Consider the following 56,235-nt stretch of genomic DNA (forward strand, 5'->3'; position numbering starts at 1 on the left):
CAGTGCCAGTGCCAGTGCCAGTGCCAGTGCCAGTGCCAGTGCCAGTGCCAGTGCCAGTGCGGTGATGGGATTTGTGGCTAAACTACACCAACCATAACGGATCGAGACTATTAAGACGGTCAGGCAAGTTAAATTTGCAAGATCCGGCGTAGACGTATATGAGGAAAATCCTGAAATTTAGGGAGACACCCAATGGCGAAGAATTTGGCAGTGTTCTTCGATGGCACATGGAATGAGCCGAATGACAAAACCAATGCCTACGATTTGTACAAAGCTGCATTGGAGACTGACGATCAACGAACGCGATACATCCAAGGTGTCGGGACGCAAGGGCACGGTGTTTGGTCTTCAATTGACAAATATCTGGGGGGCGCGTTCGGTGCCGGTTTGTCGGAAAATATTCAGGCGGGATATCAGTGGCTTTGCGAGCAGTTCACTTCGAATGATCGAATCTACTTGTTTGGGTTTAGCAGAGGTGCCTACTCTGCTCGAAGCTTGGCTGGGATGATAAGAAATTGTGGACTAGTGAGCTATCCTGATTCCGATCATATAACGAAAGCATATTCTATTTACCGAAATGGATACAAACCTGATTCTGAGTATTCTATAGAATTCAGAAATCAATTTTCGATTGAGGCGGATATTCATTTTGTGGGGGTGTGGGATACGGTCGGGAGACTTGGGATTCCATTTCCAAATGTGATACTTCCTGGATTCTCTAACTATTATAGTTTTCACGATACAGAGTTAAGCAATCATGTCCGCAACGCTTATCATGCTCTAGCTGCAAATGAGTTTCGGGAGCCGTATGCGCCAACCTATTGGACACGGCTTCCCGAGTCAAATCCTCGGCCCCAAAAATTACCCGTGGAACAATGTTGGTTTATTGGCGCTCACGCCGACGTTGGAGGAGGATACTCGGATGGATCCTTGCAAACATTGCCCGCTTTTTGGTTACAACGCAAGGCGGCGTTGTGTGGGCTGCTATTCGATCCGGACATCGAAATTTCGCAGAGCTATGATTTGGCGATGCCGCACGATTCGTACTCCGACTTTACGAGAAAAATACCTTTCCGCATTACAAAGGCGCCGCGTAGCTGGACGAATGGTGAGCCATTAAATCTTACGTGCGATTCTCGTCTACGGGAGCGGTTGCTGCAATCGGATCTGCTCAAAGAATATGCAAGTCTGCGAGATAGTATCTTGGCTTTGCCAATCGCTCATGATTTTGATCTGGGAACGGGAGCCGAAATGGAGCGGTACTTGACCTGAAGGCGCTTACTTCCAAAGCGACACAGTTCTGCAAACGGCCCCGAGCCCCGGGACGCGTCAGATCCTTCAATTGCAATTGAACGATCGGCAGCTTCTACTGCTGACACAAGGTGTACGCTAAGCAGTCATTCGTGTTCTCTGCACTGAAGGCCGCTGCTGTTTAGGTTTGTTTGATGCCTGCCTTTGGCTGCAGAGTTCCAGGCGCGTGAGGGCAGGCGTTGAACAAACCTCAGGGGAGGAAACCGCGGGTCCCGCGATGCCGTGATGTGGGCTATGGCGATTGATGGGTTGGCGCCATCGGTGGCGTCATGGTTTGGTGGGAGAGGCAAGCTATCAATCGGCTGCCACCATGGCGAGTAGGTCTGCGCAATGTGGGATCGCGTGGATACCGAGTACATGCAACGTGGTCGAGCGAGACAGCGAGCGCAACACTCCGCTGGCGGCTCTGGATTCCGCAGAGCCGTCGGTGAAGCAGGAGGTGTGGGACGTATGGACTCATACGAGGCCTCGCTGCGGGGGTGGTCCGCGGATGCACGCGCTGCGCGGGATGACCTCGATGACGAGCATCGGGGCGCCACAGTGCCGGCAGACGAAGGACGGGGGTACGGCGACATCGGTATCGTCAGGCGTAGCAGTCACCGCCGGCACGACGCGCAATAGCGAGCGTATCTTGACCAGGTTCGCGCGGCGCACGGGATTGGCAAGCAGCCCGTAGTGGCGGATGCGATGGAAGCCACCCGGCAGCACGTGCAGCAGGAAGCGCCGCATGAATTCTCCGACGTCCAGCGTCATGATCTTACGGCGCGTGCGTCCCTTGGCGCGGTAGTCCTTCCAGCGGAAGGTCACGCCGCGTTCGTCGAGCGCGACCAGACGCTGATTGGAGATGGCCACGCGGTGCGTGTAGCGCGACCGGTAGGCCAGGACTGCCTCTGGGCCGGCGAACGGTCGCTTGGCGCAGACCACCCACTCGGTGGCGCGTAATGGCGCCAACCATTGCGCGAAGGCGTCCGGGTTGGCGAGGGCGCTGTACTCGCCAAAGAACTGCAGTTGCCCCAACGTGTGGGCGCGCTGGAGTGCCTCGAGGAAGCGCCGCCGGAAGAGGCGGGAGAGCACGCGCACTGACAGGAAGAAGCCGGGACGGCAAGCGATCCAGCGTTGCCCATCTGGGGAGAGACCGCCGCCCGGGACGATGCCGTGTACATGTGGATGATGGGTGAGTGCCGAACCCCACGTATGCAGCACCAGGGTGGCACCGATCTGCGCGCCGAGGTGTTTGGGATCGGCAGCGATGGTCCGCAGGGTGTCGGCAGCAACGTCGAACAACAGGCCATAGATGACCGCCTTGTTGTACCAGGCGATGGCGCCGATCGGCGCAGGCAGTGTGAACACGACGTGGTAGTACGCCACGGGGAGCAGATCCTCAGTGCGCGCTTCGAGCCAGCGATGCGCGGCGCTGGCCTGACACTTGGGGCAATGCCGGTTGCGGCAGGAGTTATAGGACACTTCGAGGTTGGCGCAGCCGGAACAGCGCAGCACATGCCCTCCCAGTGCCCCGGTACGGCACTGTTCGATGGCCGACATGACCTGCAACTGCCCAAGGCTCAGGGAGGCAGTCTGTCGCCAGGCCGGCGCGTGGGGGCGAAAGATATCCGCGACCTCGAGCACATTGAGCTCGGCGGCGGGACGTCCTAGTCGGAACGCAGATGCTCGAGAGGGCTGACCACCTCGCGCAGCAGATCGGTGGCGACCTGGGCATAGAGCGCTGTCGTCTCCAGCTTCCTATGCCCTAGCAGTACTTGAATCACGCGGATATCGACCTTCTGCTCGAGCAGGTGTGTCGCAAAGCTATGCCGTAGCGTATGCATGGATACGCGCTTGTCGATCTCTGCGGCCTGCGCGGCGGCGTGGACGGCACGGTTGAGTTGCCGGGTGCTGAGTGACTCGATGGGATTGAGGCCCGGAAACAGCCAGCCACCCTCGAGCATCTTGCCCTGAGCATGCGCGACGCGCCACCAGGCGCGCAGGCGTTCGAGCAGGACCGGCGAGAGCATGGCGTAGCGGTCCCTGCGGCCCTTGCCCTGTTCGATCCGCAGCGTCATGCGCTGGCTATCGATATCACTGACCCGCAACGCGACGACCTCGCAGGCGCGCAGGCCTGCGCCATAAGCCACCGCGAGCGCGGTCTGGTGCTTCAGGTTGCTGGCGGCAGCCACCAACCTGGCGACTTCATCGGGACTGAGCACGACAGGCAGGACTCGCGGCACGCTCACTGGGCGCATCCTGGCCATCCGGTTGGCATCGCAGAGGGTCACCTCGAAGAAGAACTTCAGTCCGGTGATCGCGGCGTTAAGCGAAGTCGGTGAGGTGCCGTGATCGACGAGGTGGAGTTGATAGCGCCGCAGATCCTCGGTACTGGCCGTGTCCGGCGAGCGGCCGAGAAAGGCCGCGAACTGGTGCACGGTGCGGAGGTACTGGGCCTGGGTCTTGTCCGCAAGCTTGCGCATCCGCATGTCCTCGATCATGCGCTGGCGTAGCGGGCTGATGGTAGGTGTCGCGACTGACATGGCTGGGCTCCTGTCGGGAAACGAGGCAAGTTGCCTCGGTCCTCAACTTAGGAGACAGCGCAGGCGCTTCAGTCACTTTGCGCATTGAACGAAGGGTTACCGCGCGAGCGGTTTAGTCCTCTGGCCGTCCTGAGACATCGAACTGCGATCCCCAGCGCCTCAACTTGCGCTTGAAAGGGCGAACCGCCCGCAGCCTATCCCGCAGGCGGTCTCGCAGGACCTTCAGTTGCTGGATCGTCATTCCGTGCTGAGTGAAGAGGGTGGTGCTGCATCGCCTGTTCCAAGTCGAGCCGGTTCACCAACCGCTGCCGCTTGACGTTCAACGGCACCTTGGCGGGCCGTGGCGGTTCGCCATGCAGCGTCCGAGAAGGGGCGGCGAACCGGCGGTTGTCGCGTAGAGCCTGCACCTCCGCCGCAATGGTCAGTGTCCGTCCGAGCCGCTTGTTGTCGACGATCGCACCCTGGTCTACCTCCGGGAAGCGATCATAGGTGGTGTAGGGTAGGGAGGCGCCATTCGCCCACAACTCGACATGCCCATCGGGATACTCGGCGATCTCGATATAGTGGTGGATCAGTCCTCTGTGTTCAGGCAGATCCTCCAGCAAGTACAGCACCTTGGCGTACTGCAGGGTCAGGCTCAGTGAGACCTTGCGCCATTCCCGCCAACTGAAGATCCGTGCCAGGTCCTCGTCGCCGCGCACCAGCCGGTGCGCGTCGAAATCGCTCCGTGGAGCTTTGGCGAAGTGGGTATTGAAGTCGGCCATGAAAACCGGCGCGAACGCGTTGGCCGCCTCCATCGTACTGATACCACATAGCCGCAGTTCCTTGATCAGGCGGTCCTGCAGCGTGCCATTCATCCGCTCCACGCGGCCCTTGGCCTGGCTCGTGTTGGCGCAGATGATGTCGATATTGAGCTCATACAACGCCCGCCCGAACTGCGTGTAGCCGCGGCCTTCGGCGTTGTCTCGGGCGTTGACCCGGAAGACGCCAGCCTTGTCCGAATAGAACGCTTGTGGCTTGCCGTGGGATTCGAGATAGGCCCGTGTCGCGGCGAAATAGGCCTGTGTCGACTCGGTCGGCACGAACAGCAGTTGCATCAGCCGGCCCGTGGCATCGTCCACGTAGACCAGCAGCGTGCAGGCCGGCGCCCGGTCCTCGAACCAGGCGTGGTCGCTGCCGTCGATCTGCACCAGTTCGCCCAGGCAGGCGCGGCGATTGCGCGGCTGGTGGACCTTGGGCGGGCGCAGCTTCCTGGGCACCCAGAAGCCGGCATCGATCATGATCCGGCGTACCGTCTCCTTGGCCAGGTCGATGCCGTGCCGATCGCGAAGCTTCTCGGCGGCCAGGGTCGGGCCGAAATCGGCATAGCTGTCGCGAATCAGGCCGCGCACGCGTGCCTCGACGCCTGGCGGGCGCTGGTTGTGACCCGGCTGGCCCCAGCGCCGCGAGACCAGGCCCTGCGGGCCGCCCTGCCGGTAGCGCTGCGCCAGCCGCTCGACCTGGCGCCGGCTGATGCCAAGCTTCTCGGCGGCGCGCCAGACCATCAGGCCGTCCCGCACGACGGCCTCGATGACCTCGCAGCGATCCAGTTCCCGCAGGCTCATGGTGATGGTATCCGGTCGTGTCATGTCGCGCTCCAATCAATCTCTGGGGTACGACATCTCAATCTAGCTCAGGGGAGGTGCGGATGATTTCTTGGACTACTTGGAGGTAGTTCATGTATACGTACGAGGATCGCGTCAGGGCGGTCAAGTTATATTTCAAATACGGCGGAAAGACGGCAACGGTCGTTCGTGAGCTGGGCTATCCGTCGGGTAAGAACTTGACGCGGTGGGTCCACATCTACCAGGCACTGGGAGACTTGCCCAAGCGCCGCCGTCCAAGGCAGCGATACACGCTGGAGCAAAAGCGCGTAGCAGTGGATCACTATTTCAGTCATGGCCGCTCTCTGGCTGGAACCCGCAGAGCCCTCGGGTATCCCAGTACCGAAATGTTGGGCCGCTGGATTGAGGAACTGCGCCCTGGTTCGCGCCGCATGGTCACGAGCACAAACACCAGTGCACCGTTTGCCCCCGACCAGAGACGTCAGGCAGTCACTGACCTTTGCGCCCGCCGGGGCTCTGCGGAGGATATAGCGAAAAAGGTTGGAGTAAGCCGACCGATGCTGTACAAGTGGAAAGATCAACTGCTCGGAGACGAGGCATATCGATCTATGCGAAAACGTAAATTGGCCTCGCCTGAAGACGAGCATGCGGCGTTGCTGGAGAGAATCGCGCAGCTCGAACAACAGGTACGCCAGCTGCAACTTGAGCGCGACGTCTTGGCGCAGGCGGGCGATCTAATAAAAAAAGACCAAGGCATCAACTCTCTGACCCTGACAAACAGGGAGAAGACACAGGTGGTTGATGCCTTGAAAGCTACGTACCCGTTGTCTGAACTTCTTCGCATCGTTGGGCTTGCGCGCAGTAGCTACTTCTATCACAAGACAAGATTGCGTCTGCGCGATAAATACGGCGATGTACGTAACGCGATGATCGAGATCTTTGACAGCAACCATCGCTGCTATGGGTATCGCCGTATCCACGCGATGCTGCGTCAGCAAAACATCCGGATCTCTGAGAAAGTTGTGCGCAGATTGATGGCGGAGGAACAGCTTGCTGTCCATCGACCTCGTCGCCGGTACAGTTCCTACAGCGGGGAGATTGGCGCGGCCCCCGAGAACCTGATTGCCAGGGATTTCCATTCGCAGGCGCCAAATCAAAAATGGCTGACGGACATCACCGAATTCCAGCTTCCAGCGGGCAAGGTGTACCTATCGCCCATGATCGATTGCTTTGACGGCAAGGTTGTGAGTTGGTCTATCGGCACGAGGCCTGACGCGCAATTGGTCAACAGCATGCTCGATGGTGCCATCACCACGCTCGCCGATGGCGACAACCCCGTAGTACACAGTGATAGGGGCTCGCACTATCGTTGGCCGGGATGGCTGCAACGCATCAAGGCGGCTGGTCTCATCCGTTCCATGTCGCGAAAGGGCTGCTCGCCTGACAACGCTGCCTGCGAAGGCTTCTTCGGTCGCCTGAAGAATGAGATGTACTACTGTCGCAACTGGGCTGGCACGACGGTAGAAGGATTCATGCACGAGCTAAACTCTTACATCCAGTGGTACAACGAGCGGCGCATCAAGTTATCACTGCGTGCAATGAGCCCGGTCGAATACCGGCGCCACCTTGGCATCGCAACTTAACTCAGTCCAAGAAATCGTCCGCACCCCCGAAGCGGACATTCTGATTTAGCCTCTACAATGCGTTAAATCTAGAATAAAGCTTATGTTAAATACTGTGTAGGCCCGGGCCGCAGGTTCACAAGACGCCAGGATTCCTCTAACGTAAAGAAGTTGCATAGAAATGCGCGAGCTAGCACAAGTCATCCTGTCAGTGCAACTTACATTCTGAGCGCCGTGAAGTCAAAGGACGTAAAGCCATCGTCAATCCGGACATAACCGGCGCAGGAATTCCTCTGGCCAACTCCGTGAATGCGACTTTTGTGGAATCTGGCATCCGGCTACCGATACGGGTGCCCAATAATCAAAGTAAAACAGACTTACGCGGCCTTGCGGACACGTCGATCGGGGGATTATTCAGCGTGACCCGCCAATGTCCCTGAGTTGTCTTGTCGACAGCGATCTTCTTTTGGACGTCGCTCATGGTATCTCCTTGCATAAGCAGATCATCTTGATGACTTATCCCATCGGCCCGCGATTGCTTTCCGTTCGATATCTTTTCCGTATAGCGGAGCTTCTTCCGAGTTGTGCAGACTAATCGCCTTACCAGCGAACGCTCGTGCCTGTTCAAGCGTAATTCCACGCTTCTTGAGTGCGTCGAGATAACCTGGCGCGACATGAAGCTCGATGCGGTTCATGAACTTGGTGGTCATTGCGTCGACAGCTTCTGCGATGAATTCCCAGATGACAATCACCTTAGTCCGATCCTCAATCGTGGGACCGATCGAATCGGATACAGATACCAGCCGGCAATGCGATCTTTCGGAAATGTCCTCAACGTAATGCTGAATCATGAGATTTCCTACGTGCTCGACATTGATGGACATACGTTTGCCGTCTACGTGCAGGGTTGATCCGCCTGCTATGTGTGCCGTTGAGCATGCCTGATATTCCGCATCGGTCAACGTAAACACCCATTCGGTAAGGTCAATCCTTCCGATTGGCGCATTGATGGTGGCTTCAACCACGGACGTCGCAATCAAGTCATCACTTTTCTGTGCTTCGCTCATCTCGACTACTCCTTGGACGCGTTAGTCATTTTCTCGATCAGTTCCGCAGTCGAAAGAATGGCGCTCGCGTACTGTGGCAAGTTGAATTTGAGCGACGCGTCCATTTCCGGGAAACCGAAACTCCCGATCGCGTCCTTGACCAACGTCACCTCGTAACCCAGTTCTGCGGCAAAACGGACCGTCGACTCGATGCATGTATTGGCACGCAAGCCAACCACGATCACCTTACGCACGCCGTATTTCTTCAGTAGGAGGTCGAGATCGGTATTCGCGAAGCCACTCGACATCCAGTGCTCCTGGGCCACCACGTCGCCGGGTTTCGGTTCGAAATCCGGATGGAAGCATCCGCCCCAGGTGCCCTCCGCAAATACACGATGATTGGCCGCGCCGGCTTGTACGGGTGGCATCGTTTTCCAATGCCCGTACGTATCCGTTTCGCGCCATCGGTGGTGGGGAGCGATGAATACTTGTATGCCGTGGGACCGGGCTGCTGCCAGAATCTGGCGCATGTGCTCGACAACATCGAGCTTTGTTAGCGTCTCTTTGCTGAGCTGATACAGTTTGCCGCCTTCCGACAGAAAATCGTTGTAAGGATCGACAATCAGCAAGCCCGTCAGTTCAGGTTCGTACGTCAGGTCAGTCACTTAACACTCCTGTTTAAGAGTCAGACGCCGGCAAGATGGCGGCGCAGAAATGCTTCCGTTCCGCCATTGGCCAGGGACGCGGCAGCGGCATCGTAACGCGTCCCGCTATGGCGGGCGAACGCGTCGTAACAGCCGGAGTAGGTGAAAAATTCGACGTTGGGACGGCTGCCGAGCGCTTCCTTGATGCTCTGCTGCGCTGCCGGGGTGACAAACTCGTCCTCTTCGCCCACGTGCATGATCATCGGCACGGTGAGGCCAGCACTCTCACCCCGGAAGCGCTCGGTCTGCCCGCCGTAGTACCAGGCTGCCGCATCGACGTGGCTGCGTGCGGCTGTCAGGTAGGTCATGAGTCCACCCAGGCAGAAGCCCATGACGCCGATCTTGCCGTTACACCCCCGGAGGGCGGGAGTCGCCGCGACGACAGCGGCGATATCTCGCACACCACGGTCGAAGTCGTAGTGTTCGTACAGCGCCAGCCCCTGTTTCCACTCTTCCGGGCTCCAGGAATGCAGGTCCAGGCCTGGCGCTTCGCGCCAGAACAGCTCCGGAGAGACGGCAATGAAGCCCTTGCCGGCCAGCTCCTCGCAGGTGGCACGCAGATCGGCGTTGACGCCGAAGATCTCCTGAAGCACGACGACCGCGGGTGCGAGCGCATGATCGGGGTACACCACGTAGGCATTGAGGGCGCCAGCGGCGACCTTGACCTGCATCGATTTGTTCATTGCACCGTCCTCTTTGGTGTGCCGTCGCGCCCTCTGTTAATGAAGCGATCGATCATTGAAAGCAGCTTCAACGCGAGAACTACTCGTTGACGTGGACGCTGTTGGCAGCCTCGATGATGAGTTGGGCGGTCTCCTTGGCGTGAGACATATAGGCCACATGACTCGACTTCACTTCGATCGTCTGCGCGTTCATGCGTTTCGCCATCATGCGCTCCTGGTCCGGGTTAATGGACCGGCCTTCGGTGGCCACCATGTACCAGGCAGGCTTCGACTTCCAGGCAGAGTTGGTCACCTTGTGGGTAAAAGAGTCGACCGAGATCAGCACCTGTGACGCGGCCATGAAGGCGGTTTGCGCGCCAGGAGGTCCGCGGCAAAGTCCGCGTGGAACGCCGCTGGATCAATGTAGAAGTAGCCATCATCGGTCTCCTTGATCCCCGTAGTTGCTGGCGGCACGTCCTGTTCGATGGAGGCGCAGCTTTCTCCGGTGTCCAGACCGAACGCGGCGATATAGACAAGGGCTGTCACCTTGGGATGGTTCCCGGCTTCGGGGATGACCGCCCCACCGTAGCTGTGGCCCACCAGGACCACAGGGCCAGGCTGCCGATCAATCACAGCCTTCGTAAACCTCACATCCTCGGCATAAGACGTCTCAGGATGTTGGACAATGGCGACCGTGTAGCCTTCTTTCGTGAGGATATTGAAGACGGGCTCCCAGCCCGAGCCATCGGCAAAAGCACCGTGAACCAACACCACGCTCGTGACCGCCTGCTCCATGACACCTCCTTATCTCATCGGTTTCTGCCTTGACCTGAGCTTGTCGTTAATTCGTTTGTCGGAGCCTAAGAATCTTGGCAAACTTGGCTTTGCGAATTGACGTTTCAGATCCGTCACACTGTGGCGTCACCAGCATAGTCAGGGAGAGTCAGCAATGCCGAGAGTCGAAAGTGACAAAGTGGAGGGCAAAACTGCCATTCGGCCGCTGCCCCAAAAGACCCACATCGGAATACTTCTCTACGGGGGCGCCAGACTCGCCGCGGTCCATGGCCTCACTGACCTGTTTGAGGCGGGCAACCACTACAGCGCAAAATTCGGCGGGGAACATCCAGCAACGCTGGAAGTGAGTCACTGGAGAGCGAATTCGGATACATTGCAACCGGAGTGCGTCTTTACCTCGCACGGGGACCACCCAAGCCGACTTGATTGCCTGATTATTGCGCCCACCATCGATATCGAACTGCGGACGGTGGAAACCGAGAATCTCATTGGCTGGGTAAAGAAGCAGCACGCCTCGGGTACTCTCCTCTGTGCAGTATGCGGGGGCGCCTTCATGCTCGCCCGCACAGGCATGTTAAACGGCAGATCGGCCACTACGCATTGGAGCTATGCGCAGGCACTCGCGAGCGGGTTCCCCGAACTCTCCGTCAATTCCGACGAACTCATCATCGATCTGGGAGATGTCATCACTGCCGGCGGAGTCTTGGCATGGGTCGATCTAGGGCTACGGTTGGTGGATCGCTATCTTGGACCGATGGTCATGGTGAAGACAGCCCAGTATTTTCTCGCCGACCCTGCCGGCCGCCAGCAACGCTTCTACGCGAACTTCGCACCCTCGCTGCATCATGGGGACAAAGCTGTCCTGGACGTTCAACTCTGGCTTCAGACGACTCACACCCAAGCGGTCACGGTCGAGCAAATGGCCTCCAAAGCACGGCTGGGACATAGAACCTTCTTACGCCGCTTTCAAAAGGCGACCGGTCTCAAGCCTACCGAATACGCACAACGCTTGAAGATACAGAAGGCGCGGGAGCTTTTGGAGTTCACGACGTTATCCATGAAAGAGATTTCCTGGAAAGTGGGGTATGAGGACACTGGCTTCTTTCGCAAAACCTTCGAGAAATTCGTCGGTCTAGGGCCTGCGGATTATCGACGCCGGTTTGGGACCGGCGGTCGAGCGGTGCTTGGGACGGTCTAGGCGCCCCAAAATCGAGTCAATAGCACGACCCCGGCAACATCGCTTTCAACAGAGAAAGTGACAAGATTTTGCGCTTTCCTCCCCATTAGGCCAACAGCTAGCCTGCGAACTAGACGCGCCGAGCGTCCGTTCCACCCGGAAGTGGTCATCGCCACGCGAGGAGTGCGAACGACGGTTACGGGTCGGCGGACTAAACCGCTCGCGCGGTAACCCTTCGGCAAACGTGCGAAGTGACTGAAGCGCCTGCGCTGTTTCCTAAGTTGAGAACCGAGGTAACTCGCCTCAATTCTCGACAGGAGCACAGCCATGTCAGTCGCGATCATCGAGGTGATCCCGCGCAGTGCCTGCATCCGCGGGCCGCCATCCGGCGAGAATATCCCATCTTCGTGGCATCATCCTTAGAGTCCTGTCGTTGTCTGGATCGTCAGGACGAACATTGGGCTATACCCCGCACTGACGCTCGAGCGCACCGGCAGCGCGAAACCAACTTCGATATGAAGGGGCATGTCATCAAGATCAGACTTCGATGCTTGGAAGGCGAAACACATCAAAAATTCGCACTCATGCCGCAGCGCTTTGATGCCGAAATCGATGGCGACCAGTCGCCACTCGCCATCCTCCTTGCCAAGCGGCACGAGGAGTTGGCGCGCCCGCGCCTCAAGATAGGCGCGACTCTGCACAACGGCGATGGCCTTTTCGATCCCGAGCGGGATGGGCTTGCCAGCCATGTCTGCAATGATGATTTCAGTATTGTCAGGCAGCACCGCCATCCACTCGTCATGCGGAGGCGTTCCGAGCCGGTGAATGGGCAAGAATTCGCTCGGAATGGCAAGCAGTGCCAGCTCGTGAAGGTTCGATTCCAACAGCGATCTCGCGCAATGCTCAGTGCGCGATGGTGGTTGCGGCAGCATAGTTATCCAGTCGCGAACAGTGTTCGATGGCTTCAATCGTCGCCTGCCGAATTCGGTCAGCAACCGAGATCTTCGAAGTAACGGGGGCTACTGCCACCCCGGCCTCTCTGGAAGTGCTTGCCAATCGTGCCAGCAGCGCATCGGCGTCGACCCGATAACGCCTCCCGAACTGCGCATGCCTTTGCGCAAGGCGGGCCAACTGGTCACGCAGCCAAACGTCGCCTCGGTCTGCGAATGCACCTGGCTGGATCAAACGAATAGACATAACGGACTCCCCTTGCGCTTAGCCAGGGCCGGCGACGCGCCGGACTCGTGGAAGCGAGACGTTCCGTGTCTCGCTTGGAATCAAGCGTAGTGACCCGCCTCCGATGACGCTCTCCGTTTCTTGCGCTCAAAGTATTCAACCCCTCGCAGCGCCCTTTTAGCTTCAACCGGAACACCAACCTCGGGTCAAGGCGGCAGTCGCCACGGGCGCCGCACTATAAAGACCACCGCGCATCAGGCGACGCGTGTCGTAGAACACATCCAAGCTTCGTTGCGCAAGAATCGGAGTTGCCAAACGAGACCTCATCGGCAAAGTGCCATCAAGCGCATGGAGAAACCCAAGCGCACGACCACTAAAGCCAACAAGGTAATCATGAGCGCGGGCACCATTTCGCAGCCACTGGCGGCGCATCACGAGGGACGAAATTTATCGCCTGTCCTGACTCGGCAACTTCTTGAGAGCGGCAACGTCGATGCGCTTGTTGCCATCGACGCCCCCAGCGCGAGACTTCTCACCGAGGCCGACCACATCGCCTCGCTTCGGAGGACGTTGGCGATTCGACCACAGGGTGATGTGTGGGTCTTCGGCTACGGCTCACTGATCTGGAATCCGGCGATCAGTTTCGTGGAAAGACGTATCACCATGATCGACGGCTGGCACCGGTCGTTCTGCCTTTCCATCACCGCGCTGCGCGCCACTGCTGACTGTCCAGGGCTGATGCTTGCGCTTGAACGGGGCGGTTCTTGCCACGGGGCCGCATACAGGATCGCGGAAGATGATGTCGAGCGCGAACTGCGGCTGCTTTGGCGAAGGGAAATGGTGTGTGGCGCGTACGTGCCTCGATGGATTGAACTGAAGAACCTCGACGGAGAATCCTTCGGTTGGGCAATCGCCTTCACCATCGACGCGGACGATCCGCAGTACGCCGGCGGTCTCGATGAAGGCACCATCGTGCATCGACTGGCTACAGCATCCGGTGGGCTTGGAAGCGCTGCCGACTACCTGTTCAGAACGTACGACAGTCTGCATGCCAATGGCATCCGCGATTCCAAGTTGGAGCGTTTGGCTTCGTTGGTGAAGACGTCGAGCGCAGATGAAAGGCTCTTGGAAGCGGCGTAGTAGCCGGTGCCGTAGCGCTTATATCACACGTGCGGCAAGCCGTCATTGCGGCTTGCGCAGGAAGGCTCGCCAAACCAGTGCTCTTGCGAAGGCGGCGAGCTAAGTCGAGTAGCAAGAATCGGAGTTCTGAATCGCGACACGATGTCTATTCTTTCGCTCAGGTCATCGGCCGGTTCCGTTGATCTTCCTGAAACTATCTGTGAGGATTCCAAATGAGCAAAGAAGACGACAACAAGGCCGTCGTCGGCCGGTGGTTCACCGAATTCTGGGGGAAGAATCCCAATCTTTCGGTCATCGACGAAATCGCCGCGCCGGACATGCTGCTTCACTATTCGCTGCATGAACCCCGTCGCGGCCGCGCGGACATCAGGGCGTTCATGACCGATTTCCGCAAGGCATTCCCCGACCTCAACTTCTGGGGTACTGCCGACCTGATCGCGGAAGGCGATTACGTGGTTGGCCAATGGGAAGGTGGTGGCACCCACACCGGCCCGGCACACGATGACTTCTTGATCGGTGGCCTGCCTGCTGAAACTGGACGCAAGATGCATTTCACTGGCACCACAGTGCTGAAATCGTGGAAGAGCGCGGCCTGGACGATGGCGTCACCGCGCTGACGCAACTCGGCCTCATCAGGGCTGCCACGGAGAACGGCGACGCTTGATGAGCCCGAAATGAAGCAAGCTCTTTCGCGCCTATCTGGCGCGGAAGAACACTCCCGATCGGCACAAGTAGGCCCGCAATTCTTGCGGGCCTGCTTCACTTCCTGGCAAGTCTTTGCTTTGCGCGACTTTCCCTTCTTCGATGGACCTGTACCGTGACTGAAATTGCATGCACCGACCCCGTTGCGCAATCACTGATGGATTGGGTGACGGCGGTGACGTGGGGCTCACCGCCGCAGGATTTCGCCACGCCGTACCTTGATGGAATGCGGCTTGAAGACCTTGTGTTGCGTCTCCTCGATCTGGACATCGAGGAGGCTGCGCGATTGAATACGCTGGCGGATCCCGATTCGCCATTCGAGCGAAGCCCGAAACGCTTCCATGAAACGTTGCAGCAGACGATTGGGCAGCTTCAACTATTCAAATTGTTCGCAAGAATAGACGGCGGCGAGTATCACCGAAGTGTCTGCCCCGCTGCGTACAACGAGCGTACCGGTGAGCACTACGCCGAAGAGATGGCGCGCTGGCGCGCCGATTTCCGCGCCATGTCTCCAGAACAACAAATGATGACTACAACCATCGTCTGGATGTACCGCTCAGGCCCCGACTCAATATGGCTACGCCGTGTCCCATGCACCTGGAAGGCATCTGAGGCATTGCACTACATGCGCGATACCGGATGTCTCGCGCTGTGGCTGCAGCTCGTCGCCAGATATCCCGGCTGGTGAGCAACAAAGAATGTTTGACCGCAAGGAGCGGAGTTTCAGGGCGAGAAAGGATTCCTAAACTGACCTCACCCTTTAACCACAAAAAGTCACTGCCATGAAGACCCGCTCCATTTCCGCGCTTAGGTACAACTTCCGTACTCCAGGCAGCCCAATGGAGCGCCCCATCCAGTTCGCCATGGGCATCATCCATCTCGGCATCGGTGGCACAGCATTCCAGCAGAGGGTCTGGCAGGCACCGTGCGGCATCCCGGCAGGCATGACCCGCAGCTACACCGATGTGGCGCGCGACATCGGCGTACCGGAGGCAGTTCGTGCCGTGGCGGGCGCGTATGCAGCCAATGTGCTGGCGATGGCAATTCCATGTCATCGCGCGGTGCGTAGCGATGGCTCAATCTCTGGCTATCGCTGGGGTGTCGAGCGAAAGCATGCACTGCTGGCAGAAGAAGCAGCCGGACCTGTGGCGTGAGCAACATGAAATCCGTGGCAAATTGCGACCTTGCCATGTCAATAGAGGCCTACGACTGGGCGAGCATCGGGAGTTCGCTCGATGCTTATGGAAACGCCGTGTTGCCCGGCCTTCTGGCATGGGAGCAATGCGATGCGCTCGCTGCGCTCTACCCCCATGAGAAAGGCTACCGCACGCGGATCGTCATGGCTCGCCATGGATTCGGGCGCGGCGAATACAAGTACTTCGCCTACCCGTTGCCGCCGCTGCTCGAACAGCTACGCCACGGACTGTACCCCTGGCTAGCGCCGATTGCCAATCGCTGGAATCTGCAGTTGGGAATCGACGTGCAGTACCCGGATGATTTAGATGCATTCCTGCAGCGTTGCCATCAGGCGGGCCAAAACCGGCCGACACCGCTGATCCTCCAGTATGGTGAGGGCGACTACAACTGCCTTCACCAGGACCTATACGGCGAGCACGTCTTTCCGCTTCAGGTGGCCATCCTGCTGTCGGAGCCCGGCAAGGATTTCGCGGGCGGTGAGTTCGTCATGACGGAGCTTTCCACAAAAGGCCAGCGTGCGGATGTGGTTTCGCTGCGCAAGGGTGACGCGGTGGTGTTCACCGTTAATCAACGGCCTGCGATGGTGCGGGGGGGTGTTCGCAGAGTCTCCATGCGCCATGGCGTCAGCCGCATTCGCAGCGGCAAGCGTCACACCGTTGGCCTGATCTTTCACGATGCGAGGTGAGCATGGAAACGCTCGAACTCTTTGGGGAACCTGCGGAGCACCACCGCCTCGGTCCTGCCGCAGTGGTGCTGCGCGGATTCGCGCTGCCTTTTGTGCCCGACCTGATGGCCGCCGTTGCGGGCATCGAGACGACTTCACCTTTTCGTCACATGGTCACGCCGGGCGGCTTCATCATGTCGGTCGCGCTAACGAATTGCGGCGCGCTGGGCTGGACGACCGACCGGCGCGGCTATCGCTACACCACCGTCGATCCCAATACGGGAAAGCCGTGGCCTGCCATGCCGGAGGTATTTGCTCGGCTGGCAAATGAGGCTGCTGCTGAAGCGGACTTTGACGACTTCGAGCCCGACGCCTGCCTGGTCAATCGCTACATGCCTGGCAGCAGACTTTCGCTTCACCAGGACAAGAACGAGCAATCCTGTGAGGCGCCGATCGTTTCGGTGTCTCTGGGCATGCCGGCTACGTTCCTGTTCGGTGGCCACGCGCGCACTGACCCCACGATCAAGGTTCCGCTCCACCACGGGGACGTAGTGGTGTGGGGCGGCGCTGATCGTCTGCGCTACCACGGCGTAATGCCACTCAAGGATGGGCCTCACGCGCTGCTGGGCAGCCAGCGCATTAATTTCACGTTCCGAAAAGCGGGCTAGCCAGTTCCCGAAATTCAACCGCAAGAGACGGAGTTTCTTCCCGCGGTGGCTTCACTAGAGTGACAGTGGCCGCCGAGGTTTCCTATGAACATGCTTTCCGCAGAACTGCCGAGCGAGTTGCCTGACGCGCGCCGCCAAGTCGAAGCCTATTTTCAGTCGTTGGTCGATATCGGCGAAGCGCGATGGCTGACTAACGACGACGGTGATATCGAGCTGCATCTGGAAGGTGGCGAGGCTTACCTCCTTGGCGAGTTCGGCGTGACGCGGTTGAAATGATCCACGAACGAGCAATTCGATTCATTCAAGAAGGAGTGCGTCATGAAGTTGTTTCTCAGCCAACTGGATTCACCGCTGGGCGCCATGCTGCTCGTGACCGATGCGCAGCAGGCCGTGCGTGCGCTCGACTTCGCCGACCACAAGGTGCGGCTGCATCGCGGTCTGCGCGAGCACTATGGCGAGGTGGAACTGATTGAGATCCCGGCCCCGGCCGAGATTGCTGATGCACTGGCCCGCTACTTCGATGGCGAGCTGGATGCGCTGAAGGTGTTGCGGACTGAAACGTCTGGATCGGCGTTGCAGCGCCAGGTCTGGGCCGCGCTGCGCCGCATCCCCGTGGGCACGACCACGACCTACGGCAAACTGGCCAAGGCGCTGGGTTTCGACGACCCGCGCGTGGCCATCGACATCGGCGCGGCCAACGGCGCCAATCCAATCGCTATTATCGTGCCGTGCCACCGCGTCATTGCGAGCAATGGCGACCTCAAGGGCTATGCCTGGGGCCTGCACCGCAAGCGCTGGCTGCTGGAGCACGAGAAGGCGATGGCAGTGAAGGAGAAGGAGCTCAAATCGCAGACTGCCATGCTGCCGGGGTTCTGATCTTGAGCGGGACCAATGTAAAGACTATTGCCGCCGACCTGTCACCGCGTGCATACCGGCGGGCCGTTAAGTTCCTGTCCGAACTGGACGAGGACTGGGCTCGCCATATTGCCGCCATCGGGCCTTGTCGCCATGAGGCCAAGCCAGCGCGCGAGCCCTATGAGGCACTCGTGCGGGCCATTGCCTATCAGCAACTGCACGCCAAGGCCGGAGATGCAATCCTGGGGCGCCTGCTGGCGCTCTACCCGGGCGTGTCTTTTCCGGCGCCTGAGCTGTTGCTGGCCAGCGACCCTGAATTGCAGCGCGCCTGCGGCTTCTCGGCAGCAAAACTGGCCACCATTCGGCGGATTGCCCAGGCTACTGTCGAAGGCGTTGTGCCGGGCCTCGAAGAAGCCCGGCGCCTGCCTGACGCGGTGCTGATCGAGCGCCTGACGTCGCTGCGAGGTGTAGGGCGCTGGACAGTAGAAATGTTCCTAATCTATTCGCTGGAGCGCTCCGACGTCCTGCCAGTGGACGACTTCGGCGTGCGGGAGGGTTATGGACGCTTGAAGGGCTTGGAGAAGGCCCCCACGCCGCGCCAGATGCGGGCGATCGGAGAGGCCTGGAGCCCTTTCCGGACGGCGGCTGCCTGGTATCTGTGGCGCCTGCCCCGTCGATGAATATCGGCCGCAAGAATCGGAGTGCTTGCGATAGAAAGCCCGCGTATTCTGGCTGTGTGATTGATGATAACAAGACTTCTGCCATGAAGACGACCATTGCCTACGAAACGGAAGACGACCGCTGGACGGCCGTACAGGCGCGCGATGCTGGTGCCGACGGCCATTTCGTCTACGCCGTGCGCACCACGGGCGTGTACTGCCAGCCAAGTTCGTCGGCGCGGCTGCCCAAGCGCGAGAACGTGGAGTTCTTCGCCTCGGCCGAAATCGCCGAGGCTGCGGGCTACCGCTGCAGCCGCCGTGCACATGGTGACCAGACCAGTGCGGCAGCCGAGCGCGCAGCATTGGTGGCCCGTGCTTGCCGCATGATTGAAGCATCGGAAACGCCCCCTCAGCTCGATGACCTGGCGAATGAAATCGGCATGAGTCCGTTTCACTTCCATCGACTCTTCAAGGCTGAAACAGGCTTGACGCCCAAGGCATACGCGTCGGCCTATCGCGCCCGCAAGCTGCGCGAAGAACTGAGCAGCCCGAATGCGTCCATTACGAACGCAATCTACGATAGCGGGTTCAACTCAAACAGCCGGTTCTACGAAGCCTCCGACCAGTTGCTGGGCATGCGTGCACGGGATTATCGCTCCGGTGGTGTCGGTGCCGTCATCCGCTTTGCCGTGGGCCAGTGCTCCCTTGGCGCCATTCTGGTTGCGCAGAGCCAGCGCGGCATCTGTGCCATCCTGTTGGGCGACGATCCCGACCGACTGGTGCGCGACCTCCAAGACCAATTCCGCAAGGCGGAGATCGTCGGCTGCGACGGTGAATTCGAGCAATTGATTGCCCAGGTGGTAGGCTTTATCGAAGCGCCTGCGATGGGATTGCACCTGCCGTTGGACGTACAGGGCACCGCTTTCCAGGAGCGCGTCTGGCGCGCGCTGCGCGAGATCCCGCCGGGTACGACCGTGAGCTATGCCGAGATCGCAGAGCGCATCGGTTCGCCCAAGGCGGTACGCGCCGTAGCACAGGCATGTGCCACGAATCATATCGCCGTGGCTATCCCGTGCCACCGCGTCGTGCGGCGTGATGGCGATCTGGCCGGCTACCGCTGGGGCGTTGATCGCAAGCGCGAACTGCTGCGCCGCGAAGCCCAGGTTTGATGGAAAGCTGTCCCATGACTGCGTCCGACACGACCCTCGATCGCCTGAACTGGGTGGACATCGGCCTGCAGCTCGATGCCGAAGGCTATGCCGTGCTGCCCGGCCTGTTGGGAGCCAATGCGGCGCGTGATCTCGCGCAACAGATCTCTGCGTCTGATGTCGATAGAGTGGCTTTGGCATCCAGTGGCCTCGGGCGCGGTGAATTACTGGTCTTCAGCAAGGGCCTGCCGGCGCCGCTCGACCAGTGGCGCACAGCCCTCTATCGTCGCCTGGTCATCATTGCCAACCGTTGGAACGAAACCCTGGGCGTCGATCGTCACTATCCGGCCGAACTGGAAGACTTCTTGCTGCGCAATCGGAAGGCAGGCCAGACGCGGGCGCAATCCCATCTAAGTCGGCTCGGCTTCGAAGATCACGTATCGTTGCATCAGCGCAATGACGGGGAGCAGGTGTTTCCCATGCAGATCGTCGCCGTGCTGTCCGAGCCGGGCGTCGATTTCCAGGGAGGCGAGTTCGTGATGACCGAGCAGCGCCCGCGCATGCAGTCGCGTCCGGCGGTGTTGCCGCTCAGGATTGGCGATGTGGCTGTCATCGCCACGGCGAAACGCCCTTTCAAGGGTACCAAGGGCTACTATCAGGTCAATCTCAAGCACGCCATCAGCCGCGTCCGCATGGGCGAGCGCATCGGACTGGAACTGTCGTTCCACGATGCACCGTGATGCAGAAGGGGCAGTGCACATGCCGACACCGGACAAGACATTCATGCTGATGGGGCCAGATGGCAAGCCGTACTCCAGCGCCATGCCCGGCATCTTCGGGGGCCATCGAGGCGGCAAGTTATACGGCCGCATGGATTGCCGCGCTGCGCTGCAGGCGATTGCCCATGGCGGCTATGTGAAGCATCGCGTTTTCTTTGCCGACGAGGCCACGGCCATCGCTGCCGGCTACAGACCGTGCGCTGTTTGCATGCCCCAGGAATACGCGGCCTGGAAAAAGAACCAGCCTACCGACCCCTCGGGCAGCACCCGAAAGAAGGCGCGCGCATGAGCGCACTACTGCCTATCTCCGCAAGAGCGGACAATCTCATGCCGCACGACCTACCCGAAGCCCGGATTGCCGCAGCAGACTGGCGTGCTATTGAAGACCATCTGGGGCACGATGGCTTCGCGGTACTGCCCTCGCTGTTGACGCCCGCCCAGTGCGAAGAACTTGCGGGCTACTACTTTGAAGAGACGCGCTTTCGTAGCCGCATCGTGATGGAGCGCTACGCCTTCGGCCGAGGCGAGTACAAGTACTTCAGCTACCCGCTGCCCGATATGGTCGGGCGCCTGCGCCAGTCGCTCTACCCCCACCTGGCACCTATTGCCAACCGATGGCACACCGCGATGCGAATCGAGGTGCGTTTTCCCGCGACCCACGACGAGTTTCGGGATGTATGCCACGCCGCCGGCCAGCGGCGGCCCACGCCGCTGCTTCTGCGGTACCAGGCCAGCGACTATTGCTGTCTGCACCAGGACTTGTACGGCGATCACGTCTTTCCGTTCCAAGCGATTTTCCTGCTCAACGAGCCAGGGCGCGACTTCGAGGGTGGCGAGCTGCTACTAAATGAGAACAACCCGAAGCGGCCCGGCCGGGCCGACGTGGTGCCTTTGCGCCGGGGCGATGCCGTGGTGCTGGCCGTCAATTACCGGCCTGTACGTTCAGCGCATGGTTTCTACCGGGCCAATTTGCGCCACGGGGTCAGCCGACTGCACCGGGGGCAGCGGCATACGCTGGGCATCATATTCCACGATGCCAAATGACGTGTTGAATTTGACCCAGCTAAACGCTCCGCGCACAAGCACCACAGCGACCGTCATGAAATTCGTTCATCAAGCCGGAGGGGCCGATGGCGCGGTCAGACACCGCAGTTGATTCGTCAGCGACGATAATGTCACTGCGGAACCTAAGATTGCTGATCGAAAACAGTTGCCTCAAGTCCACGCCCCTCCGGTGCCTAGTGAGTGCCTGTCTTACCGAGAACACAAGAAGCGTGCTCCCTGATAAGCAGGGCTCTTTGAATGTTCTCGCCCCATCGGCAAATTGAAAGCGCGCCGTCGGACGTGACAACGCGGTGACACGGGACAGCTACCGCCAGCTTGTTGCGACGACAGACTTGCTCCACGTTCGCGGCCGCCGAGGAGGACGCGCCAATCAACTGCGCAATAGCGGCAGGCGTGAGGGTCTTACCGGGCGAGCACAGCCTGATCGAGGCCCAGATCATCTGCTCGAAATCTCCCCCTCGGATATCGAGCGGCAAATCGAAGTCTTCGAGTGGGTTCTCAATGCATGCGAGGACTCGCGCCACGACTTCCCGTTGACTGCCTACGGTTGGTTCGAATTCGGCAGTTGGGAAGTCGTGGCACAACTTTCCCATCAACTCCATTGACTCATAGCCGAGATAGATGCCACAAACGCCTCGGACATTGATGGCAATCAAGGCGATGCCCACCGACGTCTCTCGGACGTCAAAGCTGATTCCGTTGTTCATGGCGATCTGTCCGATGCATCAATGCTCAGGTTGGAGGAGTGTGCGCTTCATTAATGGCCTGCTGACCAGAAGGCTGTGCTGCGCATCGGTACAAACGATATGTGCCCAACTGGCGTAGGGCTCTCTGTTTCTTGCGTCTGAATCTTAGATACTTCGAGCGCAAGGATTGGGGCGCCTGGTGCGCCCATCTCCTATCTAAATTCCCGATATCGAGATGCGCATGGAGTTGCTCACACAGCCAATGTGCAATGGGCCGTTCGGCAACCCAACCCAGTGGTTGCATGGATCGGGGCAGCAGGTGGAACTGTCGGTCAGCTACTCCTTCTGACGCCGAGCAATCACCACAACTGCCATTTAAGAGGAAGAAATTAGATGACCGCTACCGGGCTGTCTTGCGCCGTTTGGCTGGTCGTGCCTGACTGTCGCCAAAGGGTCGAGGGTGTGTGAAAACGTATCAGTTCGGCTCGCCGAAGGGCCGGCTGCCTACTAGGCCACGTCGGGCGCGAATCGAAGGGCTACTGTCGGTCCACCGCCCAAAAGGAACGAGTGCACCCACTCTGCGGGATCCGGCGAAAGACCAGGATGTTCTTCCTTCAGGTATGACCGTCTTGGACATAGATATCGAATCCCGTCGTGAATCGTTAATTGCGCAAATTCCCCAACCTACGCAACAGAATCTGTATTCGTGGAATACAGCGCAGGAGCTGTATTTCATCTCTACATCCTAAAGGATGTCCTTTGTCCGCAATCGTGGCCGCTTCTGAACGCTCAGGCATGTCTCGGGAAGCAGAACTAATGCCGCACCAAACAGCCGCACGCGTATTCCTTCCTCACCCGGCGCCTGAGCGCGCTCGTCATCATGGCCAAACTTCCACCCTTGCGAGCATACGGCGTCGCGAAGCGACGACAGTGTGGGTGAAATATTTTTTGGCAGTTAATCGCATTTTTAGATCCAATCTGTACCACCGTACTACAACAAATGAGGCAACTGGGTGAAAACAAAGGAATGACTCAACCGAATCCAAGTCATTGTTTTTTCTATGTTTCTATTAGAAATCGACAGTAAATGATATCTTTTAGTCACTTTGCATCGCATCATACCCAGATTCAATGCGTAGCAGTCTGCCGCCTTCTCCAACAAAGATGTTTGTCCCGCGTTGGAATTTCCCAATGCCTTGTCACGGCACCGATTGCATGGGCCTATATTTTCAGTGTCGTGCCGAATGCCGTTTCGTAGGCCTGAATCTGCTCAGTCTCGCTGAAATTTGAAAGTCCCTCGTCTACGGCAAAGTCCTTCATCTCCGGTCCGGTAATCACGGCGACAGTCATGGCGCTCATTCGCGAACGCATCGCTCAATGGAGCGCGAGCCGAATCGCTCGGGGCGACCTGGCCATCTGCTACGGCTACCAGCGCTTTGATACCACGGCCATGGCCATAGTCATCGTGATCCTGATTGCACTGGTCACCGTGGTGCAGGCAGTCGGAGACCGTGTGGTGCGGCGACTTCGCGAGCGGTAGCCACCATCACTAAGTCGATCGACCTGCGCGCACGCACCGAAATGGGCGCGGTGCGAGCAATACGCGTAAGCGCCGATGCTGTTGCTGTCGTACTGGAGCAGCAGCGGCACCAAGCGGCGAGCCCCGATAGCGCCACGAACCAGATCCGGAAGGCGTCGGCGCCCCAGGAGAAACTAGCTCCATGCGCGCCGTGGCTTACCGCGACCGCGCCTTTTTTCTGACTACGCGCGGCTTGGTATGCAAGGTTTGCGGATGTCATGCCGAGCGCAGTAATATCCGACCCGCCGTCGGTGTGCGTTTGCTGTGCGTACGGCGTGCGACCAGGGCGCAAACCGCCAGCGTTCCAGCCAGTACACCGAGAGACGACGAGGTGTGCCCGTGAGATGAAAATCCCGTCGCGAAGGCGACGGCGGCCATTTCCAGCTTGCGACCGAGTTTGTGATTGCGTGTCATAGCGGTTACCGCCCTTCCCCTGCGCTTGTTCAAGGTGGCCCGGCTCTCAATGCCGCGCCACCGACCGTGGATTTCAGTACTCAGTCACCGGCGCATGGACCGGAGCGATCGACTCATGCAGGGTTGCGGTACGTTGCGCGGCCTTGTGCACCATCGTGTAGGCGTAGTCGATGCCCATGCCGTAGGCGCCCGAGTGTTCCTTGGCCAGACCCGTCACCGCGTCGTACGTTTCCTTGTTCTTCCAGTCGCGCTGCCATTCGAGCAGCACCTGCTGCCAGGTCACCGGCACCACGCCAGCCTGGATCATGCGTTGCATGGCGTAGTCGTGCGCTTCCTTGGTCGTGCCACCCGAGGCATCGGCCACCATATAGATCTCGTAGTCGCCCTCGAGCATTGCGCTCAGCGCGAACGTGGTGTTGCAGACCTCGGTCCACAGGCCGGCCACGACAATCTTCTTGCGGCCATTGGCGGCCAGCGCGTCGCGCACCTTCTGGTCGTCCCACGAGTTCATCGAGGTACGTTCGAGCGTTTGCTTGCCGGGGAAGACGTCAAGGATCTCGGGGTAGGTGTAGCCGGAGAACGAATCGCTTTCCACCGTGGTGATGGTGGTCGGCACGTCGAAGATCTTGGCTGCCTTGGCCAGGCCCACCACGTTGTTCTTCATGGTCTGGCGGTCCATCGACTGCACGCCGAAGGCCATCTGCGGCTGGTGGTCGATGATGATCAGCTGGCTGTTGCGCGGGGTCAGGACTTGCAGCTTGGCGTTCGACATGGTGCTCTCCGGTATAAAAAATGATTCAATAAGTTTGAGGTTATGCTGGCAGCGCTGGCTTCGCTTGTTTGCGCCGCTTCGTTGGCGTCGCTGCGTTGTTGCGCTGTCCATGTGCAGAACTATAGCGATGGCAAACCCGGAGAAAGTGGGCTATTGCTGTCAATGTTATTCAACTTAATTGAATAACTAGACTTCAGCATAAATACCCCTGCCAGTAGTCGTAGCGTGAATGCAAAGATGGCAGTTGAACGAGCCATGGCGAGGAACGTCTGCGTGGCACGGCATCTATCGCCCTCCCGACCCGGAGTTCCATGACCAGTTCTTATTGCCGTCTGACGTGTCACAAGCTCCTTGCACCTGGCGAGGACGCCAATTCATGGATGTCACTGGGCGTCAGGATGGCGCGTGGTGCGCCGCGTCGGACAGCGTTGAGCATGGCGTCGCCAATGATGGCGGTAGTCAGTACGCTGTCCGGCGAGACACGGCGCATCAGGGCGAGCAACGGTTTGAGCACCACATACATCCACCGATACGAGCGCGTTCGCGACTGAATGCCGGCTTCGGCAATGATCGCCGAGGGCCGGAAGATAGCCACACGATGGAACGGCAAGCGCCGCAAGGCGTTCTCGGTCTGGCCGCGAACGCGGGCCCACATTGAGCGGCCCGTCTCGCTGCTGTCTGCGCCGGCGCCGGACACGTACACCATGGTCATGCGCGGATTGCGGGCCAGCAACCGGTGCGCGACGTGTAGCGTGAGGTCGTAGGTCACCGCGCGGTAGGCTTTCTCCGCCATGCCGAACGAGGAAACGCCCGCGCAGAAGAAGCAGGCATCGACATTGGCGAACACGTCGCCCGCCGCTCGGAAATCCCCAAGATCCGGCACGATGACGGCGTGGAGTCGCGGATCGTCGTAGCCTTGCAGCGGACGCCGGCCAATCACGATGATCTCGGTGACGTCTTTGGCCCTCAAGCACGCGCGCAGCACGCCCTGGCCCACCATGCCGCTTGCTCCAATCAGGACAACGCGCATGGCGACCTCACTCCACCGGCCAGGCAGGCGATGCGGCACCGAAGTCCGCCGCAATCGTTACCGGCTGCCAACGCTGCATGGCTTCGCGGCGCCCCTGCTCTTCTGCTTCCACCACCTGCCAGGCATCGGACCCCAGCACCAGTCGCGCGGGCACATTTGCCCGCGATGCAAGCCCGACGATCAGCATCGCGATGCGCTCGGGGTCGCCCACTTCGTGGCCGACATAGGCGTCGATCAGTGCCTTGAAGGCCCCCAGCGATGCCTGGTAGTCATGCGGCAGATCTTCAAGCGTCGAGCGTGCCTCGTGCCCCCACTCGGTACGCATGCCGCCGGGCTCCAGCGTGCAGATGCGGATCCCGAAGGGCGCGACTTCCTTGCCCACCACATCGCTGAAGCCGCCCACCGCCCACTTGGCTGCCTGATAGGCCGACAGACCCGGGCTGCTCACGCGTCCGCCGGCTGACGACACCTGAAAGATATGGCCGCTGCCCTGCGCACGCATCACGGGAATCGCAGCGCGGGTGAGGTTCACCACGCCAAAAAGATTGGTGTCGATCTGGGCGCGGAAGTCGTCGGCCGGCATGTATTCGAATGGCTGGATATGGCCGTAGCCGGCATTGTTGACAAGCACATCGAGCCGTCCAAAGCGGTGCACCGCTTCCGACACGGCATCGTGCGCCTGCCTTTCGTTGGTGACGTCCAGTTCGAACGTGGCCAGTTGCTCGCCGTAGCGCGCCTGCAGATCGGCCAGCCGCGCCGTGTTGCGTGCGGTGGCCAGGACCCTGGCGCCATCGCGCAGCGCGGTCTCGAGAATGGTGCGCCCCAAACCGCGCGCTGCACCGGTAATCAGCCAGACTTTGGTCATGATGCTTTACCTCTTTATCCTTACGAATTCGCCATCCTGGCGAATGGAATGCGGGGAATCCCCATTCATGCCGGGTCGCCCGCCTGTCTCGGCGTTGCTTCGTCGCCGCTCACTCGGGCATGAACCCGCGTTTGTCCTTGAACATCACGGACTCGGCCAACTCCCTTTGCGCCTTCAACGCTTCCAGGCTCCGGGTGTAGCCGGCTTCCAACACTGCATAGGCATCCGCACCCAGCACCGTGCGCAACGGTGGATCCTGCATCTGGCTCATCGCATAGATGGCGCCGGCCATCTTCACGGGATCGCCCGAGGCTTGGTCATCGCCTTCCTGAGCAATCCAGCGACGTAGCTTGCCAACCGCACTGTCCTTGTAGGCGTCAATCTCCTGCGTCCAGCGGATGTTGGCCACGAAGCCCGTCTTGATGGAACCCGGTTCGATGATGATCGTCTTGATGCCAAACTCGGCAATCTCCTGGCTCATCGCCTCGGCAAAGCCTTCGAGGCCGAACTTCGCCGCGTGATACAGGGCGCCGCTGGGAAAGCCGGCCCGTCCCCCGACACTGCTGACATGGATGAATGTGCCATGTCTCCTCGCCCGGAAGGCCCCGACAAACGCACGCGTCACGTGGATGGGCCCGAGCAGGTTGAGCGCGATCTGCTGCTGGACCTCGGCCTCGCTCGCCTCTTCCACCGCGCCGATGACCGCGCCACCGGCGTTGTTGACCACCACGTCGATATCGGGATGGCGTGCCGCCGCGGCCTGAACCTGGTCAGGGTCCGTCACGTCGACCGCTTCCACTTCGAGCAGGCCCGGGTAAGCCTGCTGCAACGCATGCATCGCCTCGATGCGACGCACGGACGCCACCACGGGATGTCCCTGCGCCAGCACTTTCTCCGTCAGAGCAAGCCCCAGACCCCCGGACGCGCCGGTGATGAACCACTTCTGAATCGACATGCTGCACTCCTTAAATTTAATGATTGCGTACTCACTCATCTATCTCCGAAATTTTTTAGGCGCTCAACGACTTCCAGAGTAGATGAAAACCAAGCTCCCGATGGCGTTCGGCGCCCTCGGGATACTTGTTCACATAGTCGATGGTTGTGTCGGCGAGACTCTCGATAACCGAGGTCAGCAGCTCGATCGGCGCATCCACCACCACACCCTCGCGCACCGCCACCTCGATCATTCGGGAGATGGGCAGGAACTCCGCCATCCCCTTGATCCGTGTCTCGTCCAGCACCAGCCCCGATGCCGCAAGCCGCGAAAGCGACGCGCGCTGCGCCGCGTTGTTCAGCCCCCACCCGACATAGCGCTGGAAAAGGTGCGCCATGCGCTGTCGGTAGTCGGCCTCGTGTGGGTAATCCGGCATGATCGCTTCCGCCAGGCCTTGTTTAAGGTGCAGATAAAGCTCCTGGAAGAGCGCTTCCTTGTTCTCGAAATAGGTGAACAACGTGCCTTCGGCAACGCCCGCGCTGCGCGCAATGCTTGCCGTCGTGGCCTGTACGCCATGCTCAGCGACGGCGCGGGCTGCCGAAAGCAACAAGGCGCTGCGCTTTTCAGGACTGAGAGGACGTGCCATGACTACGATCAAATAAAGACTGATTACGCACTCAATTATAGTGACCTTTCGATAAAAGACAACGGCTGCGGGTAGGAATTCTGCCCCCCTCTCAACAACACTGCGAAGACCAACGTTGCGTGACAGACATGATCGAGAACCGCCGTTGCACTGCGTGGTATGGACTTCGCCCAAATGGGCCGATTCCAGCTTGCATCTTCTCGTGCTGCCTCATATGGAGGCGGCGGATGATGTCGTGTCCGACGCCGGCGCACGCGTACGCACGAACGCCGCAGCAAGCGCCGAAGCCACCGCTGCCGCAATCGCGCCCAGCAGGAACGCCAGACGGTAGCCGCCGTTGAGCGCGGAAATGGCATCTGCTCCCATGGCGGCGAGACCATTGGTACGTATGGCCGCCAGACTCGCCAGGACAGCCAGGCCCAGCGCGCCGCCCATCATGAACGACGTGTTGACCATGCCCGAGGCCAGACCGGACTCATCGGGCGCAACGTCACTCATGGCGGCCAGCAGCACCGGATTGAATGCCACCCCGGCGCCCAGGCCCAACAGCACCATGCCTGGCAGGATGTCCGGCAGGAAGCTGCCGTCGACGGGCGCTCTCGCAAACAGCACCAGTCCGGCTGCCGCCATCAACAGGCCTGCCGAGAGCGGTGCGCGAATGCCAAATCGCATCACGATCCTCGCCGACAGCCCAAGCGAGAACGCCGCCATGATCAGATTGGCCGGCAGGAACGCCAACCCCACCTGCATCGCGCTGTAGTGCAGCACGCGCTGCATATACAACGCAGAGATAAAGAACCACGCAAACAGCGCAGCCGCCCACAGCACGCCCACCACGTTCGCCGTGGCGACATTGCGAAGCGCAAACATCCGCAACCGCATCAACGGATGCGGCACCCGCGATTCGATGACGAGGAAGGCCAGCATCAGCACAATGGCAGCACCCAGCTGGACGAGCGTCTGCGTGGAGGTCCAGCCGGCCTCGTTGCCATGCACGATCGCGTACACCGCCAGCATCAACGATGCGGTGACAGTGATGGCACCGGCCACGTCCAGCCTGGACCGCTCGGTCGGCGGCTTGCCCGCCGGCAGAAGCATCACGCATCCCGCGTAGACCACGGCGCCAATCGGCAGATTGACCAGGAAGATCCAATGCCAGCTCCATGTACTGGTCAGCAGCCCGCCCAACAGTACGCCAACGCTGCCGCCGCCTCCGCCCACGAACCCGTAGATGCCCATCGCCTTGGCACGGTCCTCCGGCGAGGTGAACAGATTCATGATGAGCGACAGCGACACCGCCGACACGACTGCCCCGCCCAGCCCTTGTATGGCACGCGCCGCGATCAGCACCTCCTGCGAATTTGCAAGCCCGCAGGCCGCCGACGCCAGCACGAACACCGCGATGCCCGCCAGGAAAAGGCGCCGATGGCCAAACAGGTCGCCGAGCCGGCCACCCAGCAGCAGGAAGCCGCCAAAGGTGAGCATATAGGCATTGACCACCCAGACGAGCGAGGTTTCCGTGAAGCCCAGATCCGCGCGAATGGACGGCAGTGCAACGTTCACAATGGTCGTATCCAGGACGATCATCAGCACGCCCAGACAGAGAACGACGAGGGCAAGCCAGCGTCTGCGTTCGTCGATGCCATGCGTCATTGCACTGCTCCCCGTTGGTTGCCACCAGCGCAACGCTGTGCGGCGGATGGATGATGGGCGCGGCTCAGTCAAGGATGCCCCTGGCACGCAGTTCACGGCCAATGCGTGCGATTTCGCGCTCGCCCTCGAACAGCGCCGCGTCGCTCGTATGCACCGAGTAGTGGCCGACCCGCAGTGCATGGGGATGTGGGATGGCCGACCCGAGGACAAAGCGCGTGTCGGTGACCGCCTCGAGTTCGATGGCCGCATCGGATCGATCGAACACGGCCAGTACTCCCTTGTCGATGGTCTCCGGACTGCACAGGCTACCATCCATCACGGCGATCCAGCCTACCAGAAAGCCCTTGGGCGGCTGATAGGTCCAGCGTTGGCCCGCCTTGAGCTGGACATCGAAGTAGTGAATGCCCGCTGGCGCATCGATCGGGCTCACCGCATCGCCGCTGCGGCCGATCAGCACGCGTGCGGGACCATCCGACGGGATATCGCCGGCCGAGAGATGCTGGCTGAACGCCGGCGCCAGTTCGCGCTTGGGCGGCAGGGCTACCCACAGTTGGAAGGCCTTGACCGGCGGCGTGACGGAGCCGGCGTGCCAGACGCCGCGCCCGGCGCTCATCCATTCCACATCGCCCGCGACCATGGTGCCTTCATGGCCAAGGGACTCGAAGAATCGGCCTTCGCCCTTTATTGCCAGCGTCAACGTGGCAATGCCCGAGTGCGGATGCCAGCCAAAGCCCCGCTGGCCCAACCCCTCCTGCGAATCGATCAGGTCCAGGAACACGAATGGCTTGATCCGTTCGCCAACGTCGGCGGGACTAACCATGCGGACGACGGGCCCATGTGCGTGGCCGCGCGTTCGAAACACGATGTGACGCCCCACCGCGCGATGCGCGCCTGGCGGCGTTCGAAAAACGGTACTCATGGGATGCACTCCACGTGATGTTGTTGTAGCGGCCACTGCGGCAGGAAACTGGCCGTCCCGTTGGCAAGGCCGGGGCGAGGTTTTCGCATCGCCCCGGAACACGTGAGAGAAGACTCGACTCATGTATCGCTCCGTTTCGCAAAGGGACGGCTTCAGGTCCGGCTTGCCGTGCGTCAGGCAGCGGCGGCGGTGGCGAAGTGCTCCGCTGCCCAGGGCTCGAACTTCGTGGGCTGCCGACCCGCAACCTTGTTGGCAAGCGCAATGGCTTCGAGCGAATCCGGCCCGAGATATGTGTGCGCCTCGAAGTAGGCAAGCATGGCCGCAATGCCGTCGGCGCCCGGGAACCATCCGGCAAACACGTCGCGCGGCACATGCTTGTACGAGACGTTGTTCCCCTGACGGTTAAGGATGGCGATGATCTCGTTGAAGCTCAGGAAGTCGCCGACGAGCGGCAAGTGCTGGCCGTGCCCCGCGATGTCTGGCTGGCCGAACGCACCGGCCACGAGGCGGCCCAGCTCCGTGATATCGCCCATATGGATGACCCTGCGTTCGGGGTCAAGCGGCAACGCCCAGCCGGTAGTGCCGTCCGCCTGCTTCTGCGGGCCCATGGCGCCGATCAGGTTCTGGTAGTAGAACGGCGCGATCACGAATGTGTGATGTGTGAATCCGGCGCCAGAGACAATCTGCTCCACTTTCGCCTTGTCGGTGAAATGCGGGACATCGATCTTGCCGCGGCTGATCTTCTCGACATCGGGAAGCGTCGACCAGATGAAGTGCTGCACGCCCGCCGCCTTGGCCACATTGACCGCGGCAACGGCCTGCCTGATTTCGTCCGTACCCGCCTCCCAGGCATTGGTGACCACGAATGCTCCATACGCGCCGGCGAAGGCGGCTTCGAGCGTTTCGGGTCGATTGAAATCCGCCTGGACGATTTCGTCAGCCAGGTTCGGATGCTTCGACGGATTGCGCGTGAGCGCGCGGACCTTGAATTGGCCGCTGGCCTGCAGCGCGCGCACAACCGCGCCACCCTGATGGCCGGTGGCGCCGACAACTGCGATGATTCTCTTGCCAGACATGAAGTTTCTCCTGTGAGGGTTGGGGCGTCGTGGCCTTACGCCGCGAGCGCGGCCGTATCCTTCTTTGCCGAAGCGATCGCGCCGCTGCGCGCATCGGCGCCCATTGCCACGCCTTCCGCGCGGATGAACGTGATATCGGTGATACCGAGGAAGCCGAAGGCGGCCTTGAGGTAGGTTTCCTGATGATCGAAGGCGGCGGCAGCGGAGCCTTCGCTGTAGACGCCTCCGCGCGACGAGGCGATGATCAGCTTCTTGCCGCCGCACAGGCCGACCGGGCCATGCTCGCCATAGCGGAAGGTCTTCCCCGCCACCGAGATGCGATCGATCCATGCCTTCAACTGGGAGGGCACGCCGAGGTTGTACATCGGTGCGCCGATGACGACGATGTCGGCCGCCAGGAATTCGTCCAGCGCGTTCTGGCCCATTGCCACATCGGCCTGCAACGCATCGTCGATCGGCGCACCTTGCGCCGCGGCGAGATGCGCGGCCGTCAGGTGCCCGATCGGCGTGGCGGCGAGGTCAAGGCGGGAAATCGCCAGCCCGGACTGACGGCCCGTGAAGGTGGCAACCACGTCGGCGGACAGGTCGCGGCTGACCGAGCCTTGACCGAGGATGCTGGAATCTACGTGCAGGAGTTGCATGAGGGTGTTCTCCGAACGGGACGTGCCCGAGGGGTTGTTTCGGCTGAGACAGGACGTCTGCAGACTGCGTGAATCCAGTATGGCGATGGAAATGGCTCTGCACTAGACAGTAGAATCGGATTGGATTCGTCCATTTTTGGAGAGACCTCATGATCGATCTCAATGACCTCGCGCTGTTTGTGCAGGTCGTGCGCGCAGGGAGCTTCTCCGAGGCGGCCCGGCGGCTGCACATGCCGGCGAATACGCTGAGCCGCCGCATCGATCAGCTCGAGGGCCAGCTCGGCACACGGCTGCTGCATCGATCGACACGCAAGCTGTCGCTGAGTACGGAAGGCCAGACGATGTTCGAACGGTATGCGCCAGCGCTTGACCAGATCCTGGAGATCGGACGGTTGCACGGCGATGCGCAGGCGCCGTCCGGGTCCGTGCGCATCGCGGCGATGGCCGGTCTTTTCGAGATCCTGCCGATCACATGGCTGACCGAGTTCTACGCGCGCTTTCCGCAGATCAGCATCGAGTTCCTGCTCGACGACACGCCGACCGACCTGATTGGCGAACGCATCGACCTGGCGGTGCGGATGGGCGTGGAAACCAGCAGCGGATTCAAGGTGCGCAGGCTTGGGCCGAGTTCGATGATCCTCGCCGCTAGCCCGGCCTATCTGAAGCGGCGCCCGGCGCCGCGCACGCTGCGCGAACTCGCGGCACATGACTGCCTGACGATTTCGAATCGCCAGGGCCGCAGCACGTGGCGCCTGCAAGGCCCGCGCGGCAGCCAGGAAGTGCCGATCAACAGCCGCTTCGCGGTCAACGACATGCGCGTGCTGGCACAAGCCTGCGAGGCGGGATTGGGGATTGCGCTGCTACCGCAGCTGATGGCTGAGCCGGTGATCGATCAGGGAAAGCTGGTGCACGTGCTGCCGACGTATCGGCGCACGAGCCCCGGCCTTGGCCTGCAACTCGTCTACACGAGCCGGCCGCCACTGCCGCCAGCTGTCTCCGCGGTGGCGGACTTTCTTTCGGCTAAGCTGGGAGAGTCGGTGCCCGCGCACGGATAGCATGACGCCAGCCGCTGACATGGCGTCGCGGCACCGATCGCATTCAATCCCAGTCCGGGGCCAGGCCCGGTGGATCCACGATACGTCCGCCAGGGCCTGACGCCAGCGCGAAGATCAGCGCCATCTCGTCCTCGGACAGTTCAAAATCGAAGACCGACGCATTGGCGCGCAACCGATCGGGCCGCGTTGTTCGCGACAAAGCCACCACACCGTCCTGCTGAACCAGCCAGCGCAGGACGATCTGCGAGACTTCACGCTGGTGACGACCGGCAATGAACTGCAGCACCGGCTCGGCAAAGACGCGTCCAACCGCCATTGCGCAATAGGCCGTCACGGACAAGCCAGCGTCACGCGTGGCCGCGACCAGCCGCTGCTGGTCCAGATAGGGGTGGTACTCGAACTGATTCGTCGCCAGAGGCCGGGCGGACAGCGCCGTGGCCTGCGCAAGGAGCGCACGATTGAAATTGCTCACCCCGATGTGCCGGACCTTACCCGCCGCGACCAGATCGTTCAGCACCCCGAGCTGATCGGCGAGCGGCACGCTGCTGTCCGGCCAGTGCAAGAGCAGCATGTCGATATAGTCGGTGCGCAGCTTCCGCAAGCTCTCGTCGACAGACGGCGCAAACCGGGATCGCGCGTAGTTGCCGACCCATACCTTGGTGGTGACGAATACTTCCGCCCGGGGCACGCCGGACCTCAGAATGCCCTGCCCGACGTCATACTCGTTGCCGTACATCTGGGCCGTGTCGATATGCCGGAACCCGGCATGCAGCGCGGCGGCGACGATGTCGGACAGCCCGTCGCCACGCATGCCATACGTACCGAGCCCGATGGACGGAATGCGGGCGCCGTTGGCGAGTACCGCGCCCGATGACGAGCCGCTCATCTCGCCGCAGTCCATCAGGCCGTGCGCGGCCGCACGCGGCGCGCATCCAGGCTGAGCTTCGTTGCGCCAAAGGCCGCGATCTGCAGCAGGCCGCCCACGATCATGAAGTTCTTCAGGAAGTGGATCATCTGGTTCTGATCCGCGAAGTTGTTGTGGAAGAAGACGGCCGTGGCCACTGTAAATGCCGCCATCCAGAGCGCGACGAGCTGCGTACGGTATCCGACGAGCAGCAGCAGTCCGCCGCCGACTTCCGTCGCAACGGCGATCGCATAGCCAAGCACCGGCAGCGGCAAGCCCACCGCCGAGATGTAGCCCTGGGTGGCCGCCGGTGTGCCCAGCTTGCCCAGTCCGCTCATGATGAATACCGCGGCAATCAGGATTCGGCCAACTGTGGCAATGGTTTGTGAATACTTTGTCATGTCTGTTTCCTTCGCAAGTTAAGAGTGGTTCCTCGAACCGTTGCGCGAAATTTCTCATGCTTGACACCCCATGAATAGCCGTTATATTTCGATACGTTCCATCTCTCCGGCAGATAGGTATCGATAGGATCACCATGCTTGATGGCGTAACGTTGGACCAGCTTCGGGCGTTCGTCGCCACCGTCGACGAGGGCAGTTTCTCCGCCGCCGCGAGGAAGCTTTTTCGGGCGCAATCCATGGTGAGCAGCCTGGTGGCCGACCTGGAAGCACAGCTGTGCGTGCCGCTGTTCGACCGCAGCCGCCGCTACCCCCAACTGACTGCCGAAGGCATCATCCTGCTGGCCGATGCGCGTGGCGTACTCGGTGGGATCAGCGGGATGAAGGCCCGCGCCAAAGGGATTGCAAAGGGCCTGGAGCCGGAGCTCTCGGTCGTCGTCGATGTGTTTTTCCCGATCGACACCGTCACCGCCGTGGCAACGGCGTTCCAGACGCGATTTCCGGAGGTGCCGCTTCGGCTTTACGTCGAGGCACTCGGCAGCGCCTATCAACCTGTCCTCGACGGCAGGGCCTCTGTCGGCATCGTCGGTTCGCTGCCATCCCTGCCCCCCGATCTTTCCGCTGAACGGCTCGGCAGTGTCGCCTTCCTGATGGTGGCAGCCAGTCACCATCCGCTTGCGGCAATCGATGGCCCGATTGCCAAGGATGAATTGGCACGCCACACACAACTCGTGCTCACGGATCGATCGGAGCTTTCCGCCGGATGGCAGCACGGTATTTTCTCCAGCCTGACGTGGCGGCTGGCGGATCTGTTCGCCAAGCATGAATTCCTGCTGGGCGGCCTTGGCTGGGGAGGCATGCCCCTGCATGTCGTCAAGGACGACATCGATGCCGGCCGTCTGGTGGCACTTCAGATCGACGACGTCCCTCCAGGCGGTCTCAACCTGCAGATGTCGGCCGTCTACCCCACGGCATCGCCCCCAGGACCCGCTGGCCGGTGGTTTATCGAGCAAGTCCGCACTTACCCGTCGAGCGGTCCTGGCGCCGCATCGAGTGCCAACGATTAATATTTTACGTTCGTACAGTATAATACTTGCACGTAGCAATTCGCTCGCATGCAGGAGAACACCATGCTTCAACTTCGCCCGTGGACTTCCCTCGATGGCGCCAATCTTGGCTGGCTCAATGCGAAACACCATTTCGCAGTTGGCCCGGATGGCAATCCCCAACACACCGCGCTTGGCGCCCTGGTCGTCTGGAACGACGACGAGATCGCACCGGGCACCGGCTTCCCGTTCCACGGCCATCGGGACATGGAGATCGTCACCTATGTCCGCGAAGGCTTGCTCGAACATCAGGACACGCTGGGCAGCCGTGGACAGATCACCGCTGGGAACGTCCAGGCATTCAGCGCAGGCAGCGGCATTCGGCACGCCGAATACAACGCCGGAGAGTCGCCCCTGAAGCTGTTCCAGATCTGGCTGCGTCCAAATCAATCCGGGATCGAGCCACGCTGGGCGACCAAGCCTTTCCCGAAGTCTGACCGAGGCGGCCGGCTCGTGCCATTGGCAAGCGGCTTCGCCGATGACCTTGAGGCATTGCCGATCCAGGCGAACGCTCGCGTACTGGGCGCGCTGCTGCTCGCTGGGCAGTCGGTGTCCTACGCCATCTCTCCGACACGCCATGCCTATCTGGTCGCCACCACCGGATCGCTCGACGTCAACGGCATGGCGTTGAGCGCGCGCGATGGCATTGCGATTACCGGGGAGCAAGAGATTCGGATTCTCGCCCTGGAAGACGCCGAACTCGTCCTGGTCGACGCTGGCTGATGCCTTCCGGCTCGCGCGGAAGGGACCAGCCTCCGCGCTTCAACGAACCGGGACTGCCTCATTGCCGCCCGACTCACCGGCAGCGGCAGCATCTCCCGGCAGCGCAAATACGTAGGGCCCGACTCTGAGAATCGCCAGCGTACCGACCCCCAGCGCCGCAATGAAGCCGACGATGACCACACTATATGTATGTGCCGCGTCGTACGACAGGCCAAGCAAGTAGGTCCCCAACGCGCCGCCCCATGCCCACGTGACCCAGATGGCACCGGTCACGCTGCCGAAAGACCCGATCGGAAAGTACCTGCTGACGAGGAAGGTCAGAATATCGCCCTCCGCTCCCGCGGCAATGCCAACCATGACCGCTGCGAGCGTCATGATGAGGACCGACTCCGCGCCGATCAAAAGGCCCATGCCGATCATGGCCAACACGAAGACGCCCGCCGCCACGTAAGGCGCGAAGATGCGATCCATGATGTAGCCAGCGGCCAGCCGTGCAAGCAGCGAACCGATGCCAACGGCCGAGAGCATGCCTGCTGCCACCGTAGGCGAATGGCCGCGATCCGTTGCGATCGGCACCAGTTGGGAAATGATGCCGAAGGTTGCGACAGAGACCGTAAAGATGGACACCGCGATCAACCAGAACGGCTTGCTGGTCTTCACGATTTCGGACAACGGCGCGGCTTCGTGGAGCGAATCAACTCGCTGCGCTTCGCTTCCCGATAGTTGGGCAACGGTGCCTGGCGCGGTCGGCAGCCGCACCCACAACGCCAGCGCCACGAGCGGCACAACAGTGACAATGAGGGCGACTCCCCAGTAGCCACCACGCCAGCCGAAGCGAGAGAGCAGGAAGTTCGCGTACAACGGCATCAGCGCAGCGCCAATGCCCGTGCCGGCATTCACCAGGCCCAGCGCCAGCCCACGCTTGCGGTCGAACCATCTGCAGATGGCCGTCGCATACGGCAGGACGGTGGCAGCGGAGCCAAAGAAGCCCATCACCGCGAAGGCCGCAATAAAGTAGTCGAGCCGGGCCGGTAACAACGGAACCAGAGCGATGGCGCCGCCAAACATCATCACGTAGATTGCCGTCACCTTGCGCAGCCCGAATCGGTCGATGGCCAGCCCAAGCGTCAGGGACCCGACACCGGAAGCGAGCGCAAACGCCGTCAGCCCCAGCGCCACCGATGCGCGCGACCATCCAAACTCCGCGCCGATCGACTTGGCAAATACCCCGAACATATAGACGCCGACAACCCCCGCGCCCACGGCCACACTGAGCGCGCCGGCCACTACGTTCCACCATCGGTTGACAGGTTGCGTGAACATGAATCTTTCCTCCAGGTTGATACCGTTTGTGTTCGCATGCGGGAGTCTTTCCGTTAGAACTTGTGACGAATGCCGACCATGACCCCGGTTTGATCGACGCCAGGCGCAGGATTCGAGGCGCCGGGCAGTGCGCCGCCGTCCACCGTGATCGTTGAATCGCGCTGGTTGAACACGTGGCCAGCGGTGATGTACAGGCTCGATCGCTTCGAGAACAGATAGGACGCCCTGGCAGCGATCACCGACGCGCCCAATTGCGTGCCGCTGACGGCCAGATGGCCGTACTGCAGGTCCAGGGAAATCTGGGCGACGGGAAGGTAAGTGCCGCCTATCCACCAGTAGTCACTGGTCTTGTTGACGACACCCGGCGCAACGACGCCATGGTTGATCCGGTGCTCGAAGCCCGCGCCCACCGTTGCGGTGCCAAACTTGACGTATCCGTTGATCAGTTCGCGCGTGTCGGTCTGCGAGCTGTTCGGCAATGGCGAACCCGTTCCGCCCCCGCCATAGTTTCGATCGAAGGCCCCGGCCACGCCCCATGTCTGGGTGTCGTACTTGAGCTGAAAGGACAGCGCCTTGCAGGCCCGATAGTCGTTCGGTGATTCTCCCGCACAGCCACCGGCCGCCGATGGCGCCACGGCATCCCGCCCGAGCGAATAGGTCGCCGCGACCGTGAAGGCGCCCAATGTCAGCGTGTAGTCAATGGCATTGTCAACACGTGCCTGCGCCAAATAGTTGTCAAGCAACCCTGCCGCGAAGATGTTCGGGCCCATGGTGTCGCCAATCATCGACCAGTAAATCTGCGAGTACAGGCGCCCAACCGAGACCGCGCCCCACGGCCCGACCAGCCCGACATACGCTTGCCGGCCGAACAGCCGCCCGCTCTGGTTCGCCGAACCGGTGTCCGGTGCAAAGCCGGATTCCAGCACGAAGATCGACTTGTACCCGCTCCCCAGGTCCTCGATCCCGCGCAGTCCCCAGCGCGATGGGTACGAGCCGGTCAGCGACGGCATGCGCACCACGCCATTTTTCTGGGCTCCCACGTTGTTGACGTACTCGATGCCGGTGTCGATCAGGCCGTAGAGCATCAGCCCCGGCGCGAGTTGCCCCCCGTCATAGGCACTTGCGCCACTGCAGATGGCCGCCGCCGCAATCGCCAACCCCCATCGTGCAGCCCTCTTTTGACACCGGACATGACGCCGGCTTGCCTCTCCTTTCATCTCCTCGCTCCTCCGTCCGTGGATTGCATATTTATCTTCCATGGAAGATTGATAGACGAGAAATACGAAGTCAATGCACCTGGCTTACTGATTTTCCCGGATGCTGTCGAGCGTTCATCACATCCTATAAGGCAAAATAGACTTAAATCCAAGCGCATGGCGGCGTCGCGGGTGAGTTTGGTGTTTTCCCTACCTCGACACTCACACTCCTTCTTTATATTCTTCCGTGGAAGCTGTTTTACGAACGGATCAATCAAGGACGTCGCCGATGCGACGAAAGTAAGGCCTGTCGATCCGAGTGGTTGTTGGACCGCATCCATGGCACAAGACCGCGACCGACCGTCGGAGCCGGCAGGCCGGGATGCAAAGTGCAGAAGGAAACTTATGAATGAGTCCCCCGGCTTTACCTGGCATGACGACTTCTCGATCGACCATCGTGCGATGGACGACACCCATAGGGAATTCGTGGAATGCGTCAACGACCTGCTGAACGTTGCCGACGTGGAGCTTGGCACGGCGCTGCGGCGCTTCATCGAGCATGCGCATCGCCACTTCGCGGAAGAGGACGATGCGATGCGCGACACCGCCTATGGCTCGTCCGGCTGCCACGTTGACGAGCACGCCGCCGTTCTCCAATCCGCCGCCGACGTGCAGGCCATGCTGGAAAAGGGAAGGCCCGACGTGGTGCGTGCCTTCGCCCGAGCGCTGGCCGACTGGTTTCCAGAGCACGTGCGCATCATGGATCAAGGGCTGGCGCGCTGGCTGATTCAACGGCAACTTGGCGGCGCACCAATCAAGCTGCAGCCGCGTCGCGCATTGGCTCTCTGAATTTTTTTGCCATTACGTCTTCCACGGAAGATATTTGGAATGGAAATGAATACTTTGCTTAACGTGAAGGTTGCCGCCAAGACGCTGCTGGCCGAAGGGATTGCCGGCTTCGAACTGGTATCGACAACCGAGTCTGCGCTCCCCGCATTTGAAGCGGGCGCGCATATTGACGTGCACCTGCCGGGCGGCTTGATCCGGCAATACTCGCTGCACGACCTTCCTGCAGCCGATTGCTACCGTATCGGCGTGTTGCGCGAGCCGGCGTCACGTGGCGGCTCATCGTTCCTGGTTGATGAGATCGCCGTTGGCGACGTGCTGTCGATCAGCGCGCCACGTAATCACTTTGCGCTGCATCACGAAGACGCGACATCGCTTCTGTTCGCTGGCGGGATTGGCATCACGCCCATCCTGTGCATGGCGCAACAGCTCGCACGCGACGGGCGGACGTTCGCGATGCACTACTGCGGCCGTACGCGATCCCGCATGGCGTTTGTCGATCGCCTGCCAAGCGAACGCTTCAGCGGCAATGTCGAGATCCATGCCGACGATGGTCCGGTCGAGCAACAGCTCGATGCGCACGCAGCGATTGGCGCCCCCGCACCGGACAAGCATCTCTACGTATGCGGCCCGGGTGGCTTCATGGCCCACATCCTGGACACGGCGATTGCACTGGGCTGGGACGATGCGCATCTGCACCGCGAGTATTTCGCTGCCGATCCGATCGACCACTCGGGCGACGCCGCATTCGAAATCCAGATCGAGAGCACTGGCCAAGTCATCAAGGTGAGCGCCGCGCAAAGCGCCGCCAACGCGCTGCTTGATGCCGGCTTCGATCTGCCCCTTTCCTGCGAGCAAGGCGTGTGCGGCACCTGCATGACCAAGGTGCTGTCCGGAACGCCGGACCATCGCGACCTGTATCTCACCAGCGACGAGCATGCGCGCAATGACTGCTTCATGCCCTGCTGCTCCCGCGCCAAGACCCCACGGCTGCTGCTCGACTTGTAAGTCGGGCGGCAGTTGCCAATAGAGTTGAGGAGATCAACATGCTTAACAGGCAAGACAACGAACTGATTTGCCACACCGGACCGGACACGGCAATGGGCAAGGCCATGCGACGGTTCTGGCTGCCAGTCATCCAGTCGTCCGACATGCCCGCCGCGAACGGCGATCCGCAGACCATCGAGGTCCTGGGCGAGCGCTTTGTCGTGTGGCGCGACCAGCAAGGCCGTCCCGGCGTCTATGCCGAAGGTTGCCTGCATCGTGGCTCATCCATGCAACTGGCGCGCGCCGATGGCGATGGACTTCGCTGCATCTATCACGGCTGGAAGTTCGCGGTCGACGGCAAGGTGCTCGAAACGCCGAACGTCGCCGACCCGAAGTTCAAGGATCGCATCAAGGCAAGGACTTACCCCGTGCGCGAGACGGGTGGCATCGTATGGGCCTATCTCGGCCCGAAGGACGAAGTGCCGCCGTTCCCGCACTGGCCCTTCATGGACCTGCCCGACACCCATCGGATCAACGTCCGGGCCGTGGTCAACTGCAACTATGTCCAGGTCATCGAGGGGCTAGTCGACTCCTCTCATCTGACGGTCCTGCACAGTTCCGCACTGGCCAAGACCAATGACTCGGATCTCGACTACGCCAAGAAGACCACCCACATGCAGTTTGACTCGGCGCCGATCATCGAGGCCGACGAAACCGATTTCGGATTCCACTACGTGGCGATCCGCCAGGGCGAGGAAAACCGCATTGCACGCGTGACATCGTTCATCGCCCCATGCTTCATCGCCAACGCCAATGGCGACCTGCTGCTGATGGTCGTGCCCATCGACGACGAACGCTGCCACTTCTTCCACGTCTGGTGGGATGCCGAGAAGCCGATTGGGCAAGAGCCCCTGCGGTCGCAGCAACTGGTCTTTGTCGGGCTCGACGAACCCACCTTGCGCAAGTACGGCATGACCGACGATACCTGGAACACGCCGAACGCCATGTCGCTGGCCAACGGATTCCGCCAGGACAGGCAAGGCCAGCGCAACGGCCATTTCACCGGTTTCGACAGCATTACCCAGGAAGACGCGGCGTGCAGCGTCTCCAGCGGCAAAATCCGCGACCGCTCGCAGGAAATGCTCTGCAGCGCGGACCTGGCCATCAGTCGCCTGCATCGATGCCTGCTGACAACCGCGCGCGCCGCCCGTGATCAGCTGGAGATTCCTGCGCTGCGCGCGCAGCTGGGCAATGCGATCGGTGTATCCGGCGAGATCGGCCCCGACGAAGACTGGCGCGGCCTGGTTCCGCATCACCAGATCACGTCATTGTCTCGACCCCGCACGAATCCGGGTCAATAAGCACGAACCGTAAAAAAGGAGTCCCGCATGTTGAATTCCCGCGATAACGAACTGCTTTGCCGCGTTGGCCCCGGTACGCCAGGCGGCGCCATGATGAGACGCTTCTGGCATCCGGTATGCACATCCGCGCAGTTGCCGGCGCCCGACAGCCCGCCCCTTCGCGTCCGCCTGCTGGGCGAGGACTACGTCGCGTTCCGGGATTCGAGCGGTCAGGTCGGCTTCCTCGAGGAGCTCTGCATGCACCGCGGCGCATCGCTCGCACTGGGGCGCGTCGAGGAAGGCGGCATCCGTTGCCTTTATCACGGATGGAAATTCAGCGCTTCCGGCACCGTGCTGGAAACGCCGAATCACGCCGATCCCAAGTACGCTGCCCGCATGAAGGCACCATCCTTCCCGGTGCGCGAGGAAGGCGGCATCGTCTGGGCCTACGTTGGCTCCAAGGAGCAGGAGCCAGCGTTCTCCCGCTACGCGTTCATGGACACCGACAGCAGCCACCGTGTGGTGCTTCGCATCAATGTCGCCTGCAACTACCTGCAGCTCGTGGAAGGCGGCGAGGATAGCTCGCACGTGGGCGTGTTGCACACAAACATGGCGCGCCCGGGCTGGAAGGACGACGAATTCACGCGCAACCCCGACGTCGTCAACCCCGCGGCCCTCGCATCGAACGACCTGGAACCAGCGCTGAAGATCGAGGACACCGCCTTCGGCTTCCACTATGTCGCGCTGCGGAAGACCGATACGCCACGCGTCCAAAACGCCCGCGTGGTGCCGTTCATCGTGCCTTACGGCCGCATCATTCCGGCCCCGGCCTTCCAATTCACGGTGTTGGAGGTCCCCGCGGACGATACCCACACCAGTACCTTCCTGATCATCCACGGCAATGAGCCCATCAGCGAAGACCGCATCCTCGAACTGCTGGGACTCGACAACCCGCAGTACTACAACCGGCAGACCTGCACCTTTCTGGCCAACTGGTCCAACTCGTTCGGTCAGGACCGCGTGCTCATGAAGGAAAACTGGACCGGGCTGCGCGGCGTGGAAGTGGAGGACGCCGCCATCGGCCTGTCGCAAGGCCCGCTGTACGACCGGTCCCGCGAGCACCTGGTGCCGGCGGACCAGGCGGTGACCCGCGTGCGCCGCGTCCTGCTGGACATGGTCAAGCGTGCCAGCGAAGGCGAACCGCTGCGTGCGCTGGGCCTTGACTTGCGCGGCGTGGGTGCCTGCGATGCGGAACTGGCAGAAGGCGCTACCTGGCAAGACCTGCTGCCTTCGCATCGCGAAACCCCGGTCGCCTGACCCTGAGGAACAGAAACCATGACAAGCAAGATGACGGATCAAAGCACACCTGACTACCTTTCGCTGCTGCGCCTCGACGGCCGAGGCTATGTCGTGCTGGGCGCTGGGCAGGGCATCGGTGAACAGACGGCCCACGCCCTCGCGCAGGCCGGGGCAAAAGTGCTGTGCGTCGACCACGACGAGGAACTGGCCCAAGCCGTTGCAGAGAATATTGGCGGGGTGGCCTGCGTGGCCGACGCAACGAAGCGCTCGGACGTCCAGCGCATCTTCGACACGGCACGCCAGCGCTTTGGCCGCGTGCACGGGGCCATCGACATCATCGGCGTCGCGGGCATCAAGCCCTTCTCGGAGGTGGACGACGCATCTTGGGACAAACAGTTCGATATCGTGGTGCGCCACGCATACCTGGCCATCCAGATCGGCGGCGAAATGATGAAGGCCGACGGTGGCGGCAGTCTCGTGTTCGTTGGCTCGCTGGCAGGCAATCGCGCGGTGCCGAACGAAACGGCCTACGCCACCTCCAAGGCAGCCCTGCATCATCTGGTGCGCTGCGCCGGCGCCGAGTACGCGCCGCACAACGTCCGCATCAACGCCGTGTCGCCGGGATTCGTCAGGACGCCCCGGCTGATCCAGCGGCTCGACGAGGCGGCATGGTCGGCCATCAGCGACGTCATCCCGCTCGGGCGTCCGGCCACGCCGGCGGAAATTGCCGGCCCGCTGCTGTTTCTGGCCTCCGACCTCAGCTCGCACATGGCCGGGGAAATCATCGAGGTCGACGGTGGCGTAGGCGTCATGGCGAAATTCCCGAAGGTCACCTTCGGCCCTCCCCCAACGCCAACGCCCTGAGCACGATGACCACCCATTCCACCAACACGATTCACCCCGCGTTGCGGGGAATCGCCGCCGCGGCATCGACGCAACCGGGCATGGCGCAGGTCAGCGCCCAGCAGTCACGTGCGCAGATGGCGGAGCGCAGCGCCGCTCGCATGCCAGGCCCCGAGATCGAGCAAGTCATCGACTACGGCATTCCGGGGCCCGGCGGCACGATTCCGCTGCGCCTGTATATCCCGTCCGATGCACCCGGCTTGACCATGGCCTTCCACGGCGGTGGCTGGCTGATGGGGAATCTGGACAGCTTCGACGCCGTGTGCCGGCATCTCGCAAGGGATTCCGGGCTGGCGGTGGTCAGCGTCGACTACCGGCTTGCACCGGAGTACCCATTCCCCGCAGCAATCGATGACGCTTGGGCCGCAACGCGCTGGATTGCGGAGCATGGTCATGCGCTCGGCCTGAAGACCTCTCGCATGGCGGTGTTCGGCGAGTCTGCAGGCGGCAACCTTGCGGCAGTTGTCTGCCTGCTCGCCCGCGACCATGCGGGGCCCGAACTGCTGGCGCAGGCCCTTGTCTATCCCGCGACCGACGCACGGCTCCAGGCAGCATCCCTGTCGGAGTACGCAGAAGGGTTCATGCAGAGCCGGGCGGACGTCTCGCACGCGTTCCACAACTACGCGCTCGACTACGGCGTGCCGCCATCTACATGGAAGCTGTCGCCACTGCTTGCCAGCACACACACTGACCTGCCGCCCGCGCTCGTCATCACCGCCGAGTGCGACGCCGTACGCGACGACGGCGAAGCCTACGCCGCCAAGCTCGCCGAAGCGGGGGTTTCTGCCACCTGCGTGCGCTATCAGGGCATGCTCCACACGTTCTACAGCATGCGCGGCCGCCTCGACGCTGCAGCGCTGGCGCAACGCCAGGTGGCCGACATGCTGAGAGGTGCGATTGCTCCGTGACGACTTATCAGGGCCGCAAGGCATGAAGTTCGGCGTCCTCGACCAGAACGATCGCAACGCCAGCGACATCTGTCTGCTACACACGCAGCGCCTCAGGATGGCCGAGCTCTACGACGAACTGGGGTTCTATTGCTATCACCTGCCGGAGCACCACGCGACCACGCACAACCCCATTCCATCGGAGCCGATCTTGCTGGCCGCTGTCGCGCAGCGGACCAGGAAATTGAGGCTATGCCCGCCCGCCTACCCTCTGCCGGCCCACCATCCACTTCGCCTCGCAGAAGAGATCTGCATGCTCGATCATCTCAGCGGCGGACGCCTCGAATTTGGAGTGGGGAGAGGTACGTCTCGACACGAGGATCTGGCCCTCGGCATCGACCCCACAACGGTCCAGGCACGGTATGTGGAAGCCTACGCCATCCTCAGGCAGTATCTCGGCAGTTACGTCGTCAACTTCGATGGCCAGGTCTGGAAATTTTCCAGCGTTCCCGTCGAACGCAAGCCACTCCAGTCATCACCACCGATGTGGTACGCGCCGGCCTCGGCGGAATCGGCAGCGTGGGCGGCCAGGGAAAACATGAACATCATGTGCGGCGGTCCGGTTCACCGTGTCAGGTCCATCACGGATCGGTTCCGCGAGGAGTTCCAGGCGCATCACGGTGACACCGCGCCCCTTCCGCTGGCCGGCGTCCATCGCTACATCGTCATGGCTGACACCGATGCAGAAGCCCTGGAAATCGGCAAGCGTGCATGGCATGCACTCCATGCGAGCTTCTATGATTCGCGGCACAAGCACGATACAAGGTCGATCCATGCAAGGCCTCCACAGGACTTCGGCGCGCTGATCGAATCCGGCATGGCGATCGCAGGATCGCCCAGTGTGGTGCGGGAACAGCTTCTCGAGCAGGCCGAGAACGGCGCATTCAACTATCTCATTGGCACCTACGTCTTCGGTGACTTGTCACTCGAGGAAGCGTCCCGCTCCGTCAGGCTGTTCTGCGACCATGTGAGACCGGCATTCGAAAACGTTGCCCTCGACCTCGTCGCATAGCGGCCAACTGGCCCTGCCTTGGTATGGAAGCCAATGGCTTCCTGCCATGCGACGGCGTGGCGTCCTTGGCCATGCCTAATCGCGGGCGTCCATCCATTTCGCAAGCAAGGCCTTGCCGGCTCGCGCACTATTGGCGCGGCCGATGACCGTCGAAATGAAGTCCCCGGCACGCACAACCGCATCGAGATCGATGCCGGTGTGCATGCCCATGCCATGCAACATGTACAACACATCCTCTGTCGCGACATTACCCGTCGCCCCCTTTGCATAGGGGCATCCGCCTAGCCCGGCTACCGAAGCATGGAAGATTCGAATCCCAACCTCCAGGCTCGCGAGGATGTTTGCCAGGGCCTGGCCATAGGTATCATGAAAATGACCCGACAAGCCTTCCACCGGAAACGCATTTGCCGCGGCCCGCATGACTGCCTGAACCTTCGATGGCGTACCGACACCTATCGTGTCCGCAATATCGATCTCATCGCAGCCGAGCCCTCGCAAGCGCTCCACGACATCGACCACCGCCGAAACACTAACCTCTCCCTGGTACGGGCAACCGAGGGCGCAGGAGATGCTGCCGCGCAGCCGCAATCCTGCCGCCTTCGCCGCAGCGGCAACCGGCTCGAAGCGGGCAATGGATTCCGCGATCGAGCAGTTGATATTCTTCTGCGAGAACGCTTCGCTGGCAGCGCCGAAGATCACGACCTCGTCCGCAGCCGCGGCGATCGCACCTTCGAAGCCTTTCATATTCGGCGTCAGCACCGAGTACAGCGTACCCGGATGTCGTAGAACGCCGGCCATCACCGCCGCCCCGTCGGCCATTTGAGGCACCCACCTGGGTGACACGAACGATGCAGTCTCGACGTTAGCCATCCCCGCCGTAGCCAGCCTGTTGACAAGCTCGATCTTGATGTCCGTGGCCAGGATGGCCTTCTCATTTTGCAGTCCGTCGCGAGGACCGACCTCGACGATCTTCACATGGTCCCGCACGATAGTTTCCTTTCCTGATGTCATCCCTGCCCTCCTGATTCCACGTCGATGCTCAGCAACTGGGCGCCTTCCGACACCTGCTCGCCCACGCCGTAGAGCACCTCGCTGACCACGCCATCGGCCGGTGCCGCGATGGTGTGCTCCATCTTCATGGCCTCCATCACCAGCAGCGGCGTGCCGCGCGTGACGCACGCGCCCGGCTCCACCATCACGGCAATCACCTTGCCCGGCATCGGCGCGGTCAGCTTGCCGCCCTCGCCCTCGGCCTCGCCGGCGTGCGACAGCGGGTCCAGCCATCCCAGCACCGTGTGACGGCCCGCATGGAACACGTGGAAGGTATCGCCCTCCAGGTGCACCTGGCCGAGGGTGCGGCGCGTGCCAAGGTCCACGCGGATGTCGTCGGCGTTAAAGGTATAGGCGAACGGCGCCGCCTGCTCGGCGTAGATGAGCGTATCGCGGCGCCGGTCCGGCACCTCGCGCGCATCGCCCTTGAGCACCACTTCCAGCTTGTGGCCCGCGCCTTCGAAATACAGCGTGCGCACGTCGCGCGCGTTCAGGCGCCAGCCGCCCGCATGCGTCCACGGCGAATGGCGATCGGCCTCGTCCACGCGGCGCTCGCGCGCCTCGCGTTCCAGCAGCGCCGCCACGGCCAGCGCGATGACCTCGATACCCACCGACCTCTGCGGTGGGAACAGCACGGCCTGGTTGCGTTCGATCAGGCCCGTATCGAGGTCCGCCGTGCGGAACGCCTCGGACTTGACCAGCCGCTGCAGGAACGCCACGTTGGTGGAAAGCCCCACGACGTGGTAGTTCGCCAGCGCCTGTGCCATGCGCGACAGCGCTTCGTCACGGTCGCGGCCCCAGACGATCAGCTTGGCGATCATCGGGTCGTAGAACGGGCTGATCGTGTCGCCCTCGCGCACGCCCGCGTCGATCCGCACACCCGCCGGCCCATGGGCATCTCCGCCGCGCATGAACTGCACGGCCGGCGGCGTGCGCAGGAAGTGCAGCGTGCCCGTCGACGGCAGGAAGCCCTTCTCCGGATTCTCGGCGTAGATGCGCGCTTCCAGCGCGTGGCCGTCGATCTTCAGTTGGTCCTGCGCCAGCGGCAGCGGCTCGCCAGCAGCTACACGCAGTTGCCATTCGACCAGGTCCTGCCCGGTGATCATCTCGGTGACCGGGTGCTCCACCTGCAGGCGCGTGTTCATCTCCATGAAGTAGAACGAGCCGTCCTGGTTGGCGATGAACTCCACGGTGCCGGCGCCCACGTAGCCCACGGCGCGCGCGGCGGCCACGGCGGCCTCGCCCATCGCGCGGCGGCGTTCCTCGGTCATGCCCGGCGCGGGGGCTTCCTCCAGCACCTTCTGGTGCCGGCGCTGCACCGAGCAGTCGCGCTCGAACAGGTAGACGCAGTTGCCGTGGGTGTCGGCAAACACCTGGATCTCGATATGGCGCGGACGCGTGAGGTACTTCTCGACGAGCACCTTGTCGTCGCCGAAGCTGGCCGATGCCTCGCGCTTGACCGATGCCAGCGCGGCCTCGAAGCCGTCGCCCGCCTCCACCACGCGCATGCCCTTGCCGCCGCCACCGGCGCTGGCCTTGAGCAGCACCGGATAGCCAATGCGGTCCGCCTCGCGGCGCAGCAATACCGCTTCCTGGTCCTCGCCGTGATAGCCGGGCACCAGCGGCACGGCGGCCTTTTCCATCAGTTGCTTGGCCGCGCTCTTGCTGCCCATCGCATGAATGGCCGACGCGGGCGGGCCGATAAAGACGAGTCCGGCCTCGGCGCAGGCGCGCGCGAAGTCCTCGTTCTCGGACAGGAAGCCGTAGCCCGGGTGGATGGCCTGGGCGCCGGTTTCCTTCGCCATCTCGATGATGTGGTCCGCGCGCAGATAGCTGTCGCGCGCGGCCGGGCCGCCGATATGCACGGCCTCGTCGCAGAACGCGACGTGCCGCGCATCGGCATCGGCGTCCGAATAGACTGCCACCGTACGAATGCCCAGCCGGCGGCACGTGGCCGCCACACGGCAGGCAATCTCGCCACGGTTGGCGATCAGGATCTTGTTGAACATGGTGATTGCCCTTCTCACATGCGGAACACGCCAAACTTCATGTCGCCGATCGGCGCATTGAGGCTGGCGGACAAACCAAGGCCCAGTACGGTACGCGTTTGCGCGGGGTCGATCACGCCATCGTCCCACAGCCGCGCGCTCGCATAGTACGGATGGCCCTGGCGTTCATACTGGTCGCGAATCGGTGACTTGAATGCCTCCTCTTCGTCGGCACTCCATTGGCCGCCCTTGCCCTCGATGCCGTCGCGGCGCACCGTGGCCAGCACGCTGGCTGCCTGCTCGCCACCCATCACCGAGATCCGCGCGTTCGGCCACATCCACAGGAAGCGCGGCGAATACGCGCGGCCGCACATGCCGTAGTTGCCGGCCCCGAACGAACCGCCGATGATCACCGTGAACTTGGGCACCTGCGCCGTCGCCACGGCCGTCACCATCTTGGCGCCGTTGCGCGCAATACCTTCGTTCTCGTACTTGCGGCCCACCATGAAGCCGGTGATGTTCTGCAGGAACACCAGCGGAATCTTGCGCTGGCAGCACAGCTCGATAAAGTGCGCGCCCTTCAGCGCCGATTCCGAGAACAGAATGCCGTTGTTGGCAATGATGCCTACCGGGTAGCCCCAGATCCGCGCGAATCCGCACACCAGCGTGGAGCCGTAGCGCGCCTTGAATTCATCGAACTCGGAACCGTCGACAATGCGTGCGATCACCTCGCGTACGTCATACGGCTTGCGCGTATCGGTGGGAATCACGCCATACAGTTCTTCCACCGGATACAGCGGCTCCTGTGGTTCGTGCAAGCGGATCTGGTCGGGCTTGCGACGGTTCAGGTGCTGCACGATATTGCGCGCCAGACTGAGCGCATGATGGTCGTTCTGCGCGAAGTAGTCGGCCACGCCCGACAGGCGCGTATGCACATCGGCACCGCCCAGGTCCTCGGCGCTGACTTCCTCGCCGGTCGCCGCCTTTACCAGCGGTGGGCCGCCCAGAAAGATCGTGCCCTGGTTCTTGACGATGATCGACTCGTCGCTCATCGCCGGCACATAGGCGCCACCGGCGGTACACGAACCCATCACCACGGCGATCTGCGGAATGCCGCGCGCCGACAGGTTGGCCTGGTTGTAGAAGATGCGGCCGAAGTGGTCGCGATCAGGAAACACATCGTCCTGGTTCGGCAGGTTCGCGCCACCCGAATCCACCAGGTAGATGCACGGCAGGTTGTTCTGCTCGGCAATCTCTTGCGCGCGCACATGCTTCTTGACCGTCAACGGGTAGTAGGTACCACCCTTGACCGTGGCGTCGTTGCAGACGATCACGCACTCCTGCCCGGCCACGCGTCCGATACCGGTGATGATGCCCGCGCCGGGGGCCGCATCGTCATACATCTCGTATGCGGCCAGTTGCGACAGTTCCAGGAAAGGCGTGCCCGGATCCAGCAATTGCTGCACGCGCTCGCGCGGCAGCAGCTTGCCGCGCGACAGGTGCTTGTTGCGTGCGTCCTCGCCACCGCCTTCGGCCAGCTTCGCGATCTTCTGCCGGAGGTCGTCCACCAGCGACTGCATCGTCTGCGCATTGGCCTTGAACGATTCCGAGCGTGCGTTCAGTTTGGTTTCAAGTATCGACATGGATGGTCTACGCTGTCTTGTTTTCGCCGAGATTCAACTCGCGCACCATCGTCTCTCGCATCGCGAACTTCTGCACCTTTCCTGTGATCGTCATGGGCATTTCATCGACGAATCGGATATAGCGCGGGATCTTGTAGTGCGCGATCTGGTCGCGACAGAATTCGCGGATGTCGACTTCCGTCGCCGTCTCGCCTGGCCTGAGCACAATCCAGGCGCAGATCTCCTCTCCGTATTTGGGGTCCGGCACACCAAAAACCTGTACCGATTGAACCTTGGGATGCCGGAACAGGAACTCTTCGATCTCCCGCGGGTAGACGTTCTCGCCACCGCGAATGAGCATGTCCTTGACCCGCCCGACAATATTGCAGTAGCCCTCGGCATCGATCGTCGCCAGGTCACCTGTGTGCATCCAGCCGTCGCGGATCGACTCCCTGGTGCGCTGTTCGTCCTCCCAATAGCCAAGCATGACCGAGTAGCCGCGAATACACAGTTCGCCTGTCGCGCCTACTTCGACGGTATGCCCGTCCGTATCGACGATCTTGCACTCCAGGTGCGGCTGCACGCGTCCGACCGTGGCGACACGCCGCACGAGCGGGTCATCGGCTGCACTCTGGAACGACACCGGGCTCGTCTCGGTCATGCCGTACGCAATCGTGACTTCCTGCATGTTCATGTCAGCGACAACACGCTTCATGATTTCAATGGGACACGGTGCGCCCGCCATGATCCCTGTACGCAGGGTTGAGAAGTCGAAGTCCCGGAACTGGGGGTGATCCAACTGCGCAATGAACATCGTCGGTACGCCATGTACCGCCGTGCAACGCTCTTCGCTGATGGCCGCCATGGTGGCAAGAGGATCGAACGCTTCGCCGGGAAACACCATGCAGGCACCCGTGCCGGCGCACACCAGCGCGGACATGACCATGCCAAAGCAGTGATATAGCGGTACGGGGACGCACAACCGATCCGTCTCCGCGAAGTTCATGGCCGCGCCGACGTAACGCGCATTGTTGACGACGTTCCGATGCGTCAGCGTTGCGCCCTTCGGGGCGCCAGTGGTACCACTTGTGAACTGGATGTTGATCGGGTCGTGCGAGTCCAGCGCCTCGGACATGGCATCGATTTGCCCGATGCTCACGCCGTTGCCGCGCTCGGCCAGCTCCCGGCACGTCAGCATGCCCGGCGTCGGGGTATCTTCCATGCGGATCACCCAACGCAATGCTGGCAATCGCGCTGCCTTGAGTTGCCCGGGTACAGACTTCGACAACTCAGGCGCAAGACTTTGCAGCATGTCCAGATAGCGCGACGACTTGAAGGCTTCCGGCGCCACGATTGCCACACAGGCCACCTTGTTCAAGGCGTACTCGAGTTCGGCAACCCGGTAAGCAGGATTGATGTTGACCAGAACCAGTCCAAGCCTGGCCGTTGCGAACTGCGTCACTACCCATTCGACGCGATTCGGTGACCAGATGCCGATGCGCTCCCCTCTGCGCAAGCCGATCGCGTGCAGGCCCGCCGCCATGGCATCCACCGCAGCGGAAAACTCTTCCCAGCTCCAGCGGATGCCCTGCTCGCGGAACACAACCGCGAGGCGCTGCCCGTGGCGCGCGACTGTTTGCGCCAGAAGGGCAGGAATAGTTTGCTCGCTAAGGGGCAACGTACTGTCGCCTTGAACGTGGGACAACCTGGCAAGGGGCACAGTGGCTTGCTTCTCGGGTGGCATCGTCATACTCGTCTCCAGAACGCGGCGGGCGAGCTGCTTGCGCTCGATCCCTGAACTTTGATGCGAATATATTATCCGAACGTAAAGTTTTGTGCAGAGCGATAAGCGAGTGCGATGTCGGCGCAATCGCCCAATATGGCGAGTTGCGTACAATGGCCCGCGCCGAGGCTTGACGAAGCAAGATTCGGCACACAGAATAGGTTCCTTCCAAGGAAGATAAAAATGGGTTCCGCAGCCGCCAAGCAGACTTCCACGGTTCGATCGCGCAAGAAGCCGGCATCTCCAACTCAGACAGATTCGGAGCGACGCCCCCGCGCGCATGGCAGCAGCCATATCGATCTCATCACGCTGCAGTGGCAGCATGAGCGAAAGGACCTGGACCTCTCGAACTTCCTGCTCGCGATTTACTTCATGCGGTTAGGGACGCTGGTTGAGCGGTCATTCGACCGCATGTGCCAGCGGGACTGGGGTATCAAGGGTTCCGACATGCGCGTGCTGCTGGCATTGCGCCGGGGCGGCCCGCCATATGCCAAGCGCCCCACGGACCTCTACCGGGCGTTGATCGTCACGTCGGGGGCGATCACCAAGAAGATCGATCGCCTCGCCAGCCTTGGCATGGTCGAACGCAAGATCGACCCTGGGCACGCCGGTGGCTTTATCGTTCATCTTACGAAGAAGGGGCTCGAAACCGTCGAGCAAGCGGTGGAGAAGCTTGCCAACGAGTCTTCCATTGCGCCGGCGATGGCGCATTTTTCTGAAGATGAACGGTTGGCAGGCAATGACTTCTGCCTGCGAACGTTGGGCCTGATGGAGGAGTTTGTACTTCCTGGCCTGGAAGATGATGAGGACGCCCACACCTCGCGGTCCGCATCGTCGAACAATTCCCGACGCACCTCCCGCAGCCGTTGAGCATCCAGCGGGTGATGCTGTTCGCCCATCCAAAAAAGCAGCACATGCAAAGAGTCCGAGGTTGCATGTGCTGCGTCCCAACAACCAGCAGACCTGCGCGCAAGCGAGCGCTGAATCCAGCGCAGGCATAGCGTATCACTGTATTTTCCAACCGTAAAATTTATAGCGAAGTCCATGGCGGAATGTTAGCGACGGTCTTGCCCTGCCAGGTGGCTCCATCTCCCCTTATATAATGCGGCGGAGCCTTGGGAGTAAGAATGGTCCGGAGTACGGAATCAAGACAGCAGACGGCCAGAACAGGCCGCCGCCCGCCAGAACTGCAGCGTGCGGAACAGGCACGGGCGCAGGAAACGCGAACGACAATCCTGGACGCGGCGCTAACCGAGTTCGCATCGAAGGGATTCGAGGCGGCAAGCATTCGCAGCATTGCGGATCGGATCGGCGTGCAGCATCCGCTGATCACCTACCACTACCGCACCAAGGACATCCTCTGGGAGGCGGTGGCCGTTCATGCGTTCGACCATATTCGCCATGAGTGGGAAGGCTACCTAGCGGACCCACCGCCTGTCACCGCCGTGGAGCAGGTCAAGTTGATGTACCGGGCCCTGTTCCGGTTCACCGTTGCCTTTCCTGAGCTTCATCACTTCATGCTCCGCGAGATCATCGACTACAGCCCCAGGCTCCAGTGGCTGGCCGATACGATCCTTCGCCCGTTGATCGACCGGATGCTGCCGCAGATCCGTGAGGCCCAGACTGCCGGAGATCTGCCCATGGTGGATCCTGTTTTGCTTCACTACATGATGATCAGCATGACCTCGACACTATCCACATTCGGAGCGGAAATGCGGGCAACAAGCAATGTCTCGGCTTCGGAACCCGACTTGGCCAACGCGTTCTGGGATACCGTCGAAGTATTGGTATTTGGGGGCCGACAACGCGTTGGACGCAACGCCGGAAGTTCCGCAGGGAAGCGATTCCCGCGCAAGTAATCTGCCGGGTCCTGACCATTCGCTCCGCGCAAATCTTATTCGCGACGGCCAGCCTTCCGCGAGCAACGGCACGAATACCGTCACGCCCCGAATACAGCAGGCCATTCGTGCCCAAAGACGGCGCTCTTCGCTACGATTTCAGCCGTTCGCGGTGGGTTTGCGAACGGCCATGGTTCGCACGTCATAAACGTGCTGTTGCTGCTGGTGTCGGCGTCCATCACAAGCCGCATGCTGCCAAACCTGCGAACCCGTTGTCGTTTTCGCCCGCGACCGGGGGTGCCTGCGAGCGTACCAAGTTGACTCGGGCAACACAGCCGGCAGGGTAGCGGTGACAGGCCTCACCGCTTGATTCCAGTAGCATCTAGCGCGAAATCCCTAAGCAACGTCTCACGGCTAGCGTCGAGTATCTCTTGTGCAAACGCTGGATCGGCGTTTGCGACGGCCCGCGACAGGATGAGCGCACCAACCATTTCGCAATAGAAGGCGATGGCCTCCCGTCGCGAGGTAGCGCCATCCGGATCGCCGGCGCCCTGGTCCTCCATGAGTCCCGTAACGGTGTCGAACATCGTTTGCAGGCCGCTAGCGAAGTGCTTCTGGGCTTCGTCGCCAAGTCGGCGTACGTCCGCAGTCAGGCCAGCTATCGCGCAACCGTGCTCGATATCGCTGCAATGTGCGCCGGACAGATAGAAGTCGACCTGTCGCCGCAGGCGGTTGCCGCCCGATTCGATCGGTGCGGCAATCGCTTCCTTCAGTTCGTGATTGGCCTTGTCCATCGCGGTTGCCACCACCGCGGCCGCCAACGCCTCTTTCGATTCGAAGTGGTTATAGAAGCCGCCCTGGGTGAATCCCGCGGCTTTCATTAGCGCGCTCAACCCCACACCATCGATTCCATGTGCACGGAACAGCTTTTCCGACGCCTCGATGATCGAGCGCCGGTTCTCTACCGCCTGCTGTTTTGAGACACCCATTGCTCATGCTCCTGCCGTTGTCGGTGCGATTATAGCCGCCTAACGAAAGACAATGGTGAACGACCTTGACTTTTCCTGGCGCATCACCAAAACTCGATGTCAATCACCATCGTGTTTAAGCGCACTTAGCTCGCAGGAATACTCATGCCAATTGAAAGTCACCAGCCATTGCTCAAGCCGATCCGGCTTGGAGTCCTGGATTTACCAAACCG

The 56,235-nt window shown here is 61.3% G+C and carries 57 protein-coding genes and 3 pseudogenes (1 of these 60 cut by a window edge); 30 read left to right on the plus strand and 30 right to left on the minus strand.

Going from position 1 to position 56,235, the window contains the following annotated elements:
- The first annotated feature begins 192 nt into the window (after window positions 1–192).
- Window positions 193–1,272 carry a phospholipase effector Tle1 domain-containing protein gene (locus ACO550_RS04195; protein WP_315591679.1) on the plus strand — a complete coding sequence of 360 codons (1,080 nt, stop codon included), beginning with the start codon at window positions 193–195 and terminating at the stop codon, window positions 1,270–1,272.
- Window positions 1,273–1,767: 495 nt separating this feature from the next.
- On the opposite strand, the gene ACO550_RS04200 is transcribed toward ACO550_RS04195, so the two are convergent.
- The 3 genes from ACO550_RS04200 to ACO550_RS04210 form a co-directional block, all read right to left on the minus strand.
- Window positions 1,768–2,937 (minus strand): IS91 family transposase, encoded by a 1,170-nt coding sequence (locus ACO550_RS04200; RefSeq protein WP_485994236.1) that lies wholly within the window; start codon window positions 2,935–2,937, stop codon window positions 1,768–1,770.
- A 23-nt stretch (window positions 2,938–2,960) separates the two neighbouring features.
- On the minus strand, window positions 2,961–3,836 hold the full coding sequence (locus ACO550_RS04205) for a tyrosine-type recombinase/integrase (protein WP_315591680.1): 876 nt from the start codon (window positions 3,834–3,836) through the stop codon (window positions 2,961–2,963).
- Window positions 3,837–4,030: 194 nt separating this feature from the next.
- Complete coding sequence (locus ACO550_RS04210; protein WP_315591681.1) at window positions 4,031–5,464, minus strand: ISNCY family transposase; 1,434 nt, start codon at window positions 5,462–5,464, stop codon at window positions 4,031–4,033.
- An 89-nt stretch (window positions 5,465–5,553) separates the two neighbouring features.
- Here ACO550_RS04210 and ACO550_RS04215 point away from each other — a divergent pair, with 89 nt between their 5' ends.
- Window positions 5,554–7,083 carry an IS3 family transposase gene (locus tag ACO550_RS04215; protein WP_315591682.1) on the plus strand — a complete coding sequence of 510 codons (1,530 nt, stop codon included), beginning with the start codon at window positions 5,554–5,556 and terminating at the stop codon, window positions 7,081–7,083.
- A gap of 482 nt (window positions 7,084–7,565) precedes the next feature.
- Here the strand turns inward: ACO550_RS04215 and ACO550_RS04220 are convergent, their stop codons facing one another.
- From ACO550_RS04220 to ACO550_RS04240, 5 genes are all read right to left on the minus strand, one after another.
- The gene (locus ACO550_RS04220) at window positions 7,566–8,129 is read right to left on the minus strand and encodes a hypothetical protein (protein ID WP_315591683.1); all 564 of its coding nucleotides are present in this window, start codon (window positions 8,127–8,129) and stop codon (window positions 7,566–7,568) included.
- Between the two features lie 5 nt (window positions 8,130–8,134).
- The gene (locus tag ACO550_RS04225) at window positions 8,135–8,773 is read right to left on the minus strand and encodes an isochorismatase family protein (RefSeq protein WP_315591684.1); all 639 of its coding nucleotides are present in this window, start codon (window positions 8,771–8,773) and stop codon (window positions 8,135–8,137) included.
- Window positions 8,774–8,793: 20 nt separating this feature from the next.
- Complete coding sequence (locus tag ACO550_RS04230; RefSeq protein WP_315591685.1) at window positions 8,794–9,495, minus strand: dienelactone hydrolase family protein; 702 nt, start codon at window positions 9,493–9,495, stop codon at window positions 8,794–8,796.
- A gap of 79 nt (window positions 9,496–9,574) precedes the next feature.
- Complete coding sequence (locus ACO550_RS04235) at window positions 9,575–9,835, minus strand: hypothetical protein (protein ID WP_315591686.1); 261 nt, start codon at window positions 9,833–9,835, stop codon at window positions 9,575–9,577.
- Window positions 9,814–10,269: an alpha/beta fold hydrolase gene (locus ACO550_RS04240; protein WP_315591687.1), complete on the minus strand. Its 456-nt coding sequence runs from the start codon at window positions 10,267–10,269 to the stop codon at window positions 9,814–9,816. The genes ACO550_RS04235 and ACO550_RS04240 overlap by 22 nt, the downstream gene beginning before the upstream one ends.
- A 154-nt stretch (window positions 10,270–10,423) precedes the next feature.
- On the opposite strand from ACO550_RS04240, the gene ACO550_RS04245 reads away from it, so the two are divergent.
- Complete coding sequence (locus ACO550_RS04245; RefSeq protein WP_315591688.1) at window positions 10,424–11,467, plus strand: GlxA family transcriptional regulator; 1,044 nt, start codon at window positions 10,424–10,426, stop codon at window positions 11,465–11,467.
- Between the two features lie 398 nt (window positions 11,468–11,865).
- On the opposite strand, the gene ACO550_RS04250 is transcribed toward ACO550_RS04245, so the two are convergent.
- Window positions 11,866–12,330: a hypothetical protein gene (locus ACO550_RS04250; RefSeq protein WP_315591689.1), complete on the minus strand. Its 465-nt coding sequence runs from the start codon at window positions 12,328–12,330 to the stop codon at window positions 11,866–11,868.
- 19 nt (window positions 12,331–12,349) lie between these two features.
- On the minus strand, window positions 12,350–12,643 hold the full coding sequence (locus tag ACO550_RS04255) for a hypothetical protein (protein ID WP_315591690.1): 294 nt from the start codon (window positions 12,641–12,643) through the stop codon (window positions 12,350–12,352).
- Window positions 12,644–12,970: 327 nt separating this feature from the next.
- On the opposite strand from ACO550_RS04255, the gene ACO550_RS04260 reads away from it, so the two are divergent.
- The 13 genes and pseudogenes from ACO550_RS04260 to ACO550_RS04320 all read left to right on the plus strand — a co-directional run bounded on the left by ACO550_RS04260 (window position 12,971) and on the right by ACO550_RS04320 (window position 21,478).
- A complete protein-coding gene (locus tag ACO550_RS04260; protein ID WP_315591691.1) occupies window positions 12,971–13,762 on the plus strand; it encodes a gamma-glutamylcyclotransferase in 792 nt (263 codons plus the stop codon).
- Between the two features lie 212 nt (window positions 13,763–13,974).
- A pseudogene (locus tag ACO550_RS04265) lies at window positions 13,975–14,426 on the plus strand (ester cyclase).
- 153 nt (window positions 14,427–14,579) lie between these two features.
- Window positions 14,580–15,152 carry a hypothetical protein gene (locus ACO550_RS04270; protein WP_315591692.1) on the plus strand — a complete coding sequence of 191 codons (573 nt, stop codon included), beginning with the start codon at window positions 14,580–14,582 and terminating at the stop codon, window positions 15,150–15,152.
- 190 nt (window positions 15,153–15,342) lie between these two features.
- A pseudogene (locus ACO550_RS04275) lies at window positions 15,343–15,618 on the plus strand (methylated-DNA--[protein]-cysteine S-methyltransferase); the annotation flags it as partial.
- 35 nt (window positions 15,619–15,653) lie between these two features.
- Window positions 15,654–16,346 carry a 2OG-Fe(II) oxygenase gene (locus tag ACO550_RS04280; RefSeq protein ID WP_485994419.1) on the plus strand — a complete coding sequence of 231 codons (693 nt, stop codon included), beginning with the start codon at window positions 15,654–15,656 and terminating at the stop codon, window positions 16,344–16,346.
- Window positions 16,347–16,348: 2 nt separating this feature from the next.
- Window positions 16,349–16,993, plus strand: a complete 645-nt coding sequence (gene alkB, locus ACO550_RS04285; protein WP_315591694.1) for a DNA oxidative demethylase AlkB — start codon at window positions 16,349–16,351, stop codon at window positions 16,991–16,993.
- 84 nt (window positions 16,994–17,077) lie between these two features.
- Window positions 17,078–17,269: a hypothetical protein gene (locus ACO550_RS04290; protein ID WP_315591695.1), complete on the plus strand. Its 192-nt coding sequence runs from the start codon at window positions 17,078–17,080 to the stop codon at window positions 17,267–17,269.
- A 42-nt stretch (window positions 17,270–17,311) separates the two neighbouring features.
- Entirely contained in the window at window positions 17,312–17,869 is a 558-nt protein-coding gene (locus tag ACO550_RS04295) for a methylated-DNA--[protein]-cysteine S-methyltransferase (RefSeq protein WP_315591696.1), read from the plus strand.
- Between the two features lie 2 nt (window positions 17,870–17,871).
- Window positions 17,872–18,528: a DNA-3-methyladenine glycosylase gene (locus tag ACO550_RS04300; protein WP_315591697.1), complete on the plus strand. Its 657-nt coding sequence runs from the start codon at window positions 17,872–17,874 to the stop codon at window positions 18,526–18,528.
- Window positions 18,529–18,611: 83 nt separating this feature from the next.
- Complete coding sequence (gene ada, locus ACO550_RS04305) at window positions 18,612–19,676, plus strand: bifunctional DNA-binding transcriptional regulator/O6-methylguanine-DNA methyltransferase Ada (RefSeq protein ID WP_315591698.1); 1,065 nt, start codon at window positions 18,612–18,614, stop codon at window positions 19,674–19,676.
- 14 nt (window positions 19,677–19,690) lie between these two features.
- On the plus strand, window positions 19,691–20,395 hold the full coding sequence (locus tag ACO550_RS04310) for a 2OG-Fe(II) oxygenase (RefSeq protein ID WP_315591699.1): 705 nt from the start codon (window positions 19,691–19,693) through the stop codon (window positions 20,393–20,395).
- Window positions 20,396–20,414: 19 nt separating this feature from the next.
- Window positions 20,415–20,723, plus strand: a complete 309-nt coding sequence (locus ACO550_RS04315) for an Ada metal-binding domain-containing protein (protein ID WP_315591700.1) — start codon at window positions 20,415–20,417, stop codon at window positions 20,721–20,723.
- 38 nt (window positions 20,724–20,761) lie between these two features.
- Window positions 20,762–21,478, plus strand: coding sequence for a 2OG-Fe(II) oxygenase (locus tag ACO550_RS04320; protein ID WP_315591926.1), 717 nt, complete (start codon window positions 20,762–20,764; stop codon window positions 21,476–21,478).
- A gap of 194 nt (window positions 21,479–21,672) precedes the next feature.
- Here the strand turns inward: ACO550_RS04320 and ACO550_RS04325 are convergent, their stop codons facing one another.
- Both ACO550_RS04325 and ACO550_RS04330 read right to left on the minus strand, forming a co-directional pair.
- Entirely contained in the window at window positions 21,673–22,206 is a 534-nt protein-coding gene (locus tag ACO550_RS04325) for a methylated-DNA--[protein]-cysteine S-methyltransferase (protein ID WP_315591701.1), read from the minus strand.
- 1,200 nt (window positions 22,207–23,406) lie between these two features.
- Entirely contained in the window at window positions 23,407–23,535 is a 129-nt protein-coding gene (locus ACO550_RS04330) for a hypothetical protein (RefSeq protein WP_485994244.1), read from the minus strand.
- On the opposite strand from ACO550_RS04330, the pseudogene ACO550_RS04335 reads away from it, so the two are divergent.
- Window positions 23,522–23,725, plus strand: a pseudogene (locus tag ACO550_RS04335) (ABC transporter permease); the annotation flags it as partial. The gene ACO550_RS04330 and the pseudogene ACO550_RS04335 sit on opposite strands and share 14 nt — an antisense overlap.
- Window positions 23,726–24,251: 526 nt before the next feature.
- Here the strand turns inward: ACO550_RS04335 and ACO550_RS04340 are convergent.
- From ACO550_RS04340 to ACO550_RS04380, 9 genes are all read right to left on the minus strand, one after another.
- On the minus strand, window positions 24,252–24,950 hold the full coding sequence (locus tag ACO550_RS04340) for an isochorismatase family protein (protein WP_315591703.1): 699 nt from the start codon (window positions 24,948–24,950) through the stop codon (window positions 24,252–24,254).
- 340 nt (window positions 24,951–25,290) lie between these two features.
- Window positions 25,291–25,980, minus strand: a complete 690-nt coding sequence (locus tag ACO550_RS04345; RefSeq protein ID WP_315591704.1) for an NAD-dependent epimerase/dehydratase family protein — start codon at window positions 25,978–25,980, stop codon at window positions 25,291–25,293.
- A 7-nt stretch (window positions 25,981–25,987) separates the two neighbouring features.
- Complete coding sequence (locus ACO550_RS04350; RefSeq protein ID WP_315591705.1) at window positions 25,988–26,845, minus strand: SDR family NAD(P)-dependent oxidoreductase; 858 nt, start codon at window positions 26,843–26,845, stop codon at window positions 25,988–25,990.
- 109 nt (window positions 26,846–26,954) lie between these two features.
- Window positions 26,955–27,800 (minus strand): SDR family NAD(P)-dependent oxidoreductase, encoded by an 846-nt coding sequence (locus tag ACO550_RS04355; RefSeq protein WP_315591706.1) that lies wholly within the window; start codon window positions 27,798–27,800, stop codon window positions 26,955–26,957.
- A gap of 55 nt (window positions 27,801–27,855) precedes the next feature.
- Entirely contained in the window at window positions 27,856–28,425 is a 570-nt protein-coding gene (locus ACO550_RS04360) for a TetR family transcriptional regulator (protein WP_315591707.1), read from the minus strand.
- 210 nt (window positions 28,426–28,635) lie between these two features.
- Window positions 28,636–30,078 carry a DHA2 family efflux MFS transporter permease subunit gene (locus ACO550_RS04365; RefSeq protein WP_315591708.1) on the minus strand — a complete coding sequence of 481 codons (1,443 nt, stop codon included), beginning with the start codon at window positions 30,076–30,078 and terminating at the stop codon, window positions 28,636–28,638.
- 64 nt (window positions 30,079–30,142) lie between these two features.
- Window positions 30,143–30,997 (minus strand): pirin family protein, encoded by an 855-nt coding sequence (locus tag ACO550_RS04370; RefSeq protein ID WP_315591709.1) that lies wholly within the window; start codon window positions 30,995–30,997, stop codon window positions 30,143–30,145.
- 173 nt (window positions 30,998–31,170) lie between these two features.
- Window positions 31,171–32,073, minus strand: coding sequence for an NmrA family NAD(P)-binding protein (locus tag ACO550_RS04375; RefSeq protein WP_315591710.1), 903 nt, complete (start codon window positions 32,071–32,073; stop codon window positions 31,171–31,173).
- 35 nt (window positions 32,074–32,108) lie between these two features.
- Window positions 32,109–32,714 carry an FMN-dependent NADH-azoreductase gene (locus tag ACO550_RS04380; RefSeq protein WP_315591711.1) on the minus strand — a complete coding sequence of 202 codons (606 nt, stop codon included), beginning with the start codon at window positions 32,712–32,714 and terminating at the stop codon, window positions 32,109–32,111.
- 149 nt (window positions 32,715–32,863) lie between these two features.
- Here ACO550_RS04380 and ACO550_RS04385 point away from each other — a divergent pair, with 149 nt between their 5' ends.
- The gene (locus ACO550_RS04385) at window positions 32,864–33,769 is read left to right on the plus strand and encodes a LysR substrate-binding domain-containing protein (RefSeq protein ID WP_315591712.1); all 906 of its coding nucleotides are present in this window, start codon (window positions 32,864–32,866) and stop codon (window positions 33,767–33,769) included.
- Between the two features lie 43 nt (window positions 33,770–33,812).
- On the opposite strand, the gene ACO550_RS04390 is transcribed toward ACO550_RS04385, so the two are convergent.
- Window positions 33,813–34,655 (minus strand): aldo/keto reductase, encoded by an 843-nt coding sequence (locus tag ACO550_RS04390; RefSeq protein WP_315591713.1) that lies wholly within the window; start codon window positions 34,653–34,655, stop codon window positions 33,813–33,815.
- A 14-nt stretch (window positions 34,656–34,669) separates the two neighbouring features.
- Window positions 34,670–35,074, minus strand: a complete 405-nt coding sequence (locus ACO550_RS04395) for a DoxX family protein (RefSeq protein WP_315591714.1) — start codon at window positions 35,072–35,074, stop codon at window positions 34,670–34,672.
- Between the two features lie 134 nt (window positions 35,075–35,208).
- Between ACO550_RS04395 and ACO550_RS04400 the strand changes: the two genes are divergently transcribed.
- Entirely contained in the window at window positions 35,209–36,138 is a 930-nt protein-coding gene (locus ACO550_RS04400) for a LysR substrate-binding domain-containing protein (protein ID WP_315591715.1), read from the plus strand.
- A gap of 63 nt (window positions 36,139–36,201) precedes the next feature.
- Window positions 36,202–36,900 carry a pirin family protein gene (locus tag ACO550_RS04405; protein ID WP_315591716.1) on the plus strand — a complete coding sequence of 233 codons (699 nt, stop codon included), beginning with the start codon at window positions 36,202–36,204 and terminating at the stop codon, window positions 36,898–36,900.
- A 39-nt stretch (window positions 36,901–36,939) separates the two neighbouring features.
- Here ACO550_RS04405 and ACO550_RS04410 read toward each other — a convergent pair whose 3' ends face one another.
- Together ACO550_RS04410 and ACO550_RS04415 are read right to left on the minus strand one after the other, a co-directional pair.
- Window positions 36,940–38,223 (minus strand): MFS transporter, encoded by a 1,284-nt coding sequence (locus ACO550_RS04410; protein ID WP_315591717.1) that lies wholly within the window; start codon window positions 38,221–38,223, stop codon window positions 36,940–36,942.
- A gap of 53 nt (window positions 38,224–38,276) precedes the next feature.
- Window positions 38,277–39,380 carry a porin gene (locus tag ACO550_RS04415; RefSeq protein ID WP_315591718.1) on the minus strand — a complete coding sequence of 368 codons (1,104 nt, stop codon included), beginning with the start codon at window positions 39,378–39,380 and terminating at the stop codon, window positions 38,277–38,279.
- A 444-nt stretch (window positions 39,381–39,824) separates the two neighbouring features.
- On the opposite strand from ACO550_RS04415, the gene ACO550_RS04420 reads away from it, so the two are divergent.
- Genes ACO550_RS04420 through ACO550_RS04450 form a run of 7 tightly spaced genes read left to right on the plus strand, consistent with a single transcriptional unit; the run spans window position 39,825 to window position 46,753 of the window.
- Window positions 39,825–40,268 (plus strand): hemerythrin family protein, encoded by a 444-nt coding sequence (locus ACO550_RS04420; RefSeq protein ID WP_315591719.1) that lies wholly within the window; start codon window positions 39,825–39,827, stop codon window positions 40,266–40,268.
- 45 nt (window positions 40,269–40,313) lie between these two features.
- Window positions 40,314–41,273, plus strand: coding sequence for a 2Fe-2S iron-sulfur cluster-binding protein (locus tag ACO550_RS04425; RefSeq protein ID WP_315591720.1), 960 nt, complete (start codon window positions 40,314–40,316; stop codon window positions 41,271–41,273).
- 38 nt (window positions 41,274–41,311) lie between these two features.
- Window positions 41,312–42,613 carry a Rieske 2Fe-2S domain-containing protein gene (locus ACO550_RS04430; protein WP_315591721.1) on the plus strand — a complete coding sequence of 434 codons (1,302 nt, stop codon included), beginning with the start codon at window positions 41,312–41,314 and terminating at the stop codon, window positions 42,611–42,613.
- A gap of 27 nt (window positions 42,614–42,640) precedes the next feature.
- Window positions 42,641–43,909: a Rieske 2Fe-2S domain-containing protein gene (locus tag ACO550_RS04435; RefSeq protein ID WP_315591722.1), complete on the plus strand. Its 1,269-nt coding sequence runs from the start codon at window positions 42,641–42,643 to the stop codon at window positions 43,907–43,909.
- A gap of 18 nt (window positions 43,910–43,927) precedes the next feature.
- A complete protein-coding gene (locus ACO550_RS04440) occupies window positions 43,928–44,755 on the plus strand; it encodes an SDR family oxidoreductase (RefSeq protein ID WP_315591723.1) in 828 nt (275 codons plus the stop codon).
- A gap of 5 nt (window positions 44,756–44,760) precedes the next feature.
- On the plus strand, window positions 44,761–45,702 hold the full coding sequence (locus tag ACO550_RS04445; RefSeq protein WP_315591724.1) for an alpha/beta hydrolase fold domain-containing protein: 942 nt from the start codon (window positions 44,761–44,763) through the stop codon (window positions 45,700–45,702).
- Between the two features lie 22 nt (window positions 45,703–45,724).
- Entirely contained in the window at window positions 45,725–46,753 is a 1,029-nt protein-coding gene (locus ACO550_RS04450; protein WP_485994252.1) for an LLM class flavin-dependent oxidoreductase, read from the plus strand.
- 75 nt (window positions 46,754–46,828) lie between these two features.
- Here ACO550_RS04450 and ACO550_RS04455 read toward each other — a convergent pair whose 3' ends face one another.
- The 4 genes from ACO550_RS04455 to ACO550_RS04470 are packed head-to-tail and all read right to left on the minus strand — an operon-like array spanning window position 46,829 to window position 53,163.
- Entirely contained in the window at window positions 46,829–47,764 is a 936-nt protein-coding gene (locus ACO550_RS04455) for a hydroxymethylglutaryl-CoA lyase (RefSeq protein WP_485994254.1), read from the minus strand.
- Window positions 47,761–49,812 carry an acetyl/propionyl/methylcrotonyl-CoA carboxylase subunit alpha gene (locus tag ACO550_RS04460; protein WP_315591726.1) on the minus strand — a complete coding sequence of 684 codons (2,052 nt, stop codon included), beginning with the start codon at window positions 49,810–49,812 and terminating at the stop codon, window positions 47,761–47,763. The genes ACO550_RS04455 and ACO550_RS04460 overlap by 4 nt, the downstream gene beginning before the upstream one ends.
- Before the next feature lie 14 nt (window positions 49,813–49,826).
- Window positions 49,827–51,434, minus strand: a complete 1,608-nt coding sequence (locus ACO550_RS04465; RefSeq protein ID WP_315591727.1) for a carboxyl transferase domain-containing protein — start codon at window positions 51,432–51,434, stop codon at window positions 49,827–49,829.
- Window positions 51,435–51,441: 7 nt separating this feature from the next.
- The gene (locus tag ACO550_RS04470; RefSeq protein WP_315591928.1) at window positions 51,442–53,163 is read right to left on the minus strand and encodes an AMP-binding protein; all 1,722 of its coding nucleotides are present in this window, start codon (window positions 53,161–53,163) and stop codon (window positions 51,442–51,444) included.
- A 216-nt stretch (window positions 53,164–53,379) separates the two neighbouring features.
- On the opposite strand from ACO550_RS04470, the gene ACO550_RS04475 reads away from it, so the two are divergent.
- Both ACO550_RS04475 and ACO550_RS04480 read left to right on the plus strand, forming a co-directional pair.
- Window positions 53,380–54,066, plus strand: coding sequence for a MarR family transcriptional regulator (locus tag ACO550_RS04475; RefSeq protein WP_315591728.1), 687 nt, complete (start codon window positions 53,380–53,382; stop codon window positions 54,064–54,066).
- Between the two features lie 257 nt (window positions 54,067–54,323).
- Complete coding sequence (locus tag ACO550_RS04480) at window positions 54,324–55,055, plus strand: TetR family transcriptional regulator (RefSeq protein WP_315591729.1); 732 nt, start codon at window positions 54,324–54,326, stop codon at window positions 55,053–55,055.
- Window positions 55,056–55,393: 338 nt separating this feature from the next.
- On the opposite strand, the gene ACO550_RS04485 is transcribed toward ACO550_RS04480, so the two are convergent.
- Window positions 55,394–56,023, minus strand: coding sequence for a TetR family transcriptional regulator (locus tag ACO550_RS04485; RefSeq protein ID WP_315591730.1), 630 nt, complete (start codon window positions 56,021–56,023; stop codon window positions 55,394–55,396).
- A 144-nt stretch (window positions 56,024–56,167) separates the two neighbouring features.
- On the opposite strand from ACO550_RS04485, the gene ACO550_RS04490 reads away from it, so the two are divergent.
- Window positions 56,168–56,235, plus strand: the beginning of a protein-coding gene (locus ACO550_RS04490) for an oxidoreductase (RefSeq protein WP_315591731.1). The gene runs 1,054 nt beyond the window's last position; the window shows 68 of its 1,122 coding nt (coding positions 1–68); it begins with the start codon at window positions 56,168–56,170; the stop codon falls past the right edge of the window.

The sequence above is a fragment of the Cupriavidus sp. genome (assembly GCF_057315035.1).

Coding starts and splice junctions, on each gene's coding strand:
- ACO550_RS04315 (WP_315591700.1), top strand. CDS start 20,415: ATGCCGACACCGGACAAGACATTCATGCTGATGGGGCCAGATGGCAAG.
- ACO550_RS04195 (WP_315591679.1), top strand. CDS start 193: ATGGCGAAGAATTTGGCAGTGTTCTTCGATGGCACATGGAATGAGCCG.
- ACO550_RS04380 (WP_315591711.1), bottom strand. CDS start 32,714: ATGCAACTCCTGCACGTAGATTCCAGCATCCTCGGTCAAGGCTCGGTC.
- ACO550_RS04385 (WP_315591712.1), top strand. CDS start 32,864: ATGATCGATCTCAATGACCTCGCGCTGTTTGTGCAGGTCGTGCGCGCA.
- ACO550_RS04445 (WP_315591724.1), top strand. CDS start 44,761: ATGACCACCCATTCCACCAACACGATTCACCCCGCGTTGCGGGGAATC.
- ACO550_RS04440 (WP_315591723.1), top strand. CDS start 43,928: ATGACAAGCAAGATGACGGATCAAAGCACACCTGACTACCTTTCGCTG.
- ACO550_RS04410 (WP_315591717.1), bottom strand. CDS start 38,223: ATGTTCACGCAACCTGTCAACCGATGGTGGAACGTAGTGGCCGGCGCG.
- ACO550_RS04210 (WP_315591681.1), bottom strand. CDS start 5,464: ATGACACGACCGGATACCATCACCATGAGCCTGCGGGAACTGGATCGC.
- ACO550_RS04395 (WP_315591714.1), bottom strand. CDS start 35,074: ATGACAAAGTATTCACAAACCATTGCCACAGTTGGCCGAATCCTGATT.
- ACO550_RS04295 (WP_315591696.1), top strand. CDS start 17,312: ATGAAGTTGTTTCTCAGCCAACTGGATTCACCGCTGGGCGCCATGCTG.
- ACO550_RS04485 (WP_315591730.1), bottom strand. CDS start 56,023: ATGGGTGTCTCAAAACAGCAGGCGGTAGAGAACCGGCGCTCGATCATC.
- ACO550_RS04320 (WP_315591926.1), top strand. CDS start 20,762: ATGCCGCACGACCTACCCGAAGCCCGGATTGCCGCAGCAGACTGGCGT.
- ACO550_RS04230 (WP_315591685.1), bottom strand. CDS start 9,495: ATGAACAAATCGATGCAGGTCAAGGTCGCCGCTGGCGCCCTCAATGCC.
- ACO550_RS04325 (WP_315591701.1), bottom strand. CDS start 22,206: ATGAACAACGGAATCAGCTTTGACGTCCGAGAGACGTCGGTGGGCATC.
- ACO550_RS04240 (WP_315591687.1), bottom strand. CDS start 10,269: ATGGAGCAGGCGGTCACGAGCGTGGTGTTGGTTCACGGTGCTTTTGCC.
- ACO550_RS04215 (WP_315591682.1), top strand. CDS start 5,554: ATGTATACGTACGAGGATCGCGTCAGGGCGGTCAAGTTATATTTCAAA.
- ACO550_RS04455 (WP_485994254.1), bottom strand. CDS start 47,764: ATGACATCAGGAAAGGAAACTATCGTGCGGGACCATGTGAAGATCGTC.
- ada (WP_315591698.1), top strand. CDS start 18,612: ATGAAGACGACCATTGCCTACGAAACGGAAGACGACCGCTGGACGGCC.
- ACO550_RS04310 (WP_315591699.1), top strand. CDS start 19,691: ATGACTGCGTCCGACACGACCCTCGATCGCCTGAACTGGGTGGACATC.
- ACO550_RS04460 (WP_315591726.1), bottom strand. CDS start 49,812: ATGTTCAACAAGATCCTGATCGCCAACCGTGGCGAGATTGCCTGCCGT.
- ACO550_RS04430 (WP_315591721.1), top strand. CDS start 41,312: ATGCTTAACAGGCAAGACAACGAACTGATTTGCCACACCGGACCGGAC.
- ACO550_RS04470 (WP_315591928.1), bottom strand. CDS start 53,163: ATGACGATGCCACCCGAGAAGCAAGCCACTGTGCCCCTTGCCAGGTTG.
- ACO550_RS04290 (WP_315591695.1), top strand. CDS start 17,078: ATGAACATGCTTTCCGCAGAACTGCCGAGCGAGTTGCCTGACGCGCGC.
- ACO550_RS04435 (WP_315591722.1), top strand. CDS start 42,641: ATGTTGAATTCCCGCGATAACGAACTGCTTTGCCGCGTTGGCCCCGGT.
- ACO550_RS04260 (WP_315591691.1), top strand. CDS start 12,971: ATGGAGAAACCCAAGCGCACGACCACTAAAGCCAACAAGGTAATCATG.
- ACO550_RS04420 (WP_315591719.1), top strand. CDS start 39,825: ATGAATGAGTCCCCCGGCTTTACCTGGCATGACGACTTCTCGATCGAC.
- ACO550_RS04390 (WP_315591713.1), bottom strand. CDS start 34,655: ATGAGCGGCTCGTCATCGGGCGCGGTACTCGCCAACGGCGCCCGCATT.
- ACO550_RS04475 (WP_315591728.1), top strand. CDS start 53,380: ATGGGTTCCGCAGCCGCCAAGCAGACTTCCACGGTTCGATCGCGCAAG.
- ACO550_RS04340 (WP_315591703.1), bottom strand. CDS start 24,950: ATGTCGAACGCCAAGCTGCAAGTCCTGACCCCGCGCAACAGCCAGCTG.
- ACO550_RS04375 (WP_315591710.1), bottom strand. CDS start 32,073: ATGTCTGGCAAGAGAATCATCGCAGTTGTCGGCGCCACCGGCCATCAG.
- ACO550_RS04400 (WP_315591715.1), top strand. CDS start 35,209: ATGCTTGATGGCGTAACGTTGGACCAGCTTCGGGCGTTCGTCGCCACC.
- ACO550_RS04330 (WP_485994244.1), bottom strand. CDS start 23,535: ATGACTGTCGCCGTGATTACCGGACCGGAGATGAAGGACTTTGCCGTA.
- ACO550_RS04450 (WP_485994252.1), top strand. CDS start 45,725: ATGAAGTTCGGCGTCCTCGACCAGAACGATCGCAACGCCAGCGACATC.
- ACO550_RS04365 (WP_315591708.1), bottom strand. CDS start 30,078: ATGACGCATGGCATCGACGAACGCAGACGCTGGCTTGCCCTCGTCGTT.
- ACO550_RS04220 (WP_315591683.1), bottom strand. CDS start 8,129: ATGAGCGAAGCACAGAAAAGTGATGACTTGATTGCGACGTCCGTGGTT.
- ACO550_RS04370 (WP_315591709.1), bottom strand. CDS start 30,997: ATGAGTACCGTTTTTCGAACGCCGCCAGGCGCGCATCGCGCGGTGGGG.
- ACO550_RS04255 (WP_315591690.1), bottom strand. CDS start 12,643: ATGTCTATTCGTTTGATCCAGCCAGGTGCATTCGCAGACCGAGGCGAC.
- ACO550_RS04480 (WP_315591729.1), top strand. CDS start 54,324: ATGGTCCGGAGTACGGAATCAAGACAGCAGACGGCCAGAACAGGCCGC.
- ACO550_RS04245 (WP_315591688.1), top strand. CDS start 10,424: ATGCCGAGAGTCGAAAGTGACAAAGTGGAGGGCAAAACTGCCATTCGG.
- ACO550_RS04280 (WP_485994419.1), top strand. CDS start 15,654: ATGTCAATAGAGGCCTACGACTGGGCGAGCATCGGGAGTTCGCTCGAT.
- ACO550_RS04405 (WP_315591716.1), top strand. CDS start 36,202: ATGCTTCAACTTCGCCCGTGGACTTCCCTCGATGGCGCCAATCTTGGC.
- ACO550_RS04425 (WP_315591720.1), top strand. CDS start 40,314: ATGAATACTTTGCTTAACGTGAAGGTTGCCGCCAAGACGCTGCTGGCC.
- ACO550_RS04350 (WP_315591705.1), bottom strand. CDS start 26,845: ATGACCAAAGTCTGGCTGATTACCGGTGCAGCGCGCGGTTTGGGGCGC.
- ACO550_RS04360 (WP_315591707.1), bottom strand. CDS start 28,425: ATGGCACGTCCTCTCAGTCCTGAAAAGCGCAGCGCCTTGTTGCTTTCG.
- alkB (WP_315591694.1), top strand. CDS start 16,349: ATGGAAACGCTCGAACTCTTTGGGGAACCTGCGGAGCACCACCGCCTC.
- ACO550_RS04355 (WP_315591706.1), bottom strand. CDS start 27,800: ATGTCGATTCAGAAGTGGTTCATCACCGGCGCGTCCGGGGGTCTGGGG.
- ACO550_RS04345 (WP_315591704.1), bottom strand. CDS start 25,980: ATGCGCGTTGTCCTGATTGGAGCAAGCGGCATGGTGGGCCAGGGCGTG.
- ACO550_RS04465 (WP_315591727.1), bottom strand. CDS start 51,434: ATGTCGATACTTGAAACCAAACTGAACGCACGCTCGGAATCGTTCAAG.
- ACO550_RS04235 (WP_315591686.1), bottom strand. CDS start 9,835: ATGGCCGCGTCACAGGTGCTGATCTCGGTCGACTCTTTTACCCACAAG.
- ACO550_RS04205 (WP_315591680.1), bottom strand. CDS start 3,836: ATGTCAGTCGCGACACCTACCATCAGCCCGCTACGCCAGCGCATGATC.